At 63.7% G+C, this 57,377-nt stretch carries 52 protein-coding genes, 1 tRNA gene, 1 pseudogene and 1 riboswitch (1 of these 55 running past the window's edge); of the genes and pseudogenes, 47 read left to right on the top strand and 7 right to left on the bottom strand.

What is annotated here, in order from left to right; genetic code table 11:
• From A9762_RS12395 to A9762_RS12375, 5 genes are all read left to right on the top strand, one after another.
• On the top strand, window positions 1-93 hold the final stretch of the coding sequence (locus A9762_RS12395) for a glutamate synthase-related protein (RefSeq protein WP_371442860.1). It extends 4,641 nt beyond the left edge of the window; 93 of the gene's 4,734 nt are visible here — the last part of the coding sequence; its start codon lies off the left edge, out of view; it ends in the stop codon at window positions 91-93.
• A 98-nt stretch (window positions 94-191) separates the two neighbouring features.
• Window positions 192-1,658, top strand: a complete 1,467-nt coding sequence (locus A9762_RS12390; protein WP_069342338.1) for a glutamate synthase subunit beta — start codon at window positions 192-194, stop codon at window positions 1,656-1,658.
• A gap of 505 nt (window positions 1,659-2,163) precedes the next feature.
• The gene (locus A9762_RS12385; RefSeq protein WP_069342337.1) at window positions 2,164-3,483 is read left to right on the top strand and encodes an MFS transporter; all 1,320 of its coding nucleotides are present in this window, start codon (window positions 2,164-2,166) and stop codon (window positions 3,481-3,483) included.
• 208 nt (window positions 3,484-3,691) lie between these two features.
• A complete protein-coding gene (locus A9762_RS12380) occupies window positions 3,692-4,516 on the top strand; it encodes an NAD(P)-dependent oxidoreductase (RefSeq protein ID WP_069342336.1) in 825 nt (274 codons plus the stop codon).
• Between the two features lie 2 nt (window positions 4,517-4,518).
• Window positions 4,519-5,475, top strand: coding sequence for an SMP-30/gluconolactonase/LRE family protein (locus A9762_RS12375; RefSeq protein ID WP_139133198.1), 957 nt, complete (start codon window positions 4,519-4,521; stop codon window positions 5,473-5,475).
• Between the two features lie 161 nt (window positions 5,476-5,636).
• On the opposite strand, the gene A9762_RS12370 is transcribed toward A9762_RS12375, so the two are convergent.
• The 3 genes from A9762_RS12370 to A9762_RS12360 form a co-directional block, all read right to left on the bottom strand.
• Complete coding sequence (locus tag A9762_RS12370) at window positions 5,637-6,896, bottom strand: MFS transporter (protein WP_069342335.1); 1,260 nt, start codon at window positions 6,894-6,896, stop codon at window positions 5,637-5,639.
• A gap of 144 nt (window positions 6,897-7,040) precedes the next feature.
• Complete coding sequence (locus tag A9762_RS12365) at window positions 7,041-7,811, bottom strand: SDR family NAD(P)-dependent oxidoreductase (protein WP_069342334.1); 771 nt, start codon at window positions 7,809-7,811, stop codon at window positions 7,041-7,043.
• Window positions 7,812-8,015: 204 nt separating this feature from the next.
• Entirely contained in the window at window positions 8,016-9,809 is a 1,794-nt protein-coding gene (locus A9762_RS12360; protein ID WP_240493533.1) for an ABC transporter ATP-binding protein/permease, read from the bottom strand.
• Between the two features lie 260 nt (window positions 9,810-10,069).
• A riboswitch (TPP riboswitch) is annotated at window positions 10,070-10,221 on the top strand.
• Window positions 10,222-10,381: 160 nt separating this feature from the next.
• Here A9762_RS12360 and A9762_RS12355 point away from each other — a divergent pair.
• Genes A9762_RS12355 through A9762_RS28095 form a run of 4 tightly spaced genes read left to right on the top strand, consistent with a single transcriptional unit; the run spans window position 10,382 to window position 13,842 of the window.
• Window positions 10,382-11,524 (top strand): FAD-dependent oxidoreductase, encoded by a 1,143-nt coding sequence (locus tag A9762_RS12355; protein WP_069342333.1) that lies wholly within the window; start codon window positions 10,382-10,384, stop codon window positions 11,522-11,524.
• 16 nt (window positions 11,525-11,540) lie between these two features.
• Window positions 11,541-11,738 (top strand): sulfur carrier protein ThiS, encoded by a 198-nt coding sequence (gene thiS, locus A9762_RS12350; RefSeq protein ID WP_069342332.1) that lies wholly within the window; start codon window positions 11,541-11,543, stop codon window positions 11,736-11,738.
• Between the two features lies 1 nt (window position 11,739).
• Window positions 11,740-12,585 carry a thiazole synthase gene (locus A9762_RS12345; protein WP_069342331.1) on the top strand — a complete coding sequence of 282 codons (846 nt, stop codon included), beginning with the start codon at window positions 11,740-11,742 and terminating at the stop codon, window positions 12,583-12,585.
• A 54-nt stretch (window positions 12,586-12,639) separates the two neighbouring features.
• Window positions 12,640-13,842, top strand: coding sequence for a thiamine phosphate synthase (locus A9762_RS28095; RefSeq protein WP_083253863.1), 1,203 nt, complete (start codon window positions 12,640-12,642; stop codon window positions 13,840-13,842).
• Window positions 13,843-13,926: 84 nt separating this feature from the next.
• Here the strand turns inward: A9762_RS28095 and A9762_RS12335 are convergent, their stop codons facing one another.
• On the bottom strand, window positions 13,927-14,421 hold the full coding sequence (locus A9762_RS12335; protein WP_069342367.1) for a GNAT family N-acetyltransferase: 495 nt from the start codon (window positions 14,419-14,421) through the stop codon (window positions 13,927-13,929).
• Between the two features lie 347 nt (window positions 14,422-14,768).
• Here A9762_RS12335 and A9762_RS12330 point away from each other — a divergent pair, with 347 nt between their 5' ends.
• The 26 genes from A9762_RS12330 to tatC all read left to right on the top strand — a co-directional run bounded on the left by A9762_RS12330 (window position 14,769) and on the right by tatC (window position 33,848).
• Window positions 14,769-15,581 carry an ABC transporter ATP-binding protein gene (locus tag A9762_RS12330; protein ID WP_069342366.1) on the top strand — a complete coding sequence of 271 codons (813 nt, stop codon included), beginning with the start codon at window positions 14,769-14,771 and terminating at the stop codon, window positions 15,579-15,581.
• A complete protein-coding gene (gene mlaE, locus A9762_RS12325) occupies window positions 15,578-16,345 on the top strand; it encodes a lipid asymmetry maintenance ABC transporter permease subunit MlaE (RefSeq protein WP_069342330.1) in 768 nt (255 codons plus the stop codon). The genes A9762_RS12330 and mlaE overlap by 4 nt, the downstream gene beginning before the upstream one ends.
• 53 nt (window positions 16,346-16,398) lie before the next feature.
• The gene (gene mlaD, locus A9762_RS12320; RefSeq protein ID WP_069342329.1) at window positions 16,399-16,944 is read left to right on the top strand and encodes an outer membrane lipid asymmetry maintenance protein MlaD; all 546 of its coding nucleotides are present in this window, start codon (window positions 16,399-16,401) and stop codon (window positions 16,942-16,944) included.
• A gap of 6 nt (window positions 16,945-16,950) precedes the next feature.
• Complete coding sequence (locus A9762_RS12315) at window positions 16,951-17,859, top strand: VacJ family lipoprotein (RefSeq protein ID WP_069342328.1); 909 nt, start codon at window positions 16,951-16,953, stop codon at window positions 17,857-17,859.
• Between the two features lie 264 nt (window positions 17,860-18,123).
• The gene (locus A9762_RS12310) at window positions 18,124-18,744 is read left to right on the top strand and encodes a phospholipid-binding protein MlaC (protein ID WP_069342327.1); all 621 of its coding nucleotides are present in this window, start codon (window positions 18,124-18,126) and stop codon (window positions 18,742-18,744) included.
• Between the two features lie 4 nt (window positions 18,745-18,748).
• Window positions 18,749-19,006, top strand: a complete 258-nt coding sequence (locus A9762_RS12305) for a lipid asymmetry maintenance protein MlaB (protein WP_069342326.1) — start codon at window positions 18,749-18,751, stop codon at window positions 19,004-19,006.
• Between the two features lie 320 nt (window positions 19,007-19,326).
• Window positions 19,327-20,253: an ABC transporter ATP-binding protein gene (locus A9762_RS12300; protein ID WP_069342325.1), complete on the top strand. Its 927-nt coding sequence runs from the start codon at window positions 19,327-19,329 to the stop codon at window positions 20,251-20,253.
• On the top strand, window positions 20,250-21,005 hold the full coding sequence (locus tag A9762_RS12295; protein WP_139133194.1) for an ABC transporter permease: 756 nt from the start codon (window positions 20,250-20,252) through the stop codon (window positions 21,003-21,005). Before A9762_RS12300 ends, A9762_RS12295 begins: the two co-directional genes overlap by 4 nt.
• An 18-nt stretch (window positions 21,006-21,023) precedes the next feature.
• Window positions 21,024-21,263 carry a BolA family protein gene (locus A9762_RS12290; RefSeq protein WP_044457291.1) on the top strand — a complete coding sequence of 80 codons (240 nt, stop codon included), beginning with the start codon at window positions 21,024-21,026 and terminating at the stop codon, window positions 21,261-21,263.
• Window positions 21,260-22,600: a UDP-N-acetylglucosamine 1-carboxyvinyltransferase gene (gene murA, locus A9762_RS12285; protein ID WP_139133193.1), complete on the top strand. Its 1,341-nt coding sequence runs from the start codon at window positions 21,260-21,262 to the stop codon at window positions 22,598-22,600. The genes A9762_RS12290 and murA overlap by 4 nt, the downstream gene beginning before the upstream one ends.
• The gene (hisG, locus tag A9762_RS12280; protein WP_044457289.1) at window positions 22,597-23,286 is read left to right on the top strand and encodes an ATP phosphoribosyltransferase; all 690 of its coding nucleotides are present in this window, start codon (window positions 22,597-22,599) and stop codon (window positions 23,284-23,286) included. The genes murA and hisG overlap by 4 nt, the downstream gene beginning before the upstream one ends.
• Window positions 23,283-24,605: a histidinol dehydrogenase gene (gene hisD / locus A9762_RS12275; RefSeq protein ID WP_069342323.1), complete on the top strand. Its 1,323-nt coding sequence runs from the start codon at window positions 23,283-23,285 to the stop codon at window positions 24,603-24,605. The genes hisG and hisD overlap by 4 nt, the downstream gene beginning before the upstream one ends.
• Before the next feature lies 1 nt (window position 24,606).
• A complete protein-coding gene (locus tag A9762_RS12270) occupies window positions 24,607-25,179 on the top strand; it encodes a hypothetical protein (protein ID WP_069342322.1) in 573 nt (190 codons plus the stop codon).
• A gap of 41 nt (window positions 25,180-25,220) precedes the next feature.
• Window positions 25,221-26,285: a histidinol-phosphate transaminase gene (hisC, locus tag A9762_RS12265; protein WP_069342321.1), complete on the top strand. Its 1,065-nt coding sequence runs from the start codon at window positions 25,221-25,223 to the stop codon at window positions 26,283-26,285.
• Window positions 26,286-26,312: 27 nt separating this feature from the next.
• Window positions 26,313-26,900, top strand: coding sequence for an imidazoleglycerol-phosphate dehydratase HisB (gene hisB, locus A9762_RS12260; protein ID WP_047906164.1), 588 nt, complete (start codon window positions 26,313-26,315; stop codon window positions 26,898-26,900).
• Between the two features lie 161 nt (window positions 26,901-27,061).
• Entirely contained in the window at window positions 27,062-27,688 is a 627-nt protein-coding gene (locus A9762_RS12255; RefSeq protein WP_069342320.1) for a MarC family protein, read from the top strand.
• Window positions 27,685-28,326, top strand: a complete 642-nt coding sequence (gene hisH / locus A9762_RS12250) for an imidazole glycerol phosphate synthase subunit HisH (protein WP_069342319.1) — start codon at window positions 27,685-27,687, stop codon at window positions 28,324-28,326. The genes A9762_RS12255 and hisH overlap by 4 nt, the downstream gene beginning before the upstream one ends.
• A gap of 191 nt (window positions 28,327-28,517) precedes the next feature.
• Window positions 28,518-29,267, top strand: a complete 750-nt coding sequence (gene hisA, locus A9762_RS12245; protein ID WP_069342318.1) for a 1-(5-phosphoribosyl)-5-[(5-phosphoribosylamino)methylideneamino]imidazole-4-carboxamide isomerase — start codon at window positions 28,518-28,520, stop codon at window positions 29,265-29,267.
• Window positions 29,268-29,305: 38 nt separating this feature from the next.
• A complete protein-coding gene (gene hisF, locus A9762_RS12240) occupies window positions 29,306-30,079 on the top strand; it encodes an imidazole glycerol phosphate synthase subunit HisF (RefSeq protein WP_069342317.1) in 774 nt (257 codons plus the stop codon).
• 17 nt (window positions 30,080-30,096) lie between these two features.
• Window positions 30,097-30,498, top strand: a complete 402-nt coding sequence (hisI, locus tag A9762_RS12235; protein WP_069342316.1) for a phosphoribosyl-AMP cyclohydrolase — start codon at window positions 30,097-30,099, stop codon at window positions 30,496-30,498.
• A 5-nt stretch (window positions 30,499-30,503) separates the two neighbouring features.
• Window positions 30,504-30,860: a phosphoribosyl-ATP diphosphatase gene (locus tag A9762_RS12230; protein WP_069342315.1), complete on the top strand. Its 357-nt coding sequence runs from the start codon at window positions 30,504-30,506 to the stop codon at window positions 30,858-30,860.
• Between the two features lie 222 nt (window positions 30,861-31,082).
• Entirely contained in the window at window positions 31,083-31,400 is a 318-nt protein-coding gene (locus tag A9762_RS12225) for a hypothetical protein (protein WP_069342314.1), read from the top strand.
• 60 nt (window positions 31,401-31,460) lie between these two features.
• Window positions 31,461-31,835 carry a histidine triad nucleotide-binding protein gene (locus A9762_RS12220; RefSeq protein ID WP_069342313.1) on the top strand — a complete coding sequence of 125 codons (375 nt, stop codon included), beginning with the start codon at window positions 31,461-31,463 and terminating at the stop codon, window positions 31,833-31,835.
• A 296-nt stretch (window positions 31,836-32,131) separates the two neighbouring features.
• Window positions 32,132-32,377 (top strand): Sec-independent protein translocase subunit TatA, encoded by a 246-nt coding sequence (tatA, locus tag A9762_RS12215; protein WP_069342312.1) that lies wholly within the window; start codon window positions 32,132-32,134, stop codon window positions 32,375-32,377.
• A 12-nt stretch (window positions 32,378-32,389) separates the two neighbouring features.
• Window positions 32,390-32,932 carry a Sec-independent protein translocase protein TatB gene (tatB, locus tag A9762_RS12210; RefSeq protein ID WP_069342311.1) on the top strand — a complete coding sequence of 181 codons (543 nt, stop codon included), beginning with the start codon at window positions 32,390-32,392 and terminating at the stop codon, window positions 32,930-32,932.
• A gap of 112 nt (window positions 32,933-33,044) precedes the next feature.
• Window positions 33,045-33,848, top strand: a complete 804-nt coding sequence (gene tatC / locus A9762_RS12205; protein WP_069342310.1) for a twin-arginine translocase subunit TatC — start codon at window positions 33,045-33,047, stop codon at window positions 33,846-33,848.
• A 304-nt stretch (window positions 33,849-34,152) separates the two neighbouring features.
• Here tatC and A9762_RS12200 read toward each other — a convergent pair whose 3' ends face one another.
• Window positions 34,153-35,370, bottom strand: coding sequence for a Do family serine endopeptidase (locus A9762_RS12200; protein ID WP_069342309.1), 1,218 nt, complete (start codon window positions 35,368-35,370; stop codon window positions 34,153-34,155).
• An 18-nt stretch (window positions 35,371-35,388) separates the two neighbouring features.
• On the opposite strand from A9762_RS12200, the gene A9762_RS12195 reads away from it, so the two are divergent.
• Complete coding sequence (locus tag A9762_RS12195) at window positions 35,389-36,138, top strand: Nif3-like dinuclear metal center hexameric protein (protein WP_069342308.1); 750 nt, start codon at window positions 35,389-35,391, stop codon at window positions 36,136-36,138.
• Between the two features lie 121 nt (window positions 36,139-36,259).
• On the opposite strand, the gene mscL is transcribed toward A9762_RS12195, so the two are convergent.
• On the bottom strand, window positions 36,260-36,706 hold the full coding sequence (gene mscL / locus A9762_RS12190) for a large conductance mechanosensitive channel protein MscL (RefSeq protein ID WP_069342307.1): 447 nt from the start codon (window positions 36,704-36,706) through the stop codon (window positions 36,260-36,262).
• A gap of 430 nt (window positions 36,707-37,136) precedes the next feature.
• Between mscL and petA the strand changes: the two genes are divergently transcribed.
• From petA to aqpZ, 7 genes are all read left to right on the top strand, one after another.
• A complete protein-coding gene (gene petA / locus A9762_RS12185; RefSeq protein ID WP_069342306.1) occupies window positions 37,137-37,751 on the top strand; it encodes a ubiquinol-cytochrome c reductase iron-sulfur subunit in 615 nt (204 codons plus the stop codon).
• Between the two features lie 2 nt (window positions 37,752-37,753).
• Window positions 37,754-39,139, top strand: coding sequence for a cytochrome bc complex cytochrome b subunit (locus tag A9762_RS12180; RefSeq protein ID WP_069342305.1), 1,386 nt, complete (start codon window positions 37,754-37,756; stop codon window positions 39,137-39,139).
• A 31-nt stretch (window positions 39,140-39,170) separates the two neighbouring features.
• Window positions 39,171-39,890: a cytochrome c1 gene (locus A9762_RS12175; RefSeq protein ID WP_069342304.1), complete on the top strand. Its 720-nt coding sequence runs from the start codon at window positions 39,171-39,173 to the stop codon at window positions 39,888-39,890.
• 83 nt (window positions 39,891-39,973) lie between these two features.
• Entirely contained in the window at window positions 39,974-40,585 is a 612-nt protein-coding gene (locus A9762_RS12170) for a glutathione S-transferase N-terminal domain-containing protein (RefSeq protein ID WP_069342303.1), read from the top strand.
• Window positions 40,586-40,661: 76 nt separating this feature from the next.
• Window positions 40,662-41,120 carry a ClpXP protease specificity-enhancing factor gene (locus A9762_RS12165; RefSeq protein WP_069342302.1) on the top strand — a complete coding sequence of 153 codons (459 nt, stop codon included), beginning with the start codon at window positions 40,662-40,664 and terminating at the stop codon, window positions 41,118-41,120.
• Window positions 41,121-41,245: 125 nt separating this feature from the next.
• Window positions 41,246-41,321 (top strand) — tRNA-Thr (locus tag A9762_RS12160).
• A gap of 632 nt (window positions 41,322-41,953) precedes the next feature.
• Window positions 41,954-42,646, top strand: coding sequence for an aquaporin Z (aqpZ, locus tag A9762_RS12155; RefSeq protein WP_069342301.1), 693 nt, complete (start codon window positions 41,954-41,956; stop codon window positions 42,644-42,646).
• A gap of 28 nt (window positions 42,647-42,674) precedes the next feature.
• Here aqpZ and A9762_RS29435 read toward each other — a convergent pair.
• Window positions 42,675-42,810 (bottom strand): annotated as a pseudogene (locus A9762_RS29435) (IS3 family transposase); the annotation flags it as partial.
• Window positions 42,811-43,282: 472 nt separating this feature from the next.
• Between A9762_RS29435 and A9762_RS12150 the strand changes: the two are divergent.
• The 4 genes from A9762_RS12150 to A9762_RS12135 all read left to right on the top strand — a co-directional run.
• Window positions 43,283-45,430, top strand: a complete 2,148-nt coding sequence (locus tag A9762_RS12150) for a filamentous hemagglutinin N-terminal domain-containing protein (RefSeq protein ID WP_240493532.1) — start codon at window positions 43,283-43,285, stop codon at window positions 45,428-45,430.
• Window positions 45,427-47,253, top strand: coding sequence for a ShlB/FhaC/HecB family hemolysin secretion/activation protein (locus A9762_RS12145; protein WP_371442850.1), 1,827 nt, complete (start codon window positions 45,427-45,429; stop codon window positions 47,251-47,253). The genes A9762_RS12150 and A9762_RS12145 overlap by 4 nt, the downstream gene beginning before the upstream one ends.
• Before the next feature lie 66 nt (window positions 47,254-47,319).
• Entirely contained in the window at window positions 47,320-48,237 is a 918-nt protein-coding gene (locus tag A9762_RS12140; RefSeq protein ID WP_069342298.1) for a peptidyl-prolyl cis-trans isomerase, read from the top strand.
• A gap of 192 nt (window positions 48,238-48,429) precedes the next feature.
• Window positions 48,430-57,377: S-layer family protein (locus A9762_RS12135; RefSeq protein WP_069342297.1), on the top strand; the 8,948-nt coding region annotated here is incomplete at its 3' end.

Here is a 57,377-nt window from a genome sequence, read left to right as displayed (position 1 = left end):
CGCCGCAAGTTCGTGAAGGTGTTCCCGAGCGAATACAAACGCGCGTTGGGCGAAATGGCCAAGGCGGGCGACAAACAAGCACTGGCGGCCTGAGTCCGCTAGCGCGGCAACGCCGCGCGGGGTGAGGGCCCCGCAGGCGTGCCGCGCGCGGGTGAGGCACGGTAACCACAAAACTTTCCGACTGAAGAAACATGGGCAAGGTCACAGGTTTTCTCGAATTCGAGCGCCAGAGCGAGTCGTACGAAGCACCGCTGGCACGCGTCAAGCATTACAAGGAGTTCGTGCTCGCGCTCTCCGACGATCAGGCAAAGGTGCAGGGCGCACGCTGCATGGACTGCGGCATTCCGTTCTGCAACAACGGTTGCCCGGTCAACAACATCATTCCCGACTTCAACGATCTGGTGTATCGCCAGGACTGGAAGTCGGCCATCTCGGTACTGCACTCGACCAACAACTTCCCGGAATTCACGGGACGTATCTGCCCGGCGCCGTGTGAAGCGGCCTGTACGCTGAACATCAACAGCGACGCCGTGGGCATCAAGTCGATCGAGCACGCGATCATCGACAAGGCCTGGAGCGAAGGCTGGGTCGAGCCGCAACCGGCCCGGCACAAGACCGGCAAGACGGTCGCCGTTGTCGGTTCAGGCCCGGCGGGCATGGCGGTGGCGCAGCAGCTCGCGCGTGCCGGTCACGACGTCACCGTGTTCGAGAAGAACGATCGCGTGGGCGGCCTGCTGCGTTACGGCATCCCCGACTTCAAGCTGGAGAAGTGGCTGATCGATCGCCGCATGCGCCAGATGGAAGCCGAAGGCGTGACGTTCCGCACTGGTGTCTACGTGGGCAAGGACGCCCCCGAAGCGCACATCAACAACTTCTCCAAAGAGACGATCTCGCCGGAGCAGTTGCAGGCGCAGTTCGACGCCGTAGTCATCGCCGGTGGCGCGGAACAGCCGCGCGATCTGCCGGTGCCGGGCCGCGAACTCGAAGGCATTCATTTCGCGATGGAATTCCTGCCGCAGCAGAACAAGGTCAACGCGGGCGACAAGCTGGCGAACCAGATGCTGGCCACGGGCAAGAACGTGATCGTGATCGGCGGCGGCGATACCGGTTCCGACTGCGTGGGCACGTCGAATCGTCATGGCGCGAAGGGCGTGACGCAGTTCGAACTGCTGCCGCAACCGCCGGAGCAGGAAAACAAGCCGATGGTGTGGCCGTACTGGCCGACCAAGCTGCGCACGTCGTCGAGCCACGAAGAGGGCTGCGAGCGCGACTGGTCGGTGGCGACGAAGCGCTTCGAAGGCAAGAACGGCAAGGTCGAAAAGCTGATCGCCGTGCGTCTCGAATGGAAGGACGGCAAGATGCAGGAAGTGCCGGGCTCGGAATTCGAACTCAAGGCCGATCTGGTGCTGCTGGCCATGGGCTTCGTCTCGCCGCTGCAAACGGTGCTCGACGCGTTCGGCGTGGATAAGGATGCGCGTGGCAACGTGCGCTCGTCGACCGAAGGCGAGCGTGCCTACACGACGAACCTGCCGAAGGTCTTCGCGGCCGGCGACGTGCGTCGCGGTCAATCGCTGGTGGTGTGGGCGATTCGTGAGGGCCGTCAGTGCGCCCGCGCGGTGGACGAGTTCCTGATGGGCCATTCGGAACTGCCGCGCTAAGTCCCGGCATGTGTTTCGAGGCGCGCCTTCGGGTGCGCCGGGCCTGAATGACTAAGCTGGTGTGTCGGTAATGCCTGCCAAAACCACAAATACGGGGTGGTTGTGAGGTTGAGAGGAGGGGGCGCGGAGGTAGGCATCTGCGTCGCTGTGAAGAAGCCGTCCGGATGGTAACGTCCGGACGGTTTTTTCTTGCCTGTTCCTCTGGTGAGGCCGCCGGTCGCCAAGCGCCCTTTGGCCTGTGAAATTCTGTAGGTTGCTAAATATAAGACGTCATACAACAAGACGTCATTGTGAAGCCTCCACATGCGAACAAACTCTCCCAGCATGTGCAAACTTCAAGCCTGATAAGGCTTTTGGCGCTGACATCGCAAATCGTCGAAAAGACTAGGGATTATCCGTAAACGACGTAATTCGGCATTGTCATCGTACATCGTCTCACGTAGGATGCCTCTCCAAGCAAGCCTCTCGCTTGCCATAAAAATATCCACGGAGAGAGACAACCATCATGGCACTGAAGATCAAAGGCCTGCGCTGGTGGATGATCGGACTGCTGACGCTCGGCACGGTCATGAACTACCTCGCACGCAGCTCGCTTGCCGTTGCCGCCCCCACGGTGATGAAGGATCTCCACATCACGACCCAGCAATATGGCTGGATCACGGGCGCCTTCCTTGTGCTGTATCCGATCGGTGCCCCCATCACCGGTTATCTGATGGACCGCATCGGCTTGCGCTTGGGCTTCCTGATTTGCGGCGTGATGTGGTCGGTGGTGTGCATGCTGCACGGTCTGGCCGACGGCTGGATCGGCCTGTTCGTGCTGCGCGGTCTGCTGGGTCTGGCCGAAGCGTCGTTCATTCCGGCGGGCATGCGTGCCGCCGCGTTCTGGTTCCCGACAAAGGAGCGCGCGCTCGCGGCGGGCATCTTCAACATCGGCACGTCCATCGGGGCAATTCTCGCGCCGCCGCTCATCGCGTGGTCGATCCTGCGCTACAACTGGGAGACGGCGTTCGTGATCGCCGGCGCGCTGGGTCTCGTGTGGGGCGTCCTGTGGTTTGCGTTCTACCGCCATCCGACCGATCACCCGGCACTCACGCAGGCGGAGTCGGACTACATCAACGAAGGCCGTGCTGTCGACGCCGCCGCAGACGCCCGCAAGCCGAACCTCCTCTCGATCCTGCGTCAGCGCAACTTCTGGGGTATCGCACTGCCGCGCTTCTTCGCCGATCCGGTGTGGGGCACGATCGTGTTCTGGATGCCGCTGTACCTCAATCAGGCGCGCGGTTTCGACCTGAAGACGATTGCGGCCACGGCCTGGCTGCCGTTCGTGGCGGCGGATATCGGCTGCCTGATGGGCGGCACGGTGTCGGTGTGGCTGAACAAGCATTTCAAGATCACCATCTTCAACGGCAAGCGTGTGGTGTTCACCATCGGCGCGCTCGTCATGACGGCGATGTGCGGCGTGGGCTTCGTCAAAGACCCGATGATGGCGATCTTCCTGCTGTGCCTCGGCGGCTTTGCGCACCAGACCTTGTCCGTCACCGTGATTTCGATGTCGGCCGATCTGTTCCCGCGTAACGAAGTGGCAACGGTCACGGGTCTCGCGGGATTGTCTGCCGGTATCGGCAACCTGCTCTTCACGCTGGTGATCGGCACGTTCGTGACGGCAGTGGGCTACGCACCGTTCTTCGTGGCGCTGGGCCTGGGCGACATCATCGGCGCGGTGATTCTGTGGACGGTGGTCAAGCCCCACATCTCGGGGACGGCCACGCCGGCGCCAGTGAACCCGCGTACCCAGGTCGACGTGAGTCGCACGGCCAATGCCTAGCCAGCGAACTTTGCCTGTCCGGTGCGATGATGCGGGACAACGCAGTCCCCGCCACCATCGCCCGAAGATTTGACGTACGCCGCGCCGCACACTCCCCCTTGGGTGTGCGGCGCGGCGTCGGTTTTGTTGTAGCGATGCCACCCACAAGCCGTGCGCGGCAAGCGTGCATCGCGATTTACCGATGAATCAGGAGCAATAAGGAATCACTATGAGCCAGACTTCCGGCAAACCCTTCCGTCGTCTTCTGCTGACCGGCGCAGCGGGCAATCTCGGCAAACAACTGCGCGGCAAACTCGCCGAGTGGGCGGACATCGTGCGCGTGAGCGACATCGTGCCGATCACCGACACGGCTCCGCACGAAGAAGCCATGCAGGTCGACCTCGCCGACCGCGCGGCCGTCCATGCGTTGCTCGAAGGGGTGGACGCCCTGGTGCATCTCGGCGGCGTGTCCGTCGAAGCGCCGTTCGACGACATCATGCAAGCGAACATCCTCGGGCTGTACAACGTCTACAGCGCCGCGCAGAAGCAAGGCGTGAAGCGCATCGTCTACGCCAGCTCGAACCACGCGGTCGGTTTCCATCCGGTGACGGAAGTGCTCGACATCGACGCACCGCACCGTCCGGACGGCATGTACGGCATCTCGAAGTGCTTCGGCGAAGACCTTTCGCGTTACTACTTCGATCGCTTCGGTCTCGAGACCGTGTGTCTGCGTATCGGCTCCTCGTTCGAGCAGCCGAAGAACCCGCGCATGATGGTGACGTACCTGAGCTATCGCGATTTCGTCGAACTCGTGCGTTGCTCCCTGTTCACGAATCGTGTGGGTCACGCGATCATTTACGGCGTGTCGAACAACCCGACGCTGTGGGTCGACAACACCAAGGCGGCGTTCCTCGGCTTCCGTGCGCAAGACAGCTCGGCCGAGTTCGCCGGTCTGTTCCCGGCCAAAGCGCCGGACCCGCAGATGGACGACTGGACGCAGCGCTTCCAGGGCGGCCCGTTTGTACTGATGGGGCCGATGGAGCCGAAGGCGTGAGTGTGTCCGGCGTGTCGGGTATTTCCATCGAGCGACTCGAACCGTCGCGTGCGGCGCCGCACGCCGTCGGCGAGAGCCCGTTATGGCGCGCCGACGAGCAGGCGCTCTACTGGGTCGACATTCCCGCGAAGCAGTTGCATCGCGTGACGCCCGCCGACGGTGAGCATCGCGAGTGGACATTCCCCGAGCAGGTCGCCTGCTTCTCGTTCGACGCGTCGGGCACGCTGCTCGCCGCGTGCGAGACCGGGCTGTTCGCCGTACGGCTGGGTGCGCCGGGGCAGGTGCCGGCGTCTGCGTTGGAGCGGCTCGCTGCGCCGGTGTTTCCGGCGTCGGGCATGCGCTTCAACGACGGCCGCTGCGACCGTCAGGGCCGCTTCTGGGCCGGGACGATGGTCGCCGACATGTCGCTCGCGAGCGACGCAGGTTCGCTGTTCCGCTTCGATGCGCAGGGACGGCTGTCCGCCCCGCTCGTCGACGGACTGGTGACGCAGAACGGTCTGGGCTTCTCGCCGGACAGCCGCACGATGTATCTGAGCGACTCGCATCCGACGGTGCGTCGTGTGTGGGCGTTCGACTTCGATGCCGAGAGCGGTGCGATCGGCAACCGGCGTCTGTTCGTCGACATGCACCAGTATCCGGGACGCCCCGACGGCGCGGCTGTCGATGCCGACGGCGGTTACTGGACGTGTGCCAACGACGGCAGTCGGCTGCTGCGATTCACGCCGGCGGGGGCGCTCGATCGCGAGATCGTGCTGCCGGTGTCGAAGCCGTCGATGTGCGCGTTCGGGGGACGAGATTTCGACACGCTGTTCGTGACGTCCATTCGTCCGGGGACGAACGCGAACGAACACGACGGTCACGTATTTGCCGTGCGATGCGGCGTGCAGGGATTGCCGGAAACGCCTTATGCCGGAACATTGGCGGGCACTTTGCCCGGGGCGACGGCAGGCAGTGTGTAGGCGGGGGTACGAAGGTGGCGACGCCGCACAGGACGACATAAGCGGCGCGCACTGAAGCGGTTCCGGATGGCTGGCTTACACAAATGGCTATCCGGTGAGGCGGCGGGACGTCGGTCGATCGTGGTGTTCGATCCGGCGTCCCGTTTTGCCATCTGGCGAACTTAATGCACGAAGTCGGTCGTGACGAGCGACTTGCCGCGCGTTTCCGGCAGCAGCAACGCGCACACGACGACCAGCAGATAACCGCCGCCCGCCACCATGCCGATGGCCTTCACGAGCGAGCCGGTCTGGGCGAGCGTGCCCACGGCAATGGGGAAGAACGAGCCGATGCCACGCCCGAGGTTGTAGCAGAAGCCCTGACCCGAGCCGCGAATGTGGTTCGGATACAGCTCGGTCAGATACGCGCCGATGCCCGCGAAAATCCCCTGCACGACGATGCCCAGCGGGAAGCCGAGCAGCAGCATGGCGCTGTCGGTAATGGGCAGCATCGTGTAGACCATGCCGAGCACGAACGAGGCGATGGCGAAGAAGATGAAGGCGCCGCGGCGTCCGAGCTTGTCGGAGAGAATCGCGCCGACGATATAGCCCACGAACGAGCCGACGATCAGCACGATCAGGTAAGCGCTCGTGTTGAACACCGACAGACCGCGCACCGTTTTCAGATACGTGGGCAACCACGTGGTGATCGCGTAGTAGCCGCCGAGCATGCCGGTGCACAGCAGGCTGCCGAGGATCGTCGTCTTCAGATGCTCGCGCGAGAAAATCTGGGTGAAGTTGCCCTGCAACTGGCCTTCGGCGATCTTGCGACGCGTCTGCGTAAAGATCTCAGGGTCCGACACATTGCGGCGCACGTACGTGATCCACAGCGCCGGCACGATACCGATCCAGAAGCACGCGCGCCATGCCGTGCCTTCGTCGAGCACCGCGAAGAAGAACCAGTACAGCAGCGCGGCGGCGGCCCAGCCGACCGACCAGCTGCTTTGCACGGTGCCGACCGCTTTCGCACGATGCTGCGGCGAGCGGATCATCTCGCCCATCATCATCGTGACGACCGTCCATTCACCGCCGAAACCGATGCCCTGCAACGTGCGCGTGACGAGCAACTGCCAGAACGAGTTCGTGAAGCCGGAGAGGAACGTGAACAGGCAGAACGTGGCGATGGTCCATTGCAGCACGCGCACGCGGCCGAAGCGGTCCGCGAGAATCCCCGCGAGCCAGCCGCCCACCGCCGATGAGATCAGCGAACTGGTCGCGATCATGCCGGCCTCGCCCTTCGTCATGCCCCATGCGGCGATAAGCGTGGGGATCAGGAACGAATAGATCATGAAGTCGAACGCGTCGACGGCATAGCCGCCGAAGCCCGCATACAGGGCCTTGCGCTCCTTCGTGTTGAGTTCGTTGAACCAGGAAAAAAATGCCATGAAGACTCCTCGGTGGATCGTGTGCTTGTCGTTATGTGCGTGACGTGTGGTGGTTGTCATTCGATGCATTGCATCGATGTTTGAGTCCACGTCTGACTCGGGAAAACGGGTGGCTGATGCCGGTATGACGGATCGCGGGCGGCATCACAGGGTGAGACCGCCGTCGACATGAATGACTTGTCCGGTGATCTGCCGGGCGTGCGGGCCGAGCAGGAAGACGGCGAGCGCGGCGATGTCGTCGGGCTCGCATAGCCGACCGGTCGGCGTGGCATCGGCGGCGCGTTGCCACGCGGCCGGATCGATCGCCGAGTGGCCGCTGTCCTTGCGCGTGTAACCGGGCGCGACGCAGTTGATCGTCACACCCGCGCGCGCATATTCGGCGGCGGCGCTTTTCGCGAGGGCTTCGATGGCGGCCTTGGCCGCGGCCGTCGCCGGAAAGCCCGGCTGGTTCGGCGCGAAGCGGTGCGCGACGAACGAGCTGACGGCGACGACGCTCCCGAATGGCGAGCGTTGCAGGTCGGGCAGCGCGTGACGCAGCAGCGCGGCGAACGCGCCCGGCATGGCGGCGAGCGTGCGGGCGAAGGCGTCGTCGGCGATGTCGGCCACGGACTGGCGCGTTGCGAAACCGGCGTTGCTCACGCACTGGTCGATGGGACCGAAGGCGTCGTGCGCGGCATCGACGAGGCGAGCCGCCATCGAGATGTCCGTCAGATCGCCGTACCACACGGCGCACTGCGCACCGAGAGCTTCGCAATGGCGACGCACGTCCGCCAGTCGCGCCTGACTCTCATCGGACGCGCCACGGGTGTGCAACAGCAAACGGGTATCAGGGGAAGCGAGACGGCGGGCGATGGCCGCGCCGATGCCGGAGGCGGCGCCGGTCACGACGATGGTGCGTCCGGCGGGCGGCTGCACGGACAGCGGCTGGCCGGATGAAGAAGCTGGGGTAGTCACGGTGAGCCCGGGTGAAGCCTAGGGGGTGCTCGTGATTATGCCAAACGCCCGGCGCGCCGGACCAGACGCGTCAATATTATTTATGAAGTGAACGAACCGGGGCGCAGCGCCCGTGCCTGCGTGCTCCCCGGCTTCCGATCCATCGTGCCGATCGACATCGACAACCTAGCTCGCGGCCGCGACCGACGACGACTCGACACCACCGAGTGCCGGCAGCGTCATCGTGTGCTGATGGAAGCGACCGAGCGTTTCCCGATGCGCCACACTCACGATGGCCGTGCCCGGCAGCCGTGCATGCAGGGCGTCGTACACGGCCGCTTCGGTCTCGACGTCGAGCGCGCTGGTCGCTTCGTCGAGGAACAGATAGTCGGGCTTTTGCAGCAATGCGCGGGCGGCGGCGAGTCGCTGTTGTTCGCCGCCCGACAGACGTCGTGCCCAGTGCGCAGTGGTCTGCAATTCGTCGCTGTATTGCGACAAATTCACCGCGCTCAATGCGTCGCGGCATTCGGCGTCCGTGAAGGTGTCGGGCGACGACGGGAACGCCAGCGCGGCCTTGAGTGTGTCGATGGGCAGGTAGCTCTGCTGCGAGAGGAAGAGTACGCGGGCGTTGGCGGGGACTTCGATGCGTCCGCTGCCAAAGGGCCACAGCCCCGCGAGTGCGCGCAGCATGGTGCTCTTGCCGCAGCCCGAGCGTCCGCGAACCAGCCAGCGCGACCCCGGCGCGAACGCGAACGAACCCGCCACCGTCAGCGGTGTGCCATTGGGCAGTGACAGCGTAAGGTCGGCCGCCGCGTAGGCCGGGGCGTCGTTGACCGTCGCCACCGAGATGCCGCCCTTCTGGGCTGTTTGCGGGGCTTCGTCGATCACACGCGTGAATTCGCGCAGACGGTTGATCGTCGCCTTCCAGTCGGCCAGCGTCTGGAAACTGTTCACGAACCACGAGAAGCCGTCGCTCACCTGACCGAAGGCGTCGATGATTCGCATCAGCACGCCCAGCGTGAATGCGCCCGCGAAATAGCGCGGCGCCGCCGCCATGATCGGGAAGACGATGGCGATCTGCGCATAGATCGAGTTCGCGAAGATCAGGCGTTTGGTCACGACCATGATCTGCCACCAGTTGTCGCGCACCGCACCGAACGCGCCTTTCAGACGCGACAACTCCGCGCCTTCGCCGCGATAGAGCGCGACTTGCTCAGCCGATTCACGCAGGCGCACCAGCAGGAAACGGAAGTCGGCTTCGACCTGCTGCTGGCGATAGCTCAGCCCCACGAGCGGGCGGCCGACCTTGAAGATGAAGAACGAACCGACGATGGCGTACAGCGCCGCGACCCACACCATGTAGCCCGGGATCGTGATGTTCATGCCGCCGAGCGCGAACGACAGCGCGCCGGAAATCGTCCAGAGAATGGTGATGAAGGAGAACAGCGAGACGAGCGTCGTGAGCAGGTCGAGCGACAGCGCGAGCGACGAACTGACGAGCGTGCGGATGTCTTCGGAAATACGCTGGTCGGGGTTGTCGGCGAGGTGATCGCGCTCGATCCGGTAATACGCCTGATGGGCGAACCACTTGGTCAGGTTGGCGTCGGTGACCCACTGACGCCAGCGAATTTCGAGCATCTGCCGAAAGTAGGTGCGAAACGTCGCGATGATGATGAAGCTGAACGCCAGCACCGCGAACTCGGCGAGCGACGACTTGAAGACCGGCCAGTTACGTTTGTCGAGCGCGTCGTAGAAGCCGGCGTTCCACGCGTTGAGCCGCACGTTGATGAACACGACCGCCAGATTCAGCGCGATGACGAGGGCGAGCAGCCGTCGGCCTTCCCAGCGCTTTTCCGACACCCAATACGGTCGGATCAGTTGCCATGCGCTTGGATGCTTCGGCGGTCTGGGCGCGGGCGTGGCGGTGACGCCGGAGGCCGGGGCGGCGGGCGGTGTGGGGGACATCGGCGTCTTGGCCATGATCGTCAGGCGGCGTGGCCGCGGTGTGGCTGCGTTGTCGAGCGCCGTCGGGCGCCATCTTTGGCTGATTGGACCGCAGTTCCCGATGGTGCGTTGCACGATTTACGGCCTGAGACGCGTGTTACGGGGATTTTCAGTTTACGGACCGTTACAAGGGCCGGGAGATTCGTCGAAAAACGAGACGCCAAGTACGGTAAATCGCGTGCGAACGCCCGGGAAGCCAGCTTGCACGGGCGTCGGCATCTATGTTGTAATGGCTCCGGGCGAAACAGGGGTGCTCCGTAACTGACGTAAGCGGGACGCAGGCGATGGCTTACCATGCGTCACCATGTCAGAGATCATGCGGGGCTGAGAGAGACCCTTTGCACCCGACCCGGGTAATACCGGCGTGGGAAGTTTCCGACTCCTCCAGTGGGGTAAGGTGTCCAACACCGTTTCGTCCTTTTGCTTTCATGAGGAAAGGACCCCATGCGTTGCCTTCCACAACACCCTTCGAATTCCCGTGAGTGCCTGCGCGCCTTGATGGCTTGCGCGCGCTCCACGCGTTCCACGCGCTCCACGGTTAAGCACGTATGAGCGCGGTCACTTCACGTCCTGCCGGGCGTCCCGATGTCGCCGTGCTGGGCGGCGGGCTGTCCGGCCGTCTGCTGGCCTGGCAACTGATTCGCGCCGGTGCGCGCGTGGCGCTCTACGAGCGGGGCGACGCCGATGGCTCGTCCGCCGCCGGCTGGGTGGCCGCCGCCATGCTCGCGCCGCTGGCCGAAGCCGCCGTGGCCGAGCCGAGCATCGTCGAGATGGGCGCCGTCGGTCTGGAGCGCTGGCCCGGACTCATCGACGGACTGCCCGAACACGTCTTCTTCCAACGCAACGGCACGCTGGTCGTGTGGCATCAGCCCGACCGCGCCGAAGCCGTCATGTTCGATCGCCGCATGCGCGCGAATGCGCCGCCGGAACTGCTGCGCGGTGGCGTCGAGCGCATTGCGGGGGCACAACTGAAAGAGGTCGAACCGGCGCTCGCCGGGCGTTTCCAGGAAGGGTGGCTGCTGCCGAACGAAGGGCAACTGGATAACCGCCAGTTGCTGCGTGCGCTTGCCGCCGGGCTGGAAAAGGCCGGCGCCGAGCTGCACTGGCATACCGAGATCGCGGAAGGCGAATATCCCGACGCCGGTCTGGTCGTCGACTGCCGGGGGCTGGGCGCACGCGAGGCGCTTACGCAACTGCGCGGCGTGCGCGGTGAGGTGGTGCGCATTCATGCGCCGGGGATCGGGTTGCGACGCCCGGTGCGCTTGCTGCATCCGCGCTATCCGATCTATATCGCACCGAAGGAAAACGATCTGTACGTGATCGGCGCGACCGAACTCGAATCCGAAGACATGTCGCCGATGACGGTGCGCTCGGCGCTCGAACTGCTCTCGGCCGCGCATTCGCTGAATCCGGCGTTCGGCGAGGCGCGTATCGTCGAGCTGAACGTCAATTGCCGTCCGGCGCTGCCCGACCATTTGCCGCGTGTGCAGTGGGACGGGGCGCGCCTGCTGCGCGTGAACGGTCTTTACCGTCACGGCTATCTGCTGGCGCCGGCGGTCACGGGAGAAGCCTGCGCGCTGGCGCAGGCATTGATGCAAACGACGGGCGCGCCAACGGGTATCGGGCAAGCGTTCGACTGGGAGACATGGCGAGCGAGCCGGCCTTGGCCGGACTTGTTCCGTCAGGCATGAGAGGAAGGTGCAGGCGATGGACATCCATATCAATCAACAGACACTGAGCGTGGCCGAGACCGCGACGCTGGCCGAGGCGCTCGCCGCCTACGGCGCCAAACCGCCGTTCGCGGCGGCGATCAACGGGCAATTCGTGCCCAAGACGCAATACGCCGCGCGCGCGCTCGCGCAGGGCGACAAGATCGACGTCGTGCAACCGGTGGCCGGAGGCTGAAATGAACGCATTCACGGAATCGAACAACGTAGCCGCCAGCAGCACGCGCGACGCGCTCACGCTTTACGACACCCGCTTCGGCAGCCGCTTTCTGCTCGGCACGGCGCGTTACCCGTCGCTGCAAGCGCTTAACGACTCGATCGACGCGGCCCGTCCGGGCATGGTGACGGTGGCATTGCGCCGTCAGTTGTCGGGCACGGGCGCGCAGGCGTCCGAAGGTCATTTCTGGGAGACGCTGCGCCGTCTGGCGGTGCCGGTGCTGCCCAATACCGCCGGTTGCCACTCGGTGGAAGAGGCGGTGACGACGGCGCAAATGGCGCGCGAAGTCTTCGAGACCGACTGGATCAAGCTCGAACTCATCGGCGACGATTACACGCTTCAGCCCGATCCGTTCGGTCTCGTGACGGCGGCCGAGCAACTCATTCGCGACGGCTTCAAGGTGCTGCCGTATTGCACGGAAGATCTGGTGCTGTGCCGCCGCCTGCTGGACGTTGGCTGTCAGGCGCTGATGCCGTGGGGCGCCCCCATCGGCACCGGCAAGGGCGTGATCAATCCGTACGGCCTGCGTCTGCTGCGTGACCGTTTGCCGGACACGCCGCTGATCGTCGACGCGGGCCTGGGTCTGCCGTCTCACGCCTGCCAGGTGATGGAGTGGGGGTACGACGGCGTGCTGCTCAACACCGCTGTGGCGCTTGCCGCGCAGCCAGTCGAGATGGCCGGGGCGTTCGCCGGGGCGATCAAGGCCGGTCGTGCCGCATGGCTCGCGGGGCCGATGGCCGAGCGCGAGAGCGCCGAAGCGAGCACGCCGGTCGTCGGGGTGCCGTTCTGGCATCAGACGGGCGCCTGATCGCGACCTGAATACACGGACCATCGCCGGACATCTGACCAACAAGGACTTTTCATGACGACGCACGCCGGCGCCGCCGGGCTTTCGCACGTCCAGTGCCTGCCGACCGACGAACCTCTCGCGAACGCATGGCGGCAGGCCGCCGATGAGATTCGCGCACGGCTTGCACCGTGGCCGTCGAGCGCGACGTCGCCTGACTGGCGTCTGCATGTCAGAACGCCCGATGCCGCCACCAAAGGCGATGTCGTCTGGCTGCCGCTCGTGCCCGAGCATGGGCTGGGCACGATGGCATCCGTCAAGGTAGAGGCGTGGCGTGCGAGCGGTGCGGTCGTGCTGTGCACCAGCGCAACGGCGCAGGGGCATGTGCAGGACACGCTCTACACGAGCGACGGCGTCTATCGCGTGACGGGCGTCGACGATCCTGCGTTCTTCCCGGCGTTTGCCGCGTTCCTCGACTGCGGCTTCGAACCCCACGATGCACTCGTGCTGGCACGCGCCTGGCGCACCGACGGCAGTCATGCGCGCGAGGGGGATGAAGGGGACGCCGATACGCTGGGTGCATGGCCTACCCGGCTGGAGACGTTCCCCACCGTGCTCGGACAAGTGCCGTCGCCGGGACGCTTCCCCGAGTGCCCGGCGCGCCTCGGGCTCTATCCGGTGCTGCCCGACGCTGACTGGTGCGAGCGCATGGCCGAACTTCAGGTCGGCACGGTGCAATTACGCATCAAGGATCCGGCGCATCCCAAATTGCGCTCGGAGATCGAGCGGACGGTTGCCGCCGGACGACGCGTGACGCACGACAGCGCGTGGTTCATCAACGATCACTGGCGCGAAGCCGCGCAGGCCGGGGCGTACGGGGTGCATCTCGGTCAGGAAGACATGGCGGCGCTCTCGGCTGACGAAGTCGCCGCACTGCACGCGAGCGGCATGCGTCTGGGTATCAGCACGCACGGCTATTACGAGATGCTGGCCGCGCATCATTTCCGTCCGAGCTATCTGGCTGTCGGTGCCGTGTTTCCGACCACGACCAAAGTGATTGCCACGGCCCCGCAAGGGCTGGCGAAGCTCGCGCGTTACGTGAAGCTCATCGCGCCGCATTACCCGCTCGTGGCGATCGGCGGCATCGATGCGACCAATCTGCCACAGGTGCTCGCTACCGGTGTGGGAAGTACGGCGGTCGTGCGGGCCGTGACGGAAGCGTCCGATGTGGCGGGGGCGGTAAAGGGGATGCAGCAGGAATTCGCGCGACGGGCTTGAGTCTGTCGTGTCCTGTGCGTTGATGATGCGCGCAGCGACGGCGCCGTGCAGGCCGCGAGATTGCGTCGGCCGAGGATCGCGAGGCTACAGCGTGCGGGTCATGAATACCGCGCCGTTTCCGTAGCCCGCGAGCTTGGCGGCGATTTGCGGGGAGACGTCTGCCATCACCTCGTAACCGAAGCGCGCCCAGAATCCCTGTGACTGTTGCACTGCGACAAGGGCCGATGCCTGCAAGCCGAGCGATTGCGCGGCGCTCAGGGCGGCGGCGTAGAGCTGACCGGCGACGCCAGCGCCCCGGGTGCGCGGCGCCAGCGCCATGTCGTGCACGTACCAGCAGTCGGCGCGTGCCGGCAGGGTGTCGAGAACAGTGTCCAGCGGCGGCGGGGCGCTCAGATGCCACGGGTGCGTGAACAGATAGCCCGCAATGTCGTCGCGGATCTCCCCGGCATCGACCGCGACCCAGCAGGTGCCCGGCGACAGTCGCAATCGCGACGCGAGCGTGGCTTCCGATTCGAGCATGACCTCACCGTAAGCGAGTGCCTGCACTGCCAGTACGTGGGGAAGGTCGCCGATTCGCATCGGACGGATCTGAAAGTTCGGCGTCACCGCAGAATGCGATCGTATGGGAGGGAAAGGCTTGGGGCTGGGAGATGACATCCCGATCAACGATTTATTGCGTGGAACGTCGTATTGTAGCAACGGCGCAACACCGGTGTCCCGACGCGCGCAGATAAGTCCTTGCCACCGTTAGGTTTTTGCATCGTTGCGCACGTTGGAACGTGATGCGGCGAACCGGCGCGGGACCTGTAAAATCCCGCCAAGCTACGCCGTTCCTTGCTTTCGCCGATTGGGCTTGGACGGCATCGATTGGTAATCCCCCCTATAATTGGCGTTTTGCGCCGCACTATAAGATCTGAAACGTGCCTATCCCGAATCCGGAAAATCTGCTCGAATTGCGCGACGTCAGCTTCGGTTATGGCGAACGTCTCGTGCTTTCCGGGCTGAATATGCGGTTTCCCCGCGGCAAGGTCATTGCCGTCATGGGCGGTTCGGGCTGCGGCAAGACGACCGTCCTGCGTCTGATCGGGGGACTCGTGCATGCCAGTCGCGGTGAAGTCGACTTCGACGGCACCGACGTCTCCACGCTCGATCGCGATGGCTGGTATCGCTTGCGTCGGCGCATGGGCATGCTGTTTCAGTTCGGCGCGCTCTTCACCGACATGACGGTGTTCGATAACGTCGCGTTCCCGCTGCGCGAACATACCCGTCTCGACGAAGACCTGATTCGCGATCTCGTGCTGATGAAGCTCAATGCCGTGGGCCTGCGTGGCGCACGCGACATGAAGCCGGCCGAGATTTCCGGCGGGATGGCGCGTCGTGTGGCGCTCGCCCGCACCATCGCGCTGGACCCGGATCTCGTCATGTACGACGAGCCGTTCACCGGGCTGGACCCGATTTCGATGGGCATCACGGCGAACCTGATTCGCAAGCTGAACGACGCGCTGGGCGCGACGTCGATCATCGTGTCGCATGACGTCGCGGAGACGTTCGCCATCGCCGACTACATCTATTTCATCAGCGAAGGCCGCATTGCTGCCGAGGGTGCGCCCGATGCGCTGCGTGCCTCGAACGATCCGACGGTGCGCCAGTTCATCGACGCCCAGCCGGACGGCCCCGTGAAGTTCCAGTATCCCGCGCCGCCGCTGGCGGAAGATTTCGGCATCGGAGCGCGTGCATGATCACCACTATCGGCAGTTTCGTTCGCGGCCACGTCGAGCGCCTGGGTTACGGCGCCCGCATGTTCCTGCGCATGCTCACGTCGAGCGGCGCGTTGCTGCGCCGGCCGCGTCTGGTGACCGACCAGATTCACTTCGTCGGTAACTACTCGTTCGTGATCATTGCCGTCTCGGGGCTGTTCGTCGGCTTCGTGCTCGGCCTGCAAGGCTATTACACGCTCAACAAGTACGGCTCGGAGCAAGCGCTCGGTCTGCTCGTGGCGCTTTCGCTGGTGCGCGAGTTGGGACCGGTGGTCACGGCGCTGTTGTTCGCCGGGCGTGCGGGTACGTCGCTCACCGCCGAGATCGGTCTGATGAAGGCGGGCGAACAACTGACCGCGATGGAGATGATGGCGATCGATCCGATCGCCCGCGTGGTCGCGCCGCGCTTCTGGGCGGGCGTCATCGCCATGCCGATTCTCGCGGCGATCTTCTCGGCGATCGGTATCTTCGGCGGTTATCTCGTCGGCGTACAACTGATCGGCGTGGATTCCGGCGCGTTCTGGTCGCAGATGCAAGGCGGCGTGGACGTGTGGTCGGACGTCGCGAACGGCGTCGTCAAGAGTATCGTGTTCGGCATTGCCGTCACGTTCATTGCGCTGTATCAGGGCTTCGAAGCACAGCCGACGCCGGAAGGCGTGTCGCGTGCTACGACGCGTACGGTCGTGCAGGCATCGCTGGCGGTTCTCGGCCTCGACTTCCTGCTCACGGCTCTCATGTTCAGCTAACGGGCCGGCTCGCCTGCCAATAGATAGACAGACAGTTTGCGCACACTGACACAATGAAAAAACACCCCCTCGACTTCTGGGTTGGCCTGTTCGTGGTTATCGGCTTCGCAGCGCTGCTGTTCCTCGCGCTCAAGGCCGGCAATCTGAGTTCGCTGTCGTTCTCGAATACGTACCCGGTGACGGTGCGCTTCGACAACATCGGCGGTCTGAAGCCGCGCGCCGCCGTGAAGAGTGCCGGCGTGGTGGTGGGCCGCGTGGGGTCGATCCAGTTCGACGACAAGCGCTACCTGGCCGACGTCACGCTCAACATCGATTCGCAATATCAGTTCCCGAAGGACTCGTCGGCGAAGATTCTGACGTCGGGTCTGCTCGGCGAGCAGTACATCGGGCTCGAACCCGGGGGTGATGATCAGATGCTCAAGGGCGGTGATACGATCACGCTCACGCAGTCTGCCATCGTGCTCGAGAACCTGATCGGCCAGTTCCTGTACAACAAGGCAGCAGACGCCGGCGGTGCCCAATCGGGCGGCGCTTCGGCGGCACCGGCGCCGGCACCCGCACCGGCGCCAGGGGCAGCAACGGCAACCCAAGGAAAATAAGAGAAAATGACCAGCTTCCGTACTTCGGCAGTGTTGGCCGCCGGCGCGTTGGCGCTGGCCGGATGCGCCACCGTTACCAATCCCAATCCCGCCGACCCCGTCGAAGGTTTCAACCGTTCGATGTACAAGTTCAACGACACGCTCGACAAAGCGGTGCTCGTGCCGGTCGCGAAGGGTTACCGTTTCACCGTGCCGGAACCGGCGCGTGACATGGTCACGAACTTCTTCTCCAACGTGGGCGACGTATACAACTTCGCCAACAACCTGCTTCAGCTGGAAGTCACGGCCGCTGTGCAGGATCTGATGCGTATCACGATCAACACGGTGTTCGGTGTCGGCGGTCTGGTCGACTTCGCTACGCCGGCCGGTCTGCCCAAGCACAGCCAGGACTTCGGCGTGACGCTGGGCAAGTGGGGCGTGCCTGACGGTCCTTACCTCGTGCTGCCGCTGCTCGGCCCGAGCACGGTGCGCGACACGGTCGGTATGGCCGGCAACATGTTCATCGACCCGACTTCGTACATCAAGCCGGACTGGGTGAGCTACTCGCTGTATGGCGTTCGCCTCGTGAACACGCGCGCCAACCTGCTCGACGCGTCGAACCTGCTCGAAGCCGCTGCGCTCGATCCTTACTCGTTCACGCGCGATGCGTATCTGGCCCGCCGTAAGTTCCTGATCGGCGGTGGTGCGGCGAACGACGCCTCCCTGCCGAACTACGAAGAGGAAGACGGCGCTGCCGGTGCCGCAGGTGCGGCCGGGGCAGCCGGCGGTACGAGCGGTCAGCCGATGCCCGCCAAGCCTGCGTCCGGTGCCAGCGCACCGGCGCCGGCTTCGGGCGCGCAAGGCGAGTCGGAAGTGCCGCAAGGCTCACCGGTGCCGGGCAAGATGGTGCCGGGTGGTTTGCCGTTCCGTCGCTGAGCCGGTCTCGATAGTCACCGGTAGTGGTTGATGTTGCCGGTCGTGACTCGCTAATGTGTCGCTAGCGTCGCCGATCGAAAGTCCTTCGGCGTCGATCTGCAAAAAATGAAGGGGCGCCCCGCAGGTCGGGGCGTCGACGGCAGATGTCCTGCTCGATGGCGGGGCAACAGTTTGTTACACGACACTGTCGTCATTCCGAGAACTCCCGACGCGACGCGGGTATCCAAACCCGCAACACTCGTCACTCGAAAGAGGAAGTCCACAATGAAGAAGTTCTGGCTCATTCCCGTCATGGCTTTCATGACGTACACCGCCGCCGGCTCGGCGATGGCACAGGCTCAAGCCCCCGACGTGCTCGTCAAGCAGACCGTCAACGAAGTGATGGCCGCCGCCAAGAGCGATCCGAACATCCAGAAGGGCGATCTGAACAGCATCACGCGTCTGGTCGAGCAGAAGATCCTGCCGCACGCGGATTTCACCAAGACCACGCAACTGGCTACCGGCCCGGCATGGCGTCAGGCCACCCCGCAACAGCGTGAACAGCTCACCGTGCAGTTCAAGTCGTTGCTGCTGCGCACGTACGCCGGTGCCATCGCACAGATTCGCGACCAGCAGGTCGACTACAAGCCGTTCCGCGGCCAGCCGAGCGATACCGACGCCGTGGTGTATACCAGCGTCATCAACAACGGTCAGCCGATCGAACTCGACTACCGTCTGTACAAGACGCAAACCGGCGAATGGAAGCTGTACGACCTGAACGTGCTCGGCGCCTGGCTGATCCAGACGTACAAGACGCAGTTCAACGAGAAGATCAACCAGTCGGGCATCGACGGTCTGATCAAGTTCCTGACCGAGCGTAACCAACAACTCGCAGGTGGCAAGTAAGCCCATGCTCGCGTTGCAGACCGACCTGACTCACGACACTGCCGGCGACGTCCTCGCGCAGGCCATCGATCGCATCGACGCGGGCGAGACCCAGGTCGACTGCGCCGGGCTCACGCGTTTCGACTCGTCGGCGCTGGCGGTGCTGCTGGCGTTGCGCCGTCACGCGAGTCGGCGGGGCGCGACGTTGGCGTTCACTAACTTGCCGACAGGCTTGGCCAGTCTCGCGCTGGTGTACGGTGTCGACCATCTGCTCTCGAGCTGATTCGTTTGGCCGCACTGCCGCCTGACGAAGAAGCGCCGTCTCCGAACGGCGCTTTTTTTATGGGTGTGCGCGAACTGGTGCGAACGTGCGGTGGTGCGCCGTAGCCGTGAGGCACCTTCGGCGCGATCCCTGCGTTACCGGGGTTACAGCACCGGACCTGGGGTGTGAGCACGGCCGCCACCGGCTTCCTTTATAATCAGGGGTTTTCTGCCGACTTTTGGGCAGTGACCCCCTCCCGGGCATCGACGTTGCCATCATGGCAGTGCATGCGATCCCAAAAACAATAATGGCGTACCCGTCGATACGGGTGCGTGCAGTCCATGGCCGCCATCGAAATCCGTAACGTCAAAAAACGCTATCAGGCGTTGCAGGCGCTCAAAGGCGTCAGCTTCTCGATCGAAGAAGGCGAATTCTTCGGTCTGCTCGGGCCCAACGGCGCCGGCAAGACTACGCTGATCAGCATTCTTGCGGGCCTTGCGCGCGCGGATTCGGGCAACATCAGCGTGCTCGGTCACGATGTGGTGCGCGACTACCGCAACGCCCGTCGCAAGCTCGGCGTGGTGCCGCAGGAACTCGTCTTCGATCCTTTCTTCTCGGTGCGCGAAACGCTGCGTATTCAGTCCGGCTATTTCGGACTCAAGCGTAACGACGACTGGATCGACGAAGTGATGGCTAACCTCGATCTGACCGACAAGGCGAACGCGAATATGCGTCAGCTCTCGGGCGGCATGAAGCGACGCGTGCTGGTGGCGCAGGCGCTGGTGCATCGCCCGCCGGTGATCGTGCTCGACGAGCCGACCGCTGGCGTCGACGTCGAACTGCGTCAGACACTCTGGAAGTTCATCTCGCGCCTGAATCGCGAAGGTCACACCATCGTACTGACCACCCACTACCTCGAAGAAGCCGAAGCGCTGTGCGACCGCATCGCCATGCTCAAGCGCGGTGAAGTCGTAGCGCTCGAACGTACGGCGTCGCTGTTGCAGCGGTTTGCCGGCACGCGCCTCGTACTGCGCTTCAAGCAAGGCACGTTGCCTGCCGAGCTGCGTCCGTTGCTGGTCGACGGCCAGGATACGGGCGGGCATCAGTTCGCGTTGCGTCTGTCGGGCTGCGACGAAGTGGAATCCATTCTCGCCACCTGCCGTGCGGCGGGCGGTATCGTCGAGGACATCGACATTCAGAAGGCCGATCTCGAGGACGTATTCGTGCAGATCATGTCGGGCTCGCGTGCACAGGAGGTGACGGCATGATCGGCTTTCGCACGCTGTTCTACAAGGAAGTGCTGCGCTTCTGGAAGGTGAGCTTCCAGACCGTGGCCGCGCCGGTGCTCACCGCGCTGCTGTATCTCATGATCTTCGGCCACGTGCTCGAAGATCGCGTGAAGGTCTACGACCAGATCACGTACACGTCCTTCCTCGTGCCCGGGCTGGTGATGATGAGCGTGTTGCAGAACGCGTTCGCGAACAGTTCGTCGTCGCTGATCCAGTCGAAAATCACGGGCAATCTCGTATTCGTGCTGCTGCCCCCGCTCTCGCACTGGGAGATGTTCGGTGCGTACGTGCTGGCGGCGGTCGTGCGCGGGCTGGCGGTCGGGTTCGGTGTTTTCGTGGTGACGGTCACGTTCACGCATCTCACGTTTGCCGCACCGCTTTGGATCATCAGCTTCGCCTTCCTCGGCGCGGCGATTCTCGGCACGCTGGGGCTGATCGCGGGCATCTGGGCCGAGAAATTCGACCAGCTCGCCGCGTTCCAGAACTTCCTGATCATGCCGGCGACGTTCCTCGCGGGCGTGTTTTACTCGATTCATTCGCTGCCGCCTTTGTGGCAGGCTGTCTCGCATTTCAACCCGTTCTTCTACATGATCGACGGGTTCCGGTACGGCTTCTTCGGCGTGTCCGACGTGGCCCCGACGACGAGCCTCACCGTTGTCGGCGCGACTTTCCTGATACTCGCAACCGTGGCGCTGAATCTGCTGCGCCGCGGCTACAAACTGCGTCACTGAACTTCTCCAGGATCAGCAATGCTGCCTACCCCCGAACAAATCAAGCAGTACATCGAAGCCGGTCTGGCTTGCGAACACGTGGCCGTCGAAGGTGACGGTCAGCACTTCTTTGCGACCATCGTGAGCGCACAGTTCGAAGGCAAGCGCCTCATCGCGCGCCACCAACTCGTGTACGGCGCGCTGGGCGACCGCATGAAGGCCGAAATCCACGCGCTCTCGATGAAGACGCTCACGCCGGCGGAGTATCAGGCGCAATGAGGATTACGCAAGAAAACGCTGGCGCCGCCGGCAACGGTGAGATTGTCGCCGGCGAGCTAGTGGCCGCGGACCACCTGGAAATCGAAGGCGGCGAGCGGCTGGCAGGAGAGATTACGGTCTCGGGCGCCAAGAACGCGGCGCTGCCCATTCTGTGCGCGAGCCTGTTGACGGCCGAGCCGCTGGTGCTGGGCAATGTCCCGGATCTGCACGACGTGCGCACCATGCTCACGCTGCTCGCGCGCATGGGCGTGAAGGTCGAGCGCCACGGCGAGTCTGTGACGCTGGATGCTTCGCAGATCACCGAACCGGCAGCGCCCTACGATCTGGTCAAGACCATGCGGGCGTCGATTCTGGTGCTCGGTCCGCTGCTCGCCCGTTGCGGTGAGGCGCGGGTGTCGCTGCCGGGCGGTTGCGCCATCGGTGCGCGGCCCGTCGATCAGCACATCAAGTGCTTGCAGAAGATGGGCGCCGAGATCACGCTCACGCATGGCGACATCGTCGCGCGCGTGTCGCGTCTGCGCGGCGAGACGCTGGTGACCGACATGATTACCGTCACGGGCACGGAAAACCTGCTCATGGCGGCGACGCTGGCCGACGGCGTGACCGTGCTGGCCAATGCCGCGCGCGAGCCGGAAGTGACCGATCTGGCGCATCTGCTCGTGAAGATGGGCGCGAAGATCGAAGGCATCGGCACCGATCGTCTGGTGGTGACCGGTGTGGCCCGCCTGCATGGGGCGACGCACGACGTCGTGCCCGATCGTATCGAGGCGGGCACGTTCCTGTGCGCGGCCGTTGCCACGCGCGGGGATATCACGCTGCGCCGTGTGGTGCCGGGTACGCTCGACGCCGTCATCGAGAAGCTGCGGGAAACCGGCGCGAACGTGACCGGCGGTGCGGACTGGCTGCGCGTGCAGATGGATCGCCGCGCGCAGGCGGTGAGTTTCCGGACGTCCGAATATCCGGCGTTCCCGACCGACATGCAGGCGCAGTTCATGGCGCTGAACTGCATTGCACAAGGCGCGTCGCAGGTCGTCGAGACGATCTTCGAGAACCGCTTCATGCACGTGCAGGAATTGACGCGTCTGGGCGCGAATATCGGCATCGAAGGCAACACGGCGCGCATTTCGGGCGTCGAGCGCCTGTCCGGTGCGCATGTCATGGCCACCGACCTGCGTGCGTCCGCCAGCCTGATCGTCGCGGGGCTGACGGCCGATGGCCGCACGATCGTCGACCGTATTCATCACCTCGATCGCGGCTATCATCGTATCGAGGCCAAGTTGTGCGCCGTGGGCGCGCGAATCCGGCGTGTCGAAGCACGCCAGGGAGAGATTGCATGAGTTCCGCCAAGTCGGCTACGTCGGCCAAGCCGCTAGCCCAACCGTTGACGCTGGCGCTCTCGAAAGGGCGTATCTTTACGGAGACGCTGCCGTTGCTGGCAGCCGCCGGCATCGAAGTCACGGAAGACCCGGAGACCTCGCGCAAGCTGATTCTGCCGACGACCGATCCGAACCTGCGAGTCATCATCGTGCGAGCGACGGACGTGCCGACGTACGTGCAGTACGGCGCGGCCGACTTTGGCGTGGCGGGCAAGGACGTGCTCATCGAGCACGGCGGCGGCGGTCTGTACCAGCCGATCGATTTGAACATTGCGCGTTGCCGCATGTCTGTGGCTGTACCGAACGGCTTCGATTATGCCAACGCGGTACGTCAGGGCGCGCGCCTGCGGGTGGCGACCAAGTACGTGCATGTGGCGCGTGAGCACTTCGCGGCGAAGGGCGTGCACGTCGACCTGATCAAGCTGTACGGCTCGATGGAGCTGGGCCCGCTCGTGGGTCTGGCCGACGCGATCGTCGATCTGGTGAGCACCGGCGGCACGCTGCGGGCCAACAATCTGGTGGAAGTGGAAGAGATCATGGACATCTCGTCCCGCCTCGTGATCAATCAGGCTGCGCTCAAGTTGAAGCGCGAGTCGTTGCAGCCTATTCTGGATGCCTTCGAGCAGGCGTCCCGGCAAACAGCATGAAACTCGACATTCGCAAACTCGATTCGACCGCCGAAGGCTTCGCGAAGCAGTTGCGCGACGTGCTCGCGTTCGAGGCGAGCGAAGACGCCGCCATCGACCGTGCGGCCGCTGAAATCCTCGCTGATGTGAAGACCCGCGGTGACGCGGCCGTCATCGAATACACCAACAAGTTCGACCGTCTGAGCGCGCCTGACATGGCGGCGCTGGAGCTGCCGGCCGACGTGCTGGCCGCCGCGCTCGAGAGTCTCGAGCCGAAGCGTCGCGCAGCCCTCGAAGCCGCGGCGGCGCGCGTGCGTGCCTATCACGAGAAGCAGCGCATCGAATGCGGCAGCCATAGCTGGCAGTACACCGAGTCCGACGGCACGGTGCTGGGCCAGAAGGTCACGCCGCTCGATCGCGTTGGCATCTACGTGCCGGGCGGCAAGGCGGCGTACCCGTCTTCCGTGCTGATGAATGCGATTCCGGCGCGCGTGGCCGGCGTCAAGGAAATCGTCATGGTCGTGCCCACGCCGGATGGCGTGCAGAACCCGCTGGTGCTCGCTGCGGCGCACATCGCCGGGGTGGACCGCGTGTTCACCATCGGTGGCGCGCAGGCGGTCGGCGCGCTGGCGTACGGCACCGCGACGGTGCCGGCGGTGGACAAGATCGTCGGGCCGGGCAATGCCTTCGTGGCCGCCGCCAAGCGCCGTGTGTTCGGTACCGTCGGTATCGACATGATCGCCGGTCCGTCGGAAATTCTCGTGATCTGCGACGGCTCGACGGACCCCGACTGGGTCGCGATGGACCTGTTCTCGCAAGCCGAGCACGACGAACTCGCGCAGTCGATCCTGCTGTGCCCCGACGCCGATTACATCGCCCGCGTGTACGCCTCGCTGGAGCGTCAGATCGACGACATGCCGCGTCGCGACGTGATCGCCGCATCGCTGCAAGGCCGTGGCGCGCTCGTGAAGGTGCGCGATATGGCGGAAGCCTGCGAGATCGCCAACGTGATCGCTCCCGAGCACCTCGAAATCTCCGCCGAGACGCCGCAGCAGTGGGGCGACAAGATCCGCCACGCCGGTGCGATCTTCCTCGGCAAGTTCACGAGCGAAAGCCTGGGCGACTACTGTGCTGGTCCGAACCACGTGCTGCCGACGTCGCGTACCGCGCGTTTCTCGTCGCCGCTGGGTGTGTACGACTTCATCAAGCGTTCGAGCCTCATCGAAGTGAGCGAGGGCGGTGCCCGCATGCTCGGCGAGATCGCGGCCGAACTGGCGTACGGCGAAGGCCTGCAAGCGCACGCGCGCAGTGCCGAATACCGTCTGCATCACGAGTCCTGACATGCGCGACGACGCCCTGCGGCCCGCGTATTGTCAATCGACGCCGGCCACGGCCCGGCGTCGGACCCGCGCAAACGCCCCCCTTTCCCTGTTGTTGCTGCCGCTGCCAGCCCGCTTGATGCGGGCTGTGCTGCGCGCTGTCGTGTCCATCGTTGGCCTGTTCGGCTTCGGACTGGCTGCCAGCACGGCCGCGCATGCGGCCGGTAATTACTGTCAGCACGCCACGTTCGAAGGCGCCTCCGTCGAGAAGATGACGGTGTGCGTGCGACGTCAGGCGTTCGATAACGACGTCTACGTGCTGCGGCTGGACGGCAAGACCGCGTTGCGCGGCACCGACGACGAGGTCGCGCACGGCGTGTTCGGACGTGTAGGCAACCGACTCGTCGCCATGCGTTGCGAAGCCGAGGAGTCTCGGACCCGGGTGAGCCCGGCCGTGGCGCAGGCGCTGTCCTGGCAGACGGGCGTGCGCGTGCAGCGTATTACCGATGCCCTCGGCAGCGTTGAGACCGGTCGGCGCTGTACCGTCAAGATCGACGGTGCGGACGCCGGGTTGCTCACGTTCGCCTTCAACTGACCCTCACCTTCGGCCAACGTCATTCCCTCACACTCATCGCCATGTCCGTCAGCCAAGTGATCCGCCCCGATGTGCTCGCCATGAGCACGTACCCCGTGCCCGATGCCAGCGGCTTCCTCAAGCTCGACGCCATGGAGAATCCCTACGGCCTGCCCGATGCGCTGCGCATCGCGCTGGGGCAGCGGCTGGCCGACGTGGCGCTCAACCGCTACCCGGCGCCTCGCCCGCAGGCACTGCTGGAGAAGCTTGCCCGCACGATGCGCGTGCCGGCCGGGGCGAAGCTGCTGCTGGGCAATGGCTCGGACGAAATCATCAGCATGATCGCCATGGCGACGGCGCGCCCGGGCGCGGCGGTCATCGCGCCGATGCCGGGGTTCGTGATGTACGAGATGTCGTCGCGCTTTGCGGGCATCGAGTTTGTCGGCGTGCCGCTGCGTCCCGATTTCTCGCTCGATATGCCGGCGATGCTGAATGCGATCGCGGCGCATCCGGGCGCGGTGGTGTATCTGGCGTATCCGAACAACCCGACGGGCAACCTGTTCGCCGACGCGGATATCGAGACGCTGGTGCGTGCCGCCGGCAATGGGCTCGTGGTGATCGACGAGGCCTACCAGCCGTTCGCCGGCAAGACGTGGATGCCGCGCGTGATGGAATTCCCGAACCTGCTGGTCATGCGCACCGTCTCGAAGCTCGGCCTGGCGGGCATCCGTCTGGGTTATGTCGCAGGCAGCGTCGAGTGGCTGGACCAGCTCGACAAGGTGCGTCCGCCCTATAACGTCAACGTGTTGACGCAGGCGTGCGCCGAATTCATGCTCGATCATCTCGACGTGCTCGACGCCCAGGCGGCCGAATTGCGCACTGAGCGCACGCGGCTGGCGGCTGCTGTGGCGGCGCTGCCGGGGGTGACGGTGTTCCCCAGCGACGCCAATTTCCTGCTGGTGCGTGTGCCGGAAGCCGACAAAACCCACGCTGGCCTGCTCGCGCACAAGGTGTTGATCAAAAACGTGGGTAAAATGCACGTATTGCTGGCCAATTGCCTCAGATTGACGGTCGGCACCCCCACGGAGAATGCAGCCATGGTCAGCGCCCTGGCGGCATCGCTCTAACAAGCTATACGACGAGAACTCACCATCATGCGCATTGCGGAAGTCGTTCGCGATACCAGCGAAACGCAAATACGCGTCAAGATCGACCTGGACGGCACCGGCCGTAAGACCCTCGATACCGGCGTGCCGTTTCTGGACCACATGCTCGACCAGATCGCGCGCCACGGCCTCATCGATATGGATATCGAGGCCAAGGGCGATACCTACATCGACGACCACCATACGGTGGAAGACGTCGGTATCACGCTGGGCATGGCAGTTGCCAAGGCCATCGGCGACAAGAAGGGTATCGTGCGCTACGGCCATAGCTACGTGCCGCTCGACGAAGCGCTCTCGCGCGTGGTGATCGACTTCTCGGGTCGTCCGGGCCTCGAATTCCATGTGCCTTTCACGCGCGCTCGCGTGGGCAACTTCGACGTCGACCTGCTCATCGAATTTTTCCGCGGCTTCGTGAATCACGCGGGCGTCACGCTCCATATCGACAACCTGCGCGGCATCAACGCCCATCACCAGTGCGAAACGGTGTTCAAGGCGTTCGGTCGCGCATTGCGCATGGCGGTCGAGATCGATCCGCGTGCGGCGGGTGTCGTGCCGTCCACGAAGGGTAGCCTCTGAAAGTTGCCAAAGGTCTGTGAGCGGTTCGTGATGCCAGCCTGAGCGGCGTCACGCGCCGGATAGCCCGCCGGCCGAAAGTCCGGTGCCCCTGCGAAGATTCATCGACCGGCCGGACGCCGGTGATCGTGCCCCATGCGCTCCGGATCGTCCGGTGGCCTCCTATGACGCTCGACGCCTTCAAGTTCTTCATCTCGCTGCTGGCGCTGATCAACCCGCTTGGGGCGATCCCGCTGTTCATCAGCCTGACGTCCGCGCAGACGCGCGAAGAGAAGCGCCATACGATCAAGGTCGCGGCGATTGCCGTGGCGCTGGTGGTCGCGGGGTCGGGCCTGTTCGGCGAGGCGATCATTCGCTTCTTCGGCATCTCGATTGCGTCGCTGGAAGTCGGTGGCGGCGTCATCATGTTGCTCATGGCGGTGAACATGATCAACGCGCAGACGGGCAACACCCGGGCGACGGCGGAAGAGCGTCATGAAGCGGAGGAGCGGCCGAACATCGCCGTGGTGCCGCTCGCGATCCCGCTGCTGACCGGTCCGGGCACGATCAGTACCGTGATCATCTACTCGGGACGCGCGCACGGCTGGGCGCAGATTCTGGCGCTCATGGCGATCGGCGTGGGTGTCGGGGCGGTGTGCTGGGTGGCGTTGCGCAGTGCGAGCCGGATCGAAGGCTGGCTCGGGCGCACGGGCATCAACATCGGCACGCGTCTGATGGGGTTGATCCTCTCGGCGCTGGCCGTGGAATTCATTATCGATGGTTTGAAAATACTGCTGCCGGGTTTGAGATGAATAAGATTGCGATTGTCGACTACGGAATGGGCAACCTGCGCTCGGTCTATCAGGCGCTGCGGGCCGCAGCCCCCGAGGCCGACGTGAGCATCAGCAGCGACGCCGCCGAGATTCGCGCTGCCGACCGCGTGGTGCTGCCGGGTCAGGGCGCGATGCGCGACTGCATGGGCTGCCTGAACGAATCGGGTCTGCGCGAGGCGGTCGTCGAGGCCGCCGCCACCAAGCCGATGTTCGGCGTGTGCGTGGGCGAGCAGATGCTGTTCGACATGTCGGACGAGGGCAACACGCCCGCGCTCGGCCTGCTGCCGGGGCGCGTGGTGCGTTTCGACCTCGAGGGCCAGGTGCAGGACGACGGCTCGCGCTTCAAGGTGCCGCAGATGGGCTGGAACCGTGTGCGCCAGACGCAGGGCGGTCACCCGATCTGGGCCGGCGTGCCCGACGACAGCTACTTCTACTTCGTGCACAGCTACTACGTTGTGCCCGCCAAGCCCGAACTGACGGCCGGCGAGACGGTCTATGGAGTGCCCTTTACCTGTGCTGTGGCCCAAGATAATATCTTCGCCACTCAGTTTCACCCGGAAAAGAGCGCCCAGGCCGGCCTTGCGCTTTATCGCAATTTTGCGCAGTGGAAGCCCTGATGAAGTCCCGTGCGGTATGGCGGCTCCCGGTTTCCTCCCAGAGCGTGCTCTCCATCACGGCTTATACTGTGTCATGTTGATGAACCCGATCCCGATGCGCCGTTGTCCGGCAAGACCGGGGTCGGTTTTGTGTTGTCCGCGTACTTCGCGAATCCCTTTTACTTCCCACTAGCGACGTTTCACGATTGCCTATGCTGCTCATCCCGGCCATCGACCTTAAAGACGGTCAATGTGTTCGCCTTAAACAAGGCGACATGGATCAAGCCACCGTATTCTCGGAGGACCCCGCCGCCATGGCCCGACATTGGGTCGATCAGGGCGCGCGCCGTCTCCATCTGGTGGACTTGAACGGCGCATTTGCTGGCAAGCCGCGTAACGAAGCGGCCATCCGCGCCATCATTCAGGAAGTGGGCGCCGACATCCCAGTGCAACTGGGCGGCGGCATTCGTGACCTGGGTACCATCGAGCGCTACCTCGACGACGGTCTGTCGTACGTCATCATCGGTACGGCGGCGGTGAAGAACCCGGGCTTCCTGCGCGATGCGTGCAGCGCGTTCGGCGGCCACATCATCGTCGGCCTCGACGCCAAGGACGGCAAGGTCGCCACCGACGGCTGGAGCAAGCTCACCGGCCACGAAGTCGTGGATCTGGCGCGCAAGTTCGAGGATTACGGCGTCGAGTCGATCATCTACACCGACATTGGCCGCGACGGCATGCTCCAGGGCATCAACATCGACGCGACCGTGCGCCTCGCGCAGGCCGTGACGGTGCCGGTGATCGCCAGCGGCGGCCTGTCGAATCTGGGCGATATCGATGCCCTTTGCAAGGTCGAAAGTGAAGGCGTCGAAGGCGTCATCTGCGGCCGTGCCATCTACTCGGGCGATCTGAATTTCTCGTCGGCGCAAACGCGTGCAGACGAGCTTTCCGAAGGAGCGGCATAAGCGAGACGACGGCTTGTGCCGTCTCGCTTGCCAACATCATGGCTCTCGCTAAACGCATCATCCCGTGTCTGGACGTGACGGCCGGCCGCGTGGTCAAGGGCGTCAACTTCGTCGAACTTCGCGACGCGGGCGACCCCGTCGAGATCGCCCGCCGTTATGACGAGCAGGGCGCTGACGAACTGACGTTCCTCGACATCACCGCGACCTCCGACGGACGCGACCTCATCTTGCCGATCATCGAAGCGGTGGCCTCGCAGGTCTTCATCCCGCTGACGGTGGGCGGCGGCGTGCGCGAAGTGGCGGACGTGCGACGTCTGCTCAACGCGGGTGCCGACAAGGTCAGCATGAACTCGTCGGCGGTGGCGAACCCGCAACTGGTGGCCGACGCGGCTGCCAAGTACGGCTCGCAATGCATCGTCGTCGCGATCGACGCCAAGCGTGTCTCGGCCGACGGCGAAGCGCCGCGCTGGGAAGTCTTCACGCACGGCGGGCGCAAGAACACGGGCCTGGACGCCGTGGCCTGGGCGAAGCAGATCGAGGCGCTGGGCGCCGGTGAGATCCTGCTCACGAGCATGGATCGCGACGGTACCAAGAGCGGCTTTGATCTGGCGCTTACGCGTGCGGTGTCCGATGCCGTGAGCATTCCCGTGATCGCCTCGGGCGGCGTGGGATCGCTGGCCGATCTGGCTAACGGTGTGACCGAAGGCCATGCGGACGCCGTGCTCGCTGCGAGCATCTTCCACTACGGTGAGCACACGGTCGGCGAAGCGAAGCGCTTCATGGCCGACAAGGGCATTTCGGTACGCCTCTGAACGGAAATCGACGCATCATGACCCAGGATTGGCTGAACAAGGTAAGTTGGGACGCGCAGGGCCTCGTGCCCGTGATCGCGCAGGAAGTCGGCAGCAACGACGTGTTGATGTTCGCCTGGATGAACCGGGAAGCGCTGGCGCGCACGGTGGAACTTGGCGAAGCCGTCTATTACTCGCGCTCGCGCAAGCGTCTGTGGCACAAGGGCGAAGAGTCGGGCCACGTGCAGAAGGTGCACGAGATCCGTCTCGATTGCGATGAAGACGTGGTGCTGCTCAAGGTGACGCAGAACGACGGGATCGCGTGCCACACCGGCCGTCATTCCTGCTTCTTCCAGAAGTTCGAGGGCAACGTCGAGGAAGGTCAGTGGACCACCGTCGAGCCGGTGCTCAAGGACCCCAGCAAGATCTACGACAAGTGAGCACCATGAACGATACGCTCGAACGTGTTGCCGAAGTGATCGCCTCGCGCCGCGGCGGCGATCCGGACAAGTCGTACGTTGCCCGTCTGTTCCACAAGGGCGACGACGCCATTTGCAAGAAGATCGGCGAAGAGGCCACGGAAGTCGTGCTCGCGGCCAAGGACATCCGCATTGGCGGAGCCGACGATCTGCGCCAGAAGCTGGTCAGCGAAACTGCCGATCTGTGGTTTCACTGCATGGTGCTGCTCGCGCATCACGACCTGAGCCCGAACGAAGTGCTCGCCGAGCTGGCGCGCCGCGAAGGATTGTCGGGACTTGTCGAGAAAGCACAACGCGGTACGCGCGGCGAACACGCGGACTGATTCTGCGGTTTTGCCGGCGACATTTTCATCTGTCCGACACTGCTGCCCCCGACCGTTTCGTGACGTCGGGGCGCGCAGGCTCTCAGTAGGAGGCGCTTCATGAACGATCCGCATAGCCCCGGCTCGTCCGGCTCCCCCGGCAGCCCGGACCATCCCTATACCCCCTATACCTCTCAACCGCCCAATATCGTGAATGCGCCTACCGAGGAGCAGGAGCGTGCGATGCGCAAGCTCACGCACGTGCTCTACGCGCTCTATGCCTTGTTCTGGCTCACGGGCGGTGTGACGGCCATCGTGGCCATCATCATCAACTACATCAAGCGCGACGACGCGGTCGGCACGCTTTACGCCTCCCACTTCACGTGGCAGATCCGCACCTTCTGGTGGTCGGTGGTCTGGGGCGTGATCGGTTTCGCGCTGGCGTTCGTGCTTGTCGGCTTTGCGATTCTCTGGGCGTTGCTCATCTGGACGCTGTACCGGATCGTCAAGGGCTGGCTCTATCTGAACGACGGCAAACCCATGTATGTGAAGCGCGTCTGACGACAGGGCGGCGCTTCGATCCCACGCAAAGTACAAAGAGCCATAGAGGACGACACACGCATGACGCACGACAACTGTATCTTCTGCAAAATCGTCGCCGGGCAGATCCCGAGCGCTCAGGTCTACGCCGACGACGATGTCGTGGTGTTCAAGGACATCAATCCGGCGGCGGACCTGCATTTGCTGATGGTGCCGCGCAAGCACATCGCGACGTTGCAGGACTGCCAGCCGGAAGATCAGGCGCTGCTGGGCAAGATGATGCTGCTCGCGCCGAAGCTGGCGGCGGAGCAGGGATATCGCTTCGACGGCGATGCGTCGAACATCGAGGGCAACGGGTTTCGCGTCGTGATGAACACCGGGCCCGGCGGCGGCCAGGAGGTTTATCATCTCCACATGCATATCCTGGCCGGACCGCGGCCGTGGAAGCGCATGTAAGCGCGTATAAAAGACGGGTTTTCCGGGAATAACGTGACATCTTGCCGCGTTATATGCCGGGAACGTGCAACGCTCCCGCATCGGGAAAGGTTTCACGAAACATTTATTTCTACCCGGCGCCGTGCCCGGTTACGATGCTGGACGTGACGTGTGATGTGCCACAATGGGGCACGTAATCGCGAAACACGGGGCAAACACAGCGCCACTGCGTGGCAGGCCATGAGGTCGTCAGCAGTCGCGCTCGATAAAACCTCGCCGCGAAGCGGCAGAGGTCAGCAAACGCAAGGAGAGTGGTCATGGGTTCGTTGAGTATTTGGCACTGGCTGATCGTGCTGGTGATCGTGATGATGGTTTTCGGCACCAAGAAGCTGCGTAACATCGGCAGCGACCTCGGTGGCGCAGTCAAGGGCTTCAAGGATGGCATGAAGGAAGGCGAAGGCGCCCCCGGTGCCAAGGAAGACCCGGCGGCTGCCAAGGAACTGCGCGATTCGACCACCATCGACGTGCAGGCCAAGGACGCGAGCAATCACAAGCAAGGCTAAGCCGGCGTCGACATGATCGATCTCGGTCTTTCCAAACTGATGTTGATCGGCGTGGTTGCGCTGGTCGTGATCGGTCCTGAGCGTCTGCCCAAGGTCGCTCGTACGGCGGGCGCGCTCTTCGGGCGCGCGCAACGCTACATCAACGACGTGAAGGCGGAAGTGAGCCGCGAGATGGAACTCGACGAGTTGCGCAACATGCGCACCCAGTTCGAGGACGCGGCCCGCAGCGCTCAAAACACCGTTCAGAAGCAGTTGCATGAGCAGGAGGCGTCGCTTAACGATGCCTGGGCAAGTGCGACCGGCACGTCCTCCGGCGAAATCGCCGGTGGCGGCACCGATGCGGCGACCGGGTATTCCGACAGCTATCTCGCCGAACCGGTGGTGACGTCGAGCATTCGCGCGTCGACCAAGCGCCGCAACTGGCGCGTGCGCCGGGCTGCTACGCCCATCTGGTTCAAGCAGGCGAGCACTACGCGTACGCGCGTACAGTCGGGGGCGGCACGCGTGGCGCGTCATACACCGGCCAAGCTGCGCCGGCCCGTCAAGTTCTTCTGAGGGATCACGAGGCCTTCCGAGACCTGCCGAGAGCCCCGCGAGCTTCCGAGTTAAACCGCCCGAACTTCCCGCCATCTGGCCCTGTGCCGGCTTCATTCCTGGATAAGTCGACGTGAGCGACGAGAAACAAATCCCCGACGGGGGCGCCGAAGAGACCTTCATCTCGCACCTGATCGAGCTGCGCAACCGCATCATTCGTGCGGGTACGGCGGTGATCGTGGTGTTCCTTTCGCTGGTCTACTGGGCACCGGACATCTTCCGGCTGCTTGCCCGTCCGCTCACGCAGTCGCTGCCGGCCGACGGCAAGCTGATCGTCACCGACATCACCGGTTCGTTCTTCGTCCCGATGAAGGTCACGCTGATGGTCGCGTTCGTGATCGCGCTGCCGATCGTGCTGTATCAGATCTGGGCGTTCATCGCGCCGGGCCTGTATCAGCATGAGAAGAAGCTGGTGATGCCGCTGGTCGTGAGCAGCTACACGCTGTTTCTGATCGGCATGGCGTTCGCGTACTTCCTCGTCTTCCCGACGGTGTTCCACTTCATCGCGCATTACAACCAGCCGTTGGGCGCGGAGATGAACACCGATATCGACAATTACCTGAGTTTTGTCCTCACGATGTTCATGGCGTTCGGCGTCACGTTCGAGGTGCCGGTGGTCGTCGTGGTGCTCGCGCGCATGGGCGTGGTGAGTATCGAAAAGCTCAAGCAGATTCGCCCGTACGTGGTGGTCGGGGCGTTCGTGCTCGCGGCCGTGGTGACGCCGCCGGACATCCTCTCGCAACTGTTGCTCGCTGTGCCGCTGTGTATCCTTTACGAACTCGGCCTGATTGCTGCCCGTTTGTTCGTCAAGCAAGGACAGCAGCCGCAGAGCGGTGAGAAGAGCGATAGCGAAGGGAACGGGGAAGCTACGTCGTAATCGTCCGATCGGACGGTAGTGCAGCAGGGCAGTTTCCCAACCAGCATCGACACAAAAAGCACGGGTATCGCCCCGTGCTTTTTTGTTGTCCGCAGATACTGACGCACGACGCACGACGCACAGCTCCGGGCGCCTGTCACCGGCGTGCCGATTCGTGGATGGCGGTCGGCAGTCGTTCGGCAAAGACGTCACGGCACGCGTCCACGGGCGTTCAAACGAAAACGGCCGCGCCGAAGCGCAGCCGTTTAGTCTTTCAGCGGGGCAGTCGCCCCGACGCCGGACATCGGTCCGGGCGTCGCGCCGATCAGTCGGCGTTGTTTTCGTCGCTGCCGTCGTCGTCGTCTTGTACCGCGCGCTTGGGCGGGGGCGGACGCTTGCCGATCGTCACCGTCAGGTCCAGCTCCTTCTTCTTGCGCGTGACATGCAGCTTGGCCTGCGCGCCCGGCTTGATCTGGGCGATGACGTTGAGCAGTTCGGTCGTGTCGCGAATCGACTCGTCGTTCACCTTCGTCAGGATATCGCCCGGCTGAACGCCCGCCTTGTCGGCCGGGCCGCCTTGCACGACACCCGCGATGATGACGCCCGAATCCTGCTGAAGCCCGAACGACTCGGCGATATCGGACGTGATGTCCTGCGGCTCGACCCCGACCCAGCCGCGCGTGACGCCGCCGGTCGTGATGATGCTTTCGAGCACCGAGCGGGCCGTCGACACGGGAATCGCGAAGCCAATGCCCATATTGCCGCCGCTACGCGAGTAAATGGCCGTGTTGATACCCAGCAGGTTGCCGTTCACGTCCACCAGCGCACCGCCCGAATTGCCGGGGTTGATCGCGGCATCCGTCTGAATGAAGTTCTCGAACGTGCTGATGTCGAGGTGATTACGCCCCAGCGCGCTGATGATGCCCATCGTGACTGTCTGACCGACGCCGAACGGGTTGCCGATGGCGAGCACTACATCGCCGACGCGCACCTGATCCATTCTGCCGAGCGTGATGGCGGGCAGGTTGTCGAGCGTGATCTTGAGCACGGCCAGATCGGTCTCGGGGTCGCTGCCGACCAGCTTGGCGCGGGCCTTGCGACCGTCGGCGAGGGCGACTTCGATCTCGTCGGCGCCGTCCACCACGTGGTGATTCGTGAGAATATAGCCCTCGCTGCTCACGATCACGCCGGAACCGAGACTCGACACCGGGTCCTGACGCACCGTGCCGCCGCCGTCGCCGAAGAAATAGCGGAACAGCGGATCATCGAGGCGCGGATCGCGATTCTGCTTTTGTTCCTTGCTGGAAAAAATGCTGACGACCGCAGGCATGGCCTTTTGCGCGCCGTCGGCGTACGAGCCGGTCGCCGGCTTGTCGGACAGGCTTGGTGCGACTTCCTGCAAGGCGATGATCGGATTGGCCAGTTGCTTGCCGAACGAACCCTGGCGTTGCAGCCACTGAGGCTTGAGAGTGGCGATGATGAAGAGCAACGCAAGCAGCACGGTGACCGCTTGCGCGAACAGTAGCCAGAAGCGTCTGAGCATGAAAGAGCGAGACCTTATATGAATCGTGTTGAACTCGAATTGTATCTGAACGATACCCTGCAAATCGCGCAATTTCGCGATTACTGCCCCAACGGCCTACAGGTCGAAGGGCGCGACCAGATCCAGAAGATCGCCACCGGTGTGACCGCCAGTCTGGCCTTTCTCGAGGCCGCGCGCGACTGGGGTGCCGATGCCGTCCTCGTTCATCACGGTTATTTCTGGAAGAACGAAGATGCCCGCATTACCGGGATGAAACGCAAGCGTCTCGGGCTGCTGATCGGTCACGACATCAACCTGTTCGCTTTCCACCTGCCGCTCGACGCGCATCCCGAACTGGGCAATAACGCACAACTCGGTAAATTGCTGGGGTTTGCCGATGATGGCGGCCGCTTTGGCCCCGATCAACTCGGATGGCTCGGCACGCCGGCGCGACCGACGACGCTGGCGGCCCTTGCCGCTCACGTCGACCAGCAATTGGGACGCAAGCCGCTGATGCTGGGCGATCCGGGGCGCGAAATTCGCCGTGTGGCGTGGTGCACCGGCGGGGCGCAAGGCTTCTTCGAAGCGGCGATTGCTGCCGGGGCGGACGTGTATATCAGCGGTGAAGTGTCCGAGCCGACGCAACATCTCGCGCTGGAGAGCGGCGTGGGATATCTCGCGGCGGGCCATCACGCGACCGAGCGCGGCGGCGCCAGGGCCGTTGGCGAGCACCTGGCCGGGCGGTTCGGCCTCGAACATCGCTTCTTCGATATGCCGAACCCGGCCTGACAGCGCCGCTCGCCGCAGAGGTAGCCCCGCGAGTGATCTGCAGAGACTTCTGGCGGGAGCCGACGGCAAGGGCGGCCAGCATGCCGCCGACCGTCCCCATGCGACGCCTGATGCCCGAGCTTTACCCGTTCTGCTTCTTGAGGCTGTCGCGGATTTCGCGCAGCAGAACGATGTCTTCCGGCGTCGGGGCCGGGGCGGCCGCGGCTTCCGGCGCCGGGCGCTTGAGGCGGTTGATCTGCTTGACCATCAGGAAGATGATGAACGCCAGAATCAGGAAGTTCAGGGCCACGGTGATGAAGTTGCCGTACCCGAATACCGCCACGCCGGCTTTGGTGAGGTCGGCGTAAGACGTCGGATTCCCCTTGAAGTCCGGCGGGATCGCGCCCAGCAGGATGAACTTGCTGGAGAAGTCCAGCCCGCCGAAGATCGCACCGACGATCGGCATGATCAGGTCCTTGACCACCGAATCGACGATCTTGCCGAACGCGCCGCCGATGATCACACCGACGGCCAGGTCGACCACGTTGCCCTTGACGGCAAATTCCTTGAATTCCGACATGAAGCTCATGCCATTCCTCCGCTGTTTTTGATGAATGGCCGGGGGGAGCATCGCTGCACCAGCCATCACGAATTGGCATTGATTTGACCGGTAATCTCATGCGGGTCTCGGGATGACGGCATCGCCGACGTCGATCAAAACGTCCATCAATGTCACGCGATTGCCACAGGCCACGCACGATGTCACCGGGGCGAGACAAGGAAAATGATGACTAAATGTCGTGCACGCGTCAACGAAAGCGGCGATCATAGCGGTTCTCGTGCAGCATCCCAGAAGCGAAACCCCGGGTGGGCGGTAGCCACCCGCAGGGTACGTTAATCCTTTGAAAATACGCGAAAACCACTAGGAGACTGGGGCGTTTTGCCGTTGTTTCAGGCATTTACGCTCGCGTATGATTTAAGGTTGACGGAAATACAAATTCAACCGTGTGGGGCTTGTGATGAGTGACAATCAAGAAAAGGCCGTCGACAGTAGCCGCCGGAATCTGTTGATTGCAACGTCCGTAGCTGGAGGCGTGGGCGGCGTTGCAACGTTGGTTCCTTTCGTCAGTTCCCTCGAACCCTCGGAGCGCGCCAAGGCTGGCGGAGCACCCGTCGAAGCCGATATCAGCGGCCTGAAGCCCGGCGAGAAGATGACCGTGGCCTGGCGGGGACTTCCCGTCTGGATCGTGCGTCGTACCCCGGACGAAATGGCTTCGCTGTCCAAAGTGACGGCTGAGCTGGCCGATCCGGACTCCAAGGAAACCTTCAGCTTCCCGATGCCCGAGTACGCGAAGAACGAATTTCGCACGCGGATCGAGCATAAGGACCTGCTGGTGGTCATCGGCGTTTGCACCCATCTGGGCTGCATCCCCTCCGGCCCTTATCAGGCAAAGACCATCCCTGCGCTGGGCAACGATCCCGGTTTCCTCTGCCCGTGCCACGGCTCGACCTACGACATGTCCGGGCGCGTCTACAAAAACAAGCCGGCGCCAAAGAATCTCGACGTTCCTCGTTTCATGTTCGTGAACGACACCAAGATCGTGATCGGTAAAGACGAAAAAGGAGAAGCGTAATCATGGCCGCCGACAAACAGGTCGACACGACGGGCTTGCTGGGCTGGATCGATCGCCGGTTTCCGCTCACACAGCTCTGGAAGGACCACGCGTCCGAGTATTACGCCCCCAAGAACTTCAATTTCTGGTACTTCTTCGGCTCGCTGGCCATGCTGGTGCTGGTGATCCAGATCCTCACTGGCATCTTTCTGGTGATGAACTACAAGCCCGACGCCAACCTCGCGTTCGCGTCGGTCGAGTACATCATGCGCGAAGTCCCGTGGGGCTGGCTGATCCGTTACATGCACTCGACGGGCGCCTCGATGTTCTTCGTTGTGGTGTATCTGCACATGTTCCGGGGGTTGCTGTACGGGTCGTACCGCAAGCCGCGCGAGCTGGTGTGGGTGTTCGGCTGTCTGATCTTCCTGTGCCTGATGGCAGAAGCGTTCATGGGCTATCTGCTGCCGTGGGGCCAGATGTCGTACTGGGGCGCGCAGGTGATCGTGAACCTGTTCTCGGCCATCCCGTTCATCGGCCCGGACCTGTCGCTGTGGATTCGCGGCGACTACGTCGTCTCCGACGCCACGCTCAACCGCTTCTTCGCGTTCCACGTGATCGCGATCCCGCTGGTGCTCATCGGGCTGATCGTTGCGCACATCATCGCGCTGCACGAAGTCGGCTCGAATAACCCGGACGGCATCGAGATCAAGGACAAGAAGGACGCCAACGGCCGCCCGCTCGACGGCATTCCGTTCCACCCGTATTACACGGTGCACGACATCATGGGCGTGGGCGTGTTCCTGATGGTGTTCTCGGCCATCGTGTTCTTCGCGCCGACGATGGGGGGGTACTTCCTCGAAGCCAACAACTTCATCCCGTCCGACCCGCTCAAGACCCCACCGCACATCGCTCCGGTGTGGTATTTCACGCCGTTCTACTCGATGCTGCGGGCCACGACGGACGATTTCAAGCATCTGCTGATGGGTATCGCCGTGCTCGTGACGGCGGTCTGGTGGATCAAGGGGCGCGCGGCCGTGACGACCAAAGTGGCGGCGTCCGGCGGTGTGGTCCTGTTGCTGGTGTTCATGTTCCTGACGGAAGCCAAGTTCTGGGGCGTGGTGGTGATGGGCGGCGCCGTGGTGACGCTGTTCTTCCTGCCGTGGCTGGACCATAGCCCGGTGAAGTCGATCCGTTATCGTCCGGGCTTCCACAAGGTGTTGCTGGGTATTCTCGTCGTCATTTTCGCGGTGCTGGGCTATCTGGGGATCCAGGAGCCGACGCCCGTGAAGACCGCCATCTCGCAGGTCGGCGCGCTGTACTACTTCGGATTCTTCTGGCTGATGCCGCTGTGGAGCAAGCGCGGCACCTTCAAGCCGGTGCCGGAGCGCGTGACCTTCGCGGCGCATTGAGCGCACTCAAACGACGACTAGGGATATCAAGATGAGAAAACTGTTGCTTATCCTGGCGCTCCTGAGTGGCTTCACGGCGCCGGCCATGGCTGAAGAAGGTGGGGCGCTGGACACTGCGCCCAATCGCATCGACGATCTGGCATCGCTGCAAAGGGGCGCCAAGCTGTTCGTGAATTACTGCCTGAACTGCCACTCGGCGGCGTCGATGCGGTATTCGCGTCTCAAGGATCTGGGGCTTTCGGAAGCGGAGATCAAGAACAATCTCCTTTTTACGACGGACAAGATCGGTGAAACGATGACCGTGGCCATGCGCGCGGCGGACGCCAAGGACTGGTTTGGTTCGGCGCCGCCGGACCTGTCGGTCGAGGCCCGGGCACGCGGCACGGACTGGCTGTACACCTACTTGCGTACCTTCTACCGGGACGATTCCCGTCCGACGGGCTGGAACAACCTGGCGTTTCCCAATGTGGGCATGCCGAACCCGTTCTGGCAGTTGCAGGGACAGCGGGGTTTGAAGCACGCGGAGGGCGCGGAGCATGGTCCGGCGCAGTTCGTCCAGATCACTCAAGGGACGATGAAACCAGTGGAATTTGATTCTGCTATGGCGGATTTGGTATCTTATCTGGATTGGATGTCGGAACCGGCGCAGCGAACGCGCCGGCAGTTGGGTGTCTGGGTTCTGTTGTTCCTGGGACTCTTTACGGTACTTGCCTGGCGCCTGAATTCGGCCTATTGGAAGGACGTGAAGTAAAATAACGTCTGTACGACGGGGCCAGGGTTTGGGAAGCGTCGGTTTCCCGCCCCGGCCCCGTTGGTTTTTAAGGAAGACGCGCTATGATGGTTTTGTACTCGGGCACGACGTGCCCCTTCTCCCAGCGTTGCCGGCTGGTTCTGTTCGAAAAGGGCATGGATTTCGAAATCCGTGACGTCGATCTGTTCAACAAGCCGGAAGACATTGCGGTGATGAACCCGTACGGTCAGGTGCCGATCCTTGTGGAGCGCGACCTGATTCTGTACGAATCGAACATCATCAATGAGTACATTGACGAACGTTTCCCGCATCCGCAACTGATGCCGGCCGATCCGGTGCAGCGTGCGCGTGCGCGCCTGTTCCTGTTCAACTTCGAGAAAGAGCTGTTCGTGCATGTGAGCGCGCTCGAGAACGAGAAGGGCAAGGCAGCGGAGAAGAATCACGAGAAGGCACGTCAATCGATTCGCGATCGTCTGACGCAGTTGGCGCCGATTTTCGTGAAGAACAAGTACATGCTGGGTGAAGAGTTCTCGATGCTCGACGTGGCGATTGCACCGCTGCTGTGGCGTCTGGATCACTATGGCATCGAGTTGTCGAAGAATGCTGCGCCGTTGATGAAGTATGCCGAGCGGATTTTCAGCCGTCCGGCGTACATTGAAGCACTGACGCCGTCCGAAAAGGTCATGCGTCGTTAATGCGTTGATTTGCCCGCTGGCGATGCCGGTCTGTCGAGTGAGACGGACGGGTTTCGCGGCGGGATACGTTGGTTATATGCCTGAAACGTCTACCAAGCCTTATTTACTGCGCGCGCTGTACGAGTGGTGTACCGACAATGGTTACACGCCGTATCTGGCCGTGCATGTCGATGCCAAAACGCGGGTGCCGCGCGAGTTTGTGAAAGATGGCGAGATCGTGCTGAACATCAGCTTCGACGCCACGAGCGGTTTGCAGATGGGCAACGACTGGATCGAATTCAGCGCTCGCTTCGGCGGTATCTCACAGAAGGTGGAAGTGCAGGTGCCGAACGTGCTGGCGATTTATGCTCGTGAGAACGGCCAGGGGATGGCCTTCCCGGTCGACAAGCAGGCAAGTGCGGACGAAAGTCCGGAGCTGGAAGCGGTACCGCCGGTGCAGGAGTTGGCCGAGGACGATCCGGATCCGACGCGCCCGGGCGGCAATAGCCCGGCTGGCGGCAACGCCGGACGCGCACATCTGAAGGTGGTGAAGTAATTCGCGTCGCCGGTCCGCCGGCGTGATGCTTTTTTCGGCATCGCACGGCACGACAGCAAAAGCGAACGATTTTGCACCGACAGGTAGTCGCAGTGACCGGTGAATCGGTTACAATACACGACTTCGCCGGCTTAGCTCATCTGGTAGAGCAGTTGATTTGTAATCATCAGGTGGCGGGTTCGAGTCCTGCAGCCGGCACCAAATACAGCAAGGGGTTACGAGATTTCTCGTAACCCCTTTGCGTTTCTAAAATCACGAACGCGTTTCCAATCTGGTCCCCAGCGATGGCCTTTCAAGCCGTTGCCGCGCGAGTCGTGAATCACCATGCCCCTGCGAGGCCGTCGAGCTGACGACAGGGTGCCGGTCGCGAGCACTTCGTCACCATCACTGAACGCGGCACGAAGAACGTCGCGGAGCGTCACGCGTTCCACGTCTTTGTCGGCCCGTTGCTGGCGCCCAACGGCGTCGTGGTTCCAATAGCTCGGTCGCTGCGCAATCCAGCTCGCGCGGTGAACGTCGACGCCTTCGTGATCTTGCGAGCCCACAACACACGCGGAAATCTACCCCCCTTTCAAGAATGGGCCTAATCCCATATTCGCCGCGGAGCAGTTTTGATACTGTTATGGCCGTAAATTGCGTAGATGTTTCCAGGGCACACGTGTGCCGAATGCTATGCAACTGCGGGGAATTAACGGGAAAAGGCCAGCATTCTGCATGTAAAAAATTGCCGCAGATGTCATTGAATCTCATCCTTGATTGATGCGCGATGCAGATCGGCGACGCATGTTTGCGAAACCAAAAGTTTTCAGGAATCCTGAATTAAAGCGTTTGCTATGAAAGTGAAATTGACTGCGGAGATATTTGGAACCTTCTGGCTCGTGTTCGGCGGCTGCGGTAGTGCAGTGCTTGCGGCAGGTTTTCCGAATCTTGGTATCGGCTTTGCCGGTGTTGCACTAGCTTTTGGTCTAACCGTGCTGACGATGGCATATGCCGTTGGCGGTATCTCCGGCGGGCATTTCAACCCGGCAGTTACGCTGGGCATAGCGGCCGCAGGACGAATGTCCTGGCGCGATGTTCTCCCGTATTGGGCCGCACAGGTGATCGGCGGCGTGGCAGCCGCCGCACTGCTTTACGTCATCGCCAGCGACGCCCCCGGTTTTGAGCCCGGTGGATTTGCGTCCAACGGTTATGGCGATTTGTCGCCGGGGAACTACGGGCTGTTATCGGCGGCGCTGATCGAAATCACGCTAACCGCTGGCTTCCTCATTGTGATTCTTGGGTCGACGCATAAGCTCGCGCCTGTTGGGTGTGGTCCACTGGCCATCGGCCTGGCGCTTACGTTGATTCACCTGATCTCGATCCCTGTGACCAACACATCGGTCAATCCGGCGCGCTCGACAGCAGTCGCTCTTTTTGCCCAGACCGACGCCCTCGGTCAGCTTTGGCTTTTTTGGGTGGCGCCGCTCATCGGCGGCGCGTTGGGCGCAATAATCTGGCGTTTCCTGATGAAACGGCAGGAGTCCTGAGCTAGTGTGACTGGCTTTTCAGTCACACGTTTTCCTGCCAAAACTGCTCCAGTCGCTTCGCGTCAGCGGCTTCCGTTTCGCCAAAATGCTGACGCCGGTTGTAGATCGCCTGCTAGCTGACCCCCATCCCTTCTCGCCACCTCGGCGACCAGCGCCTCGTCCACTCACACGGGGTCTCGCACATTTGTGCTTCTTTATGGCTTCCTTTCTCCATCGGAAGCCATTCCCTCAAGCTTCGAGCGATCTAAAACTTCCAGGCGAGTCATGCTCGCTTGACGAGTCACAAACCACCTAAAGCTGCGAAGCGGAAGATACCTTCAGTATTACTGAATGGTATTGCCGACGATGCCGCGGCCGTGCTTTTTAAGTCAGCTCGAAACCAGCGACGAATAAATTAACAAAAAAATCACGTCGCAACCCTAAAGAAATCACAATCTGCATCCGTAATGCTCTCTCTGGGCCGGTTCTCACTGGCTAGGAATCCGACGGGCGCGGCACTTTGCGCAAAGCTGGCACAACACGATAGCCGGCGCGTGATGGGCTGTTCGGGGAACGTCAACGAAGTGGCGATGCGCCGCATTCGTGACGGCCGTCTGATGTTGTGAGCAGTAAAACAACTAGAAAACGAAAGATCAGATGCCTTGGCAATCAACGCGCGAAGTCTCGTCGTTGGCCGGCGAGATTGACGGGCACACCACACGCAGTTCGGGGATTCGGCGGTTTCAGCAGTTTCGAAGCGCAACTAGGTTCGGCCTGGCGACGATGTTCGTCGCGGCCGCGCATTGTCACGCCGCTGGCATCGTCCCGGATGGTGGCACGGCGACCTCCGTCACCGTCGGTCCCGATGGCCGCCAGAACGTCGCCATCGCACCCCCTGTCTATGGGGTGTCGCACAACACCTACACCAGTTTTAACGTCGATCGCGCCGGTGCGACGCTGAACAACACGGGCGTCAACGCGCGAACCATCGTCAACGAAGTGACGGGTACGTCGCCGAGCCTGATTCAGGGGCAGATCGCCGTGACCGGGCCGCGCGCCAACGTCGTGCTCGCGAACCCGAACGGCATCACCGTCAACGGCGGATCGTTCGTCAACACCGGCCACGTTGCGCTGAGCACCGGGCAGGTGTCGTTCAGCGACGTGCTCGTCGCCCCCGGCCTCTACCAGCGCAACGTCGTGCTCAACACCAGCCAGGGCACCATCGAGGTGACGGGCGGCGGTCTCGCGGGCACGCTCATCGGGCTGGAACTCATCGCCAAGACCGTCAAGGTCAGCGCGCCCATTACCAACGACTTCTCGTCCCCCACGGCCTACGTGCGCGTGATCGCCGGTAGCAGCAAGGTCTCGCTCAACACCAGCTTTTCGCCGGACGACAACAACAACGACTGGGTCTCGCTCGCCAACAACCAGCAAGCGAATCCCAACGCCATCGCGCTCGACGTGGAGCCGAACGGCAGCATCACCTCGGGCCGTATCCAGTTGCTGACGACCGACCTCGGCGCGGGCGTGCGTCATGCCGGGGCGCTGATGGCGAACGCCGGTGACTTCACCTTGACGTCGGCGGGCGACGTGATGCTGGCGCCATCGAGCAAGATCAATGTCGCGAACAACCTGTCGTGGCAGTCGCTGGGACAGACGACCCTGAGCGGTGCGTCGATACTCGCCGGTGGCTCGATCAACCTGTCGAGCCACGGCGTATTCATCGCCAATGCCGGTGCGATTCAGTCGACGCTGGTCTCGTCGCGTAGCGGCATCGTGATCAACAGTCAGGGCGATGTCACGAACGTCAGTAGTCTGATCCAGGGCGTGGCGCGCGACGCCGCGTTGACGTCGTCAGCGGGCGCGATCACGCTGGACGCGACCGGCAGCATCACCAACACATCGGACCCAAGCAATCCGGGCGGCGCGTTCGGCGTCATTTTCGGTGTGAACGACGATGTCGTGATGCGCGCCGCAGGCAACATCGTCAACCTGAATGCGCGCATCGAATCGAACCAATCGGTATCGATGCAGGCGCAGGGCGATCTCAGCAACGTCATCTCCCACATCGAGGGCGCAAACGGCGGCGTCTCGACCGCCTATGCGACCAGCGGGCGACGCTGGCTCCTCTTCTCGACGCGTGACGAAGGCTTCTCCGTCGACTACGGTGCGATTCCGGCACCGGGCCAACTCTCCTACATCATTGCCGACGCGGGCAACGTCACGCTCTCCGGCCGTAACGTCTACAACAACGGCGGCACGGTGCTGACCAACGGCGGCGATATTCGCGTGACGGCCACGAGCGACCTCGTCAATCAGGCCGTCATGGCGGGGCAGGCGTCGTATCAGCGTTCGTGCTTCATTTTCTGCAAGGCAGTGGCGTCGAGCACCACGGCGTCTTACGGCGGGCAGATGCAGGCAGCGGGCAGCATCACCTTGCACGCGGGACAAAGCGCCAGCAACGTCGGCGGCAACGTGATCGCCTGGGGCGGCGACCTGACGGTAGATGCGCCACTCGTCACGGCGCAGGGCTTGCTCGGCTACACGGCCTACAACGGCACACGTGGGCTGAAGGCGTGGTTCGGTAACCACTGGGCCGCCATCTACGCGCAGAACGACGGTGGTCTGTTCTCGGCCGCATCGGGTGAAGTCCTGCTGACAGGGCGGGGCGTCGTCAAAGGCGGCGTGATCACGGGCGCGAAGGGTGTGCGCGCGCCGCAGGGCATCGAGACGGCATACGTGCCGTACCGTGAACCGGCGCGCATTGGTACCCATCTCGGTCTGACGACGTGGTTCGGGCTATGACCTTTATGACCTTGAGAGCGCGTCTCAGCGTACACCCTGCACGCCGTATCGCCGCCACGCTCGCCGTCGTGTGGATGGTGTCCCCGGCATTCGCGCAAACGCCACCGGGTCTGCCGCCCGTGCCTGCACTCCCTCCGGGCATCGTCCCGCAACAGGACCCTGGGCAGCGTCTGCTCGACGAGCAACGCAACCGTGAGTTGCAGCGTGAGCTCGACCGCCAACCGGCGCAGATCGAAGTGGCCCCCGGCGCGGCGTCGCAAGTGCCCGATCTCCCGGCAGACGCCGACGTCGAAACGCTCCCCGATCCGGAGCCAACCTTCCGCATCGACCATATCGTCTTCAAAGGCGATGCCGTCCTCAGTCAATCGCAACTCGATCGCATCGCGGCGCCTTTCCTGCACAAATCGCTTGGTCGGCGCCGCATCGATCTGCTGCTGCGACGTTTGACGGAAGCCTTCGTGGCCAATGGCCTCATCACCACGCGCGCCTACCTCGCCACGCCGCAAAACCTGTCGTCCGGCACGCTCGCCATCACGCTCGTGGCCGGTCGCATCAGCGGCTTCACGCTGAACGGTGGCGCGCTGCGTCCGACGGGAGACGGCAAACCGGGCGACGGCGGCGGTCTGCTCACGGACGCCGGCACCGCGTGGGCCTTCCCCGCCTCGGTCGGCGATGTCCTCGAACTTCCCGCGCTCGAACAGGGCGTCGATCAGATCAACCGGTTGCGTCGTAATCAGGCGCAGATCCAGATCCTGCCCGGGCAGGCCGCAGGCGAGTCGATCGTCGCGATCCAGAACCCGTTCGGCAGCCGGCTGAACTACAACGTCGGTGTCGACAACTATGGCAGCACGGCAACCGGCCGATGGCGCACCCGTGCCTCGGTGGAAGCCGCCAACGTCATCGGGTTGCAAGAGTCCCTGAGTCTCGCGTACACGGGCACGCGCGACAGCAATGCGCTCGTCGTCTCGGCGGCGGTGCCCTATGGCTACCAGACGTTCAGCTACACGGCGGCGCTCTCCGAATATCAGCAGATCATCGGCGGTACAGCGTTGCTCTATGGCCGCACGCTCAGTCAGATATTCGGATGGAATACCGTGCTCACCCGGTCGTCGAGCGGGCGGCTGAGTCTCGATGCCACGCTGACCAAACTGTCGACCGAGCGTGACGTCAACGACATTCCCCTCTCGCCTCAAGACCTCACGATCCTGCGCGTCGGTGTCTCCGGCCTCTGGCGCTTCACGCGAAATGGCCAGCCCGGCGCGTTGACGGCCTCGCTCGGCATCTCGCAAGGCCTGCCGTGGCTCGACGCCACGCGAGATTTCGACGGCATTCAGAAACAAGACGCCCACGCGCAATTCACCAAGCTGGACGCCAGCACCACCGTCCAGATGCCGCTCGCCCAGCTCGGTCCGACCTACTGGACGTGGCGCACCTCACTCACCGGTCAATACAGCCCCGTAGCGCTCTTCGGCAACGCGCAGATATTCCTCGGTGGCACGGATTCCGTCCGTGGCTTTCTGCAAGGCGGCATCGCCGGAGACAGCGGTTTCTACGTCCGCAATGAGGCGGTGTGGGCCAACGCCCCCGTCTGGCAGGGACTTCGCTGGGAACCGTATCTGTTCCTCGACGGCGGCAAGGCGCATCTGGTGGCCGAAGCCGGCTGGCCGACGCTCGTCGGTGCCGGTGTCGGGGTGCGCGCGCAGTGGCAGTTCCGTGGGCAGACGTTTTCCGGCGAGTTGATGGCCGGACGCGCCCTCGTACAGCCGGCGTCGCTGGGGCCGAAAGGCAGTGTCGTTCTCGTCACGCTCAACTGGGCGGGGTGAATTGGAAGATGCGGACGCGCGGGCGATCGGCTCGCGGTGTCCGTCAACGTTGCGGGAGAGGTCGTCATGAAAGCGAAGTTCAGTCGTGTGTGGGTGGCTGCGGGTGTCTGCGCAGTGTTGAGCGTTGTCACTGGACCGGTGCTGGCCGCGAAATCGGCTGCGGCGCCGTCTTCGGTCAAGTCGGGGAGCAAATCCGCCGGTACCGGCGACAGCCAATCCGAGAACAAGCCGTTGCCGACGGACGCCGTGGCGAGCGTCAACGGTGTCGTGATCTCGAAGGTGTCGGTCGACGCCATGGTCAAGGCCAGCGGCCAGCCCGACAGTCCGCAGTTGCGTGAACTGTTCAAAGGCCAACTGATTGCCAACGAGTTGCTCAAGCAGGCGGCGCAAAAGCAGCACTACGAGACGCGTCCTGAAGTACAAGCCGCCCTCGAAGCGGCGAAGACGATGATCGTCACGCGCGCTTACATGACCGAGCATCTCAACGCCGCGCCGGTCAGCGACGCCGACGTGAAGGCGAAATACGATGCCGTCGTCGCCACGCTGGGTGAGAACGAGTACCACGCGAGCGTGATCGCCGTGCGAGACGCCGTCACGGCACAGACAGTGCTCGACGAACTCAAGAAAGGCACCGACTTCGCGGCATTGGCACGCCAGTACAGCCAGGGCCCGAATGCTGCGCAAGGCGGTCAACTGAACTGGGTCTCGTTCAAGACGCCGATCACCGCAGGCAATACGCAGAACTGGCCGCAGCCGATTGCGGAAGCGCTGGTCAAGCTGCCGAAGGGCGCCGTGTCTGCCGAGCCGCTGAAGATCGGCGACCAGCTCTGGATTCTTCGTGTCGACGACAAGCGCGCCACGCAGATTCCGAAGTTCGAGGAAAGCGCACCGCTGCTGCGCAAGCAGCTTGAGCAGATCGCGATGGAGAAAGCGACTGCGCAAATCATCGGCGATCTCGTCAAGAGCGCGCGCATTCAGCAGTAATCGTTGGCCTTCGGCCGTGAGTCGTGGACCTCGTCGGGGCGCGACTCACAGGCTGCGGGTCGAAAGCTTCGCATCACCGAACGAGTCGCGGGCCGTCCAGGGCCATCGTGAGCGTAGCGGCGAACTGCTGCGTATCGCTTGTGCGCGCGGCGTTGTCGGGCAGCGCATGTCATCGAAAAAACAGGGCACGTCATGAAGGCAACTTCGCGAGAGATCATCGAAGTCGGGAATCACGCACGTCAATCGACCGAGGTCGACGACGGCACGCCGCTGCCCGGTCTCGACGAAAAGCCAGCGATCCGCCTGTGGCAACGCGCCATTGCGGCCAGCGTGGCGCTGACGTTGCTCGTCAGCCCGATTTCGGTGACGTTCGAACTCAGTCAGTCGGCCGCACGCGAACTCGCCGCCAACCGCCCGGGCTTCGATGAGACGGCGTTGACGGTGCTGCGCTCGCTCGCCACATTGCGTGTTCACGTGGGCATGCGTGAGGCAATGGCCGCACCGATTACCGACCCGACGGCCCCCGTCGTCTTCGCGCCGAAGATCACCACGAGCGGTGCGGGTGTGCCGGTCGTCAACATCACTGCGCCGAATGCGGCCGGAATCTCGCTCAACCAGTATCAGAGTTTCAACGTCGACGCGGCTGGCCTGATCCTTAACAACAGCCTGCTCAACGGCACGTCGCTCAACGGCGGCGCGATTGCCGCCAACCCGAACCTGACGGGGCGCACGGCAAGCACCATCGTCAACCAGGTGACGTCGTCGGGCAGCGCTTACGCGAGCGCTTTGAACGGCCCGCTCGAAGTGTTCGGTGCGCCGGCTACCGTCATCATCGCTAACCCGAACGGTATCTCCGTGCGCGGCGCGGGATTCACGAACACGATCGGCGTGACGCTGACGACCGGGACGCCGCAGTTCCTTACCGGCCCCGGTGGCACACCGACCGACTTCACCCATGCCACGGCGCTCGGCTACAACGTCACCAGCGGCCACATTCAGTTGGAAGGCAACGCCGGTGTGAACGGCCCGGGCAGCGGCATCGAAGGCACCGTCGGGAGCATCGATCTGATCGGGCAGACGGTCGGTGTGAATGCGCCGCTGTACGCGGGAACGCGCATCAACGTCATCACCGGCAACCAGCAAGTGCTGACGGGCGCGGTGGACGGCACCGGCACGCGTTACGTCACGGCGTCGAATGGGGCTGCAAACACGGCGCAGGCCGTGCAGAGCGCGCTCGCCAATGGGGGTAATGGGCAGGCCTTCGCCATCGATGCCACGCGCTTCGGCGCCATGACTGCCGGGCAGATTCAGGTGATCGGCACGACGGCCGGACTTGGCGTGCGCATGGCGGGCGATCTGGCGTCGACTGCCGGCGATCTCTCGCTGTCGTCCGGCGGCGACCTGACCGTTGCCAACCACGCGGCGCAGCAGCAGGTGCAGATGACCAGTGGGGGTAACGTCGCGCTCACAGGCACCGGACTCGGCGAGACCGGCTATCGTCTGACGGCGACCGGCGACGTGTCGTCGACGGGATCGCTTCAGTCGGGCAAGACGATGGACCTCCGGGCGGGCGGGAATATGACGCTCGCCAACCTCCAATCCAACGACAGCACGACACTCAACGCGGGTAAGGCGCTCACGCTCAAGGAAGCGCAAGTCGGCGGCGATCTGTCGCTGGCGACGCAGGACGCATCGCTTGGCGATATCCGTCTGACGGGGCCGGTGACGGTAGCCGGCACGCTCGCCGCAAACGCCGCGCGGAGTCTTGTCGTGACGGACAGCACGGGCGCAAACGGCAACGTTACCGTCGTGACCGGCGGTGATTTCCAGATTGCGCAAGGTGCGCGTCTGACAGGGCACAGTGCCGTGTCGACGCAATCCACCGGCGACACGCGTATCGATGGCACGCTGGCCTCTGGCGCGCAGTTGGACATGACGTCAAAGGGCGGCCTCGACGTGCAGGGTGATATCGCATCGACGGGCACCGCGCGATTAAGCGCAGACGGTGCGTTGAACGTCGACGGCACGCTGCTCGGACAGGCGGATGCCGCCCTTCGCGCAGGCACTGACATCACGGGCAAAGGCAAGCTGGCTTTCGGCACGAACGCCGTGCTGCGGGCAGATCGCGACGTCTCGCTGACCGGCGCACTGCTGGCCGGTGTGCTCGACGTCGAAGCGAAGAACAGCCTGTCGCTGAACGACGTGCAGAGCACCGGCACGGCCGCGCTGCGGGCGTTGGGCACGGCTGGCGGCGGTGACATCACGCTGCAAGGCAAAGTGTCGTTCTACAGCGCGGCGGCGCTCGACGCGGCGCGCGACATCCTCATCAACGGTACGACGGCCGGTGGCGACGCGGTGACGCTCAACGCCGCGCGCAACGTTGGCGTCGCAGGCTCGCTGCAAGCGGCGGGCACGACGAAGACGCTGTCGATTACCGCAGGCAATGCCATCACGGTGCCCGGTGCCATCGAAGCGAGCGCGGACCTCAAGGCGAACGCCGGTACGACGCTCGATGTGGCGGGCAGCGCCACGGCAGCGGGCGACGTCAACCTGCAATCCGGCGGCGATACGCGTGTCGCAGGTAACGTGTCCGGCCAACGGCTGGGCACGATCGACGCCGGGGGCAATCTCGACATCACCGGTGGTGCGCACTTCCTCGGCAATACGTCGTTGACGTCCGGTGCGAATGCCACGCTGAGCGGGAAGTTGCAGACGGCGAACCTCGTCGTCACCAGCCGCAACGCGGTCACACTTGGCGACGCCCAGGCGGGCGGCACGCTCGACGTCACGGCTAACGGCCTCGACGGCAGCGGCGATATTCGTGTGGCGGGACCGCTTGCGTCGTTCGGCGTTGCCACGTTGCGCGCGGCGCGCGACATGCTCGTCACTTCGACCGGCAGCATTGCAGCGAACGACAAGCTCAACGTCACCGGTGGGCGCGATCTCCGCATCGACGGCGGGGTGACGGCCGTGGGCGATGTCGCGATGACGGCGTCGTCCGGCAATCTATCGACGACCGCCAATCTGAGCACTAACAGCCAGTTGACGCTGAACGCCGGGCAGACGGTGACGCTGGGCGCGCCGCAGACGAGTGCCATCGGGAATGCATCCGTGACGGCCGGGCAGGACATCGTGCTGAGCGGCGCGCTGGTTGGATTGGCGGGTGTGATGCAGGCTGGGCGAGACCTCGTCGGTGCTGGTGCTTCGGCATTCACCGATACCGCGAAGCTCAGTGCGAATCGCGACGTCAACCTGTCCGGCGTGTTGCAGGGCAATGGCGTGAGCGTGACGGCGGGTAACAGTGCCACCGTGTCGAGCGTTACGTCCAATGGCGCTTTCACGGTATCGGCAAGCGGCAACGCGGGCGGTGGCGATGTCGTGGTGAACGGCACGTCGAACGTGGTCGGTGGTGTGCAGGCGAGCGCGGCGCGCGACGTCACCGTCGCGGGCACGTTGGCGACGGGCGATACGGCGACGCTGACCGGCGCGCGAGACGTCAATGTCACGGGCACGGTGCAGGCCGCTAAAGATATCGTGCTGACGGCGACGCAAGGTAGCGTCAATCAGCAAGGCAAGCTGGGCGTGGGCAACCGGCTTGGCGTGTCGGCGGGAACGGATGTCGTCATGGGCGGCGAGACCGTCGTGTCGGGCGATACGACGCTGACGTCGGGCCGCGACACGATCGTCACCGGCACGATCAACGGGCAGGGCACGGGCCGGATCGACGCCGGTCGCGACGTGAGCGGGGCAGGGACGACATCGTTCACGGGGGCGTTCGATGTGAGCGCCACCCGCGATGTCGCCCATGACGGCTTGCTGCAAGGCGGCGGTCTGACGATCACGGCGGGCAACAACGTCGCCGTCAAGAATGCGGAATCGACGGCCGCATTGACGCTCACCGCCAACGGCCTCGCGGGCGGCGGCGACATCACGATCAATGGCGGCACGGGGGCCTCCGGCGTCTTGTCGTTGAAGGCTGCGCGTGACATCGGCGTCACCGGCACATTGGGCGGTGGCGGCACGACGACGCTCGATGCGCAGCGCGACATCAAGGTGACCGGCGCGATCCAGTCGGTCGGCGACGCACTTCTGACCGCACGCGGCGGCAGCGTGCTCGCCAGCGGTGGCATCAGCGGCGGGGGGAACGTCTCCATCGGTGCCGCGCAGGACGTCGTGCTGGGCGCATCGACGAGCGCCTTGCGCGACATCGCGGTGAACGCAGGTCGCGATCTGCAACTCGGTGCCGTGCTTGTCGGCGTCAACGCCAATCTGACGGCGGGCCGCACACTGCTCGACGCGGGCGATGGCAGTGGCAAGGCCGTCTTCACGGGCACGGCAACGCTCGTCTCCGCCGGCGACACGAAGTTGACGGGCGGCGTACAGGCCAACGGCATCGACGTGACGGCGGGGGGCAATGCCACGCTGAGCGTGCTGAACTCCGCAGCGGGCATCAAGGTGACGACGACCGGCATGGCGGGCGCGCAGGGTGTATTGGGTGGCCCGGGCGACATCGTTTTCAACGGCGCGGTATCGTCGCCGAACGCCTTCTCGGCAACGGCAGCGCGCGACGTGCTGCTGGCCGGCAGCGTGACGTGCGGCGCTGCGTGCGAGCTGATCGCGCAGCGCAATCTCTCCGTCACCGGATCGGCCCTGACGCTGGGCGATCTGTCGTTGCTCACGCGCACGGGCGATCTCACTATTAGCGGCGACATCACCACGGCAGGCGCCTTGCTGGCGATGAGTGGCGGCAAGGCGTCGCTTGGCGGCAAGCTGAACCTCCAGGGCGATTTGCGCGCGTCGGCGGCCAACGACCTGACGCTCGCCGGGCAGACGAGTGTGCAAGGTATTGGCGCATTGCGCGCGGGTAACGACATCAACGGCGATGGCGCGACCGTGTTCGGCGGTGACGTCACGTTGAATGCCGGACGCAATACCGCACTGACGGGCACGTTGTCGGGTAAAAACGTGGACATCCATGCCGCGAACGATGCGGGCTTGCACAACGTGCAGGCGACGCAGTCGCTGACGGTGACGGCGGACGGCACCGCAGGCGGTGGCGACGTGAGGGTGAGCGGCGATGCCGTAGCACTCGGCACCGTGACGATGACCGGCGCGCGCGACGTGTCGGTGACCGGCAAAACCGTTGGCGGTGACAACGTCGCGCTGACCGCTACGTCGGGGGACATTCGTCTTCAGGGCGACAGCGCGTCGGAACGCAACCTCACGTTGACGGCATCGAATGGCGCGATCTCGACGGGCAACGTCGGCGCGCAAGGCGATCTCAACGTCACCGCAGGCAAGTCGCTGACGATGCAGGGCGACACGACGGCGAATGGCCTCGTGCGTCTGACATCGGGCGGCGACATGACGCTGGGCAATGTGCGCGGCGTCGCTGCCGACGTGGCCGACGCGGTGGCCGGTGTGCTGAAGGCAGGCGGCAATCTGAATGCGACCTCGCTGACGTTCGGCAATGGCGGTCTCACCACGACCTCGGGCAAAGCGACGCAAGTCACTGGCGCTGTCGTCGCAGGTAATGCACTGACGATGTCCACGACGGGCGACTTGTCGGTCGGGTCTGTTCAGGCGGGCAAGTCCGCGGCATTGACGGCGGGTGGCACGGGCGATGTCCGGGTGACGGGCGATATCGCCACGGGTAACGGTCTGACCATCGGGGCGGGACGCGACGTCGTCCTGGGCGGTGCGGTAACGGCGGGCGACGGTGTGACCGTCACCGCAGCACGCGACGTGAGCGTGGTCGGTGCGTTGTCGGCGAATCAGGACATCGCACTGACGGCAACCGGGGGCAACCTCACGCTCGCCGGGCCGATCACCGCCATCAAGAACTTCGCGGCAACCGCAGGCGGCGCGCTCGCGCTCGGCAGCGCGCAGACTTCAGGTCAGACCGTTGGCCAGATCAACGGCGACACGACGCTGACCTCGGGCGGCGCGATGACCCTCAACGGGCATCTCATCGGCAAGGGACTGGCGACGCTGCAATCGGGCGGCGATATCGCTGGTACGAACGCGGCGCTCACCTTCGGCAAGGATGTCGCGATCACCTCGGGCGGCAAGCTGACGCTGGGCAGCGTGGATACGGCGGGCGATCTCGGCATCAAGGCGCAAGGCGATGCGTTGTTCGGCGCGCTGACGTCGATGGGCAAGCTAACGCTTTCCAGCACGGCGGGCGGCCTGACGCTTGGCAAGACACTCGTCGGCGGCACACTCGACGCGACGGCAGCGACCTATCTGAGCGCGCTGCAAGGCGTGTCGAGCATGGGCGCCATGACGCTCACCGCACAAACCGGCAATCTGAGTGTGGCGGATGTGTCCGGCAATGACACCGTCACACTGCATGCGGGACAGACGTTGACGATGGGCGGCACCAACACCGTCGTGGGCGACATGACCCTGACGGGCGGCAACGTCGTCATCACTGGCGCGACGACGGCATCCAAGGCCTTCACCGCCATCGCTACCGACTCGCTCGACGCGAGCGGTGGGCAGCTCTTCGTGACGAACGGCGCGAAGCTCGCGGGGGCGCGCGTCGACACGGGCGCAATGATTGTGGGCGGTTCGCTGGACGTCACGGCAACGCAGTGGATCCGCACGCACGGCCTCGCACTGATCAACGGTGCGACGACGTTCGACGCAGGCACCGGCACGTTCACCAACTCGACGGGCGCCTCGGTGCTCAGCGCGGGACCGCTGTCGATTCGCGCGGGCAGCATCGTCAATCGATCGGGTGGACAACTGGCGTCGACGAAGGCGCTTACGTTGAACGCGACGGGCAACATTACCAATGCCGGGTTGATGAATGGCGATACGACGTCCGTGACGGGCGGCGGGGCGTTGACCAACAGCGGCACGTTGCTGGGCGCGAACGGCGTCACGCTGAACGTCGGCGGGTTGAACAACAACGGCGGCATGATTCTGGCGGGTGACGTCACGAGTGCGACGCCCGCGAGCGCGGATCTTGCGCTGACCGTCAACGGGTCGGACACGGTGACGACGGCGGGTGGCGAGCTTGCCGCGACGCGCAACCTTGCCGCGTCGATGCGCGCCGCGACGTTCGACGTGACGGGCGGTGCGCTGCAAGCCGGCGGGACGATGTCGATCACGGCCAACGCCATCAAAAACACCGGGATGTTGCAGTTGGGCGGCGCTAACGTTTCGCTCACGGGGCTGGCGTCGTTCATCAACAGCGGGACGATTCAGGGCAATGGCGCACTGACGCTGTCGAGCAATGGCTGGTTCACCAACATCGGCAGCGTGATCGGCGGCAGCGATGTGACGGTGAACGCGGCGCTCATCAATGGTGCCGGAGCGACGATTCACGCGGACCGCGACCTGTCGTTGACGGGCGATGTCGTCAACAGTGGCGTGATCGAGGCGAACCGCAACCTGAGCGTGACCGGCGGCAACTTCACGAACATCGGTGCGAAGACGCAAGCCGCAGGCGACATCACGTTCAACATGCCGGGCACGCTGAACAACATCGGCGGCACGATCATCGCGGGGAACAACCTGACGGTGAATGCGGGAGCCGTGGTGAACGATCAGGCGGCCGGGTCGGGCGCGGTGACCACCACGACCACGGTGGTGGACCCGAGTCTGATCTGGAGTGCGGTGATCGGCATGCGGAGTTCGATGCTGAGCGAAGGGCCGGGCGGTGGCGAGGGGGACATGAATGTACGGTGGAAGAATGTCTCGTCGACGGCAACGCTCGGCGACCTGCTTTCGCCGACGGGCGTTACGCTGGAAGGCAAGCGGGGAGACATCAATCCGTGGACGGGAGACCTATGTTGGGGGATTGGCGGTCCTAATGCATGTAATGCTGGTACCGCCGAGCCGGTGATGGGGTCCGGCACGTTCTACATGAACAAGCTGCGGGGTAGTCGGATGGTCGGCGACAACGCCGTCGACTACGACTATTGGCAGATGAGCGGTGCGCCGATTCCGGGTGCACAAGCGTCAGTCGCCATTGCATTGCCCACGGTCAATCAGACGTCCACGGTAATGCAAATGGGCGCGGCGGGCGTGATGATCGCGGGCGGCGACATCTCGCTGACGACCGCGAATCTGTCGAATAAAGGCGGGCAGATCGCCGCGGGCCGCAACATGACGCTCAATGTCGGCTCGCTGTCCAATGGTGCGGTATCTCCGACGACGACCAGTAACGTCGTCAACTCGGTGGATCAGGGGCAATACTCGGCGTTTCTGGCACAACTCGCATCGCTTGGCACGATTGAAGTCCCGGCGTATCTGAACCAGAATCTGGGTGATGAGCAGCAGGCGCATCAACTGGTCTCATTCAGTATCGCTACCGGATCGGCTGCGCCGACATCGACGTCGACGATTTCCTGGTCGACGTCGCTTGGTCTGATCACTGCGGCCAACACGCTCAATCTGTACGGCGGCAATCTGGTGAACGAGGGCATGATCTATGCCCAGAACAACGTCAATATTTTCGCGGCGAGCGTTACCAACCAAGGGGGTAATACCCAGCAGTTTTCGTCGCAAGCCGGATGTACTGCGGGCACGAGCAACATCGCCTGTTACCGGGGCAACGACGTTCGCGGGCAGAACCCGAATACGACATCGTTCACCTTCGCGCAGAACAACGCGGCGATCATCGCAGGCAACAACCTGACGATTGCGGCGGGCACGATCAACAACAAGTACGGCGATCTCATCGCGGGTCACGATCTCGTGATCGGCGGTGTCGGCTCGTCTGCCACGGGCACGACGGCGGCGGACTCGCTGACGAACACGTCGGGCAACATCCTCGCGGGCAACAACCTGACGTTGAACGTTGCGGGCGGCATCACCAACACGCTGCCTCCGCCGGTACAGGTGCACGAGAACTACGGCAAGCTCGAAAAGTACTCGGGCTGTATGACGGCGGGCGGCTACAAGGAGAGCTACTGCGAGGCGTACGTCGATCAGCAGTCGGGCAACTCGTCGATCATCGGTGCCGGTAACAATCTGACGATCAACGCGGGGTCGCTGACGAACGTCGGCAGCCTGATCACGGCGGGTCTTAACGCGACGATCAACGTCAGCGGTCCGGTGGTGAACAGCGCGCAGACGCTCAACGCCTACTGGCACTCGCACTGGGTGCAAGAGACGGGGATGTTCGA

It is taken from the genome of Pandoraea sp. ISTKB (assembly GCF_001721285.1).
Taxonomy (GTDB): domain Bacteria; phylum Pseudomonadota; class Gammaproteobacteria; order Burkholderiales; family Burkholderiaceae; genus Pandoraea; species Pandoraea capi.
Note: the sequence above shows the minus strand (reverse complement) of the source record. Positions and strands in the feature narration are given on the sequence as shown.

What these genes read in the sequence shown, in the direction of transcription:
- A9762_RS12385 (WP_069342337.1), top strand. Translation starts at nt 2,164, where the DNA reads ATGGCACTGAAGATCAAAGGCCTGCGCTGGTGGATGATCGGACTGCTG.
- A9762_RS12180 (WP_069342305.1), top strand. Translation starts at nt 37,754, where the DNA reads ATGGCCGCCGACAAACAGGTCGACACGACGGGCTTGCTGGGCTGGATC.
- A9762_RS12300 (WP_069342325.1), top strand. Translation starts at nt 19,327, where the DNA reads ATGGCCGCCATCGAAATCCGTAACGTCAAAAAACGCTATCAGGCGTTG.
- A9762_RS12335 (WP_069342367.1), bottom strand. Translation starts at nt 14,421, where the DNA reads ATGCGAATCGGCGACCTTCCCCACGTACTGGCAGTGCAGGCACTCGCT.
- A9762_RS12315 (WP_069342328.1), top strand. Translation starts at nt 16,951, where the DNA reads ATGACCAGCTTCCGTACTTCGGCAGTGTTGGCCGCCGGCGCGTTGGCG.
- A9762_RS12165 (WP_069342302.1), top strand. Translation starts at nt 40,662, where the DNA reads ATGCCTGAAACGTCTACCAAGCCTTATTTACTGCGCGCGCTGTACGAG.
- A9762_RS12360 (WP_240493533.1), bottom strand. Translation starts at nt 9,809, where the DNA reads ATGGCCAAGACGCCGATGTCCCCCACACCGCCCGCCGCCCCGGCCTCC.
- A9762_RS12170 (WP_069342303.1), top strand. Translation starts at nt 39,974, where the DNA reads ATGATGGTTTTGTACTCGGGCACGACGTGCCCCTTCTCCCAGCGTTGC.
- A9762_RS12305 (WP_069342326.1), top strand. Translation starts at nt 18,749, where the DNA reads ATGCTCGCGTTGCAGACCGACCTGACTCACGACACTGCCGGCGACGTC.
- murA (WP_139133193.1), top strand. Translation starts at nt 21,260, where the DNA reads ATGAGGATTACGCAAGAAAACGCTGGCGCCGCCGGCAACGGTGAGATT.
- A9762_RS12390 (WP_069342338.1), top strand. Translation starts at nt 192, where the DNA reads ATGGGCAAGGTCACAGGTTTTCTCGAATTCGAGCGCCAGAGCGAGTCG.
- A9762_RS12345 (WP_069342331.1), top strand. Translation starts at nt 11,740, where the DNA reads ATGAACGCATTCACGGAATCGAACAACGTAGCCGCCAGCAGCACGCGC.
- A9762_RS12295 (WP_139133194.1), top strand. Translation starts at nt 20,250, where the DNA reads ATGATCGGCTTTCGCACGCTGTTCTACAAGGAAGTGCTGCGCTTCTGG.
- hisA (WP_069342318.1), top strand. Translation starts at nt 28,518, where the DNA reads ATGCTGCTCATCCCGGCCATCGACCTTAAAGACGGTCAATGTGTTCGC.
- hisD (WP_069342323.1), top strand. Translation starts at nt 23,283, where the DNA reads ATGAAACTCGACATTCGCAAACTCGATTCGACCGCCGAAGGCTTCGCG.
- hisG (WP_044457289.1), top strand. Translation starts at nt 22,597, where the DNA reads ATGAGTTCCGCCAAGTCGGCTACGTCGGCCAAGCCGCTAGCCCAACCG.
- A9762_RS28095 (WP_083253863.1), top strand. Translation starts at nt 12,640, where the DNA reads ATGACGACGCACGCCGGCGCCGCCGGGCTTTCGCACGTCCAGTGCCTG.
- thiS (WP_069342332.1), top strand. Translation starts at nt 11,541, where the DNA reads ATGGACATCCATATCAATCAACAGACACTGAGCGTGGCCGAGACCGCG.
- mscL (WP_069342307.1), bottom strand. Translation starts at nt 36,706, where the DNA reads ATGAGCTTCATGTCGGAATTCAAGGAATTTGCCGTCAAGGGCAACGTG.
- A9762_RS12255 (WP_069342320.1), top strand. Translation starts at nt 27,062, where the DNA reads ATGACGCTCGACGCCTTCAAGTTCTTCATCTCGCTGCTGGCGCTGATC.
- A9762_RS12270 (WP_069342322.1), top strand. Translation starts at nt 24,607, where the DNA reads ATGCGCGACGACGCCCTGCGGCCCGCGTATTGTCAATCGACGCCGGCC.
- petA (WP_069342306.1), top strand. Translation starts at nt 37,137, where the DNA reads ATGAGTGACAATCAAGAAAAGGCCGTCGACAGTAGCCGCCGGAATCTG.
- A9762_RS12380 (WP_069342336.1), top strand. Translation starts at nt 3,692, where the DNA reads ATGAGCCAGACTTCCGGCAAACCCTTCCGTCGTCTTCTGCTGACCGGC.
- A9762_RS12310 (WP_069342327.1), top strand. Translation starts at nt 18,124, where the DNA reads ATGAAGAAGTTCTGGCTCATTCCCGTCATGGCTTTCATGACGTACACC.
- A9762_RS12290 (WP_044457291.1), top strand. Translation starts at nt 21,024, where the DNA reads ATGCTGCCTACCCCCGAACAAATCAAGCAGTACATCGAAGCCGGTCTG.
- A9762_RS12230 (WP_069342315.1), top strand. Translation starts at nt 30,504, where the DNA reads ATGAACGATACGCTCGAACGTGTTGCCGAAGTGATCGCCTCGCGCCGC.
- A9762_RS12175 (WP_069342304.1), top strand. Translation starts at nt 39,171, where the DNA reads ATGAGAAAACTGTTGCTTATCCTGGCGCTCCTGAGTGGCTTCACGGCG.
- A9762_RS12370 (WP_069342335.1), bottom strand. Translation starts at nt 6,896, where the DNA reads ATGGCATTTTTTTCCTGGTTCAACGAACTCAACACGAAGGAGCGCAAG.
- A9762_RS12355 (WP_069342333.1), top strand. Translation starts at nt 10,382, where the DNA reads ATGAGCGCGGTCACTTCACGTCCTGCCGGGCGTCCCGATGTCGCCGTG.
- A9762_RS12140 (WP_069342298.1), top strand. Translation starts at nt 47,320, where the DNA reads ATGAAAGCGAAGTTCAGTCGTGTGTGGGTGGCTGCGGGTGTCTGCGCA.
- hisI (WP_069342316.1), top strand. Translation starts at nt 30,097, where the DNA reads ATGACCCAGGATTGGCTGAACAAGGTAAGTTGGGACGCGCAGGGCCTC.
- mlaE (WP_069342330.1), top strand. Translation starts at nt 15,578, where the DNA reads ATGATCACCACTATCGGCAGTTTCGTTCGCGGCCACGTCGAGCGCCTG.
- A9762_RS12195 (WP_069342308.1), top strand. Translation starts at nt 35,389, where the DNA reads ATGAATCGTGTTGAACTCGAATTGTATCTGAACGATACCCTGCAAATC.
- hisH (WP_069342319.1), top strand. Translation starts at nt 27,685, where the DNA reads ATGAATAAGATTGCGATTGTCGACTACGGAATGGGCAACCTGCGCTCG.
- aqpZ (WP_069342301.1), top strand. Translation starts at nt 41,954, where the DNA reads ATGAAAGTGAAATTGACTGCGGAGATATTTGGAACCTTCTGGCTCGTG.
- tatA (WP_069342312.1), top strand. Translation starts at nt 32,132, where the DNA reads ATGGGTTCGTTGAGTATTTGGCACTGGCTGATCGTGCTGGTGATCGTG.
- hisB (WP_047906164.1), top strand. Translation starts at nt 26,313, where the DNA reads ATGCGCATTGCGGAAGTCGTTCGCGATACCAGCGAAACGCAAATACGC.
- tatB (WP_069342311.1), top strand. Translation starts at nt 32,390, where the DNA reads ATGATCGATCTCGGTCTTTCCAAACTGATGTTGATCGGCGTGGTTGCG.
- A9762_RS12220 (WP_069342313.1), top strand. Translation starts at nt 31,461, where the DNA reads ATGACGCACGACAACTGTATCTTCTGCAAAATCGTCGCCGGGCAGATC.
- A9762_RS12150 (WP_240493532.1), top strand. Translation starts at nt 43,283, where the DNA reads ATGCCTTGGCAATCAACGCGCGAAGTCTCGTCGTTGGCCGGCGAGATT.
- A9762_RS12225 (WP_069342314.1), top strand. Translation starts at nt 31,083, where the DNA reads ATGCGCAAGCTCACGCACGTGCTCTACGCGCTCTATGCCTTGTTCTGG.
- A9762_RS12200 (WP_069342309.1), bottom strand. Translation starts at nt 35,370, where the DNA reads ATGCTCAGACGCTTCTGGCTACTGTTCGCGCAAGCGGTCACCGTGCTG.
- A9762_RS12145 (WP_371442850.1), top strand. Translation starts at nt 45,427, where the DNA reads ATGACCTTTATGACCTTGAGAGCGCGTCTCAGCGTACACCCTGCACGC.
- mlaD (WP_069342329.1), top strand. Translation starts at nt 16,399, where the DNA reads ATGAAAAAACACCCCCTCGACTTCTGGGTTGGCCTGTTCGTGGTTATC.
- hisC (WP_069342321.1), top strand. Translation starts at nt 25,221, where the DNA reads ATGTCCGTCAGCCAAGTGATCCGCCCCGATGTGCTCGCCATGAGCACG.
- hisF (WP_069342317.1), top strand. Translation starts at nt 29,306, where the DNA reads ATGGCTCTCGCTAAACGCATCATCCCGTGTCTGGACGTGACGGCCGGC.